This window comes from Pseudomonas syringae CC1557 (assembly GCF_000452705.1).
In the GTDB taxonomy this organism is placed as follows: domain Bacteria; phylum Pseudomonadota; class Gammaproteobacteria; order Pseudomonadales; family Pseudomonadaceae; genus Aquipseudomonas; species Aquipseudomonas syringae_F.
Window position 1 is genome coordinate 4,800,172 of sequence record NZ_CP007014.1, and the last position, 57,671, is coordinate 4,857,842.

At 58.6% G+C, this 57,671-nt stretch carries 39 protein-coding genes and 3 pseudogenes (2 of these 42 only partly in view); 31 read left to right on the plus strand and 11 right to left on the minus strand.

All coding sequences use genetic code 11. The features are described 5' to 3' along the window. The 3 genes from N018_RS21245 to gstA form a co-directional block, all read right to left on the minus strand. Positions 1-23, minus strand: partial view of a hypothetical protein gene (locus N018_RS21245; protein WP_025390688.1) — the beginning only. 385 nt of this gene lie to the left of the window's left edge; the window shows 23 of its 408 coding nt (coding positions 1-23); the start codon lies at positions 21-23; the stop codon falls past the left edge of the window. Further along, positions 20-712, minus strand: a complete 693-nt coding sequence (locus tag N018_RS21250) for a DUF433 domain-containing protein (RefSeq protein ID WP_038401509.1) — start codon at positions 710-712, stop codon at positions 20-22. Before N018_RS21250 ends, N018_RS21245 begins: the two co-directional genes overlap by 4 nt. A 237-nt stretch (positions 713-949) precedes the next feature. After that, a complete protein-coding gene (gene gstA, locus N018_RS21255) occupies positions 950-1,570 on the minus strand; it encodes a glutathione transferase GstA (protein WP_025390690.1) in 621 nt (206 codons plus the stop codon). A gap of 155 nt (positions 1,571-1,725) precedes the next feature. Here gstA and N018_RS21260 point away from each other — a divergent pair, with 155 nt between their 5' ends. Beyond that, positions 1,726-2,085, plus strand: a complete 360-nt coding sequence (locus tag N018_RS21260) for a winged helix-turn-helix transcriptional regulator (protein WP_025390691.1) — start codon at positions 1,726-1,728, stop codon at positions 2,083-2,085. Positions 2,086-2,268: 183 nt separating this feature from the next. Here the strand turns inward: N018_RS21260 and N018_RS26845 are convergent, their stop codons facing one another. Next, positions 2,269-2,673, minus strand: a complete 405-nt coding sequence (locus N018_RS26845; protein ID WP_025390692.1) for a pilin — start codon at positions 2,671-2,673, stop codon at positions 2,269-2,271. Between the two features lie 225 nt (positions 2,674-2,898). Here N018_RS26845 and pilB point away from each other — a divergent pair, with 225 nt between their 5' ends. The 5 genes from pilB to yacG are packed head-to-tail and all read left to right on the plus strand — an operon-like array spanning position 2,899 to position 7,513. Continuing rightward, positions 2,899-4,593 (plus strand): type IV-A pilus assembly ATPase PilB, encoded by a 1,695-nt coding sequence (gene pilB / locus N018_RS21270; protein ID WP_025390693.1) that lies wholly within the window; start codon positions 2,899-2,901, stop codon positions 4,591-4,593. A 2-nt stretch (positions 4,594-4,595) separates the two neighbouring features. After that, complete coding sequence (locus N018_RS21275; protein WP_025390694.1) at positions 4,596-5,813, plus strand: type II secretion system F family protein; 1,218 nt, start codon at positions 4,596-4,598, stop codon at positions 5,811-5,813. Between the two features lies 1 nt (position 5,814). After that, the gene (locus N018_RS21280; RefSeq protein WP_025390695.1) at positions 5,815-6,687 is read left to right on the plus strand and encodes a prepilin peptidase; all 873 of its coding nucleotides are present in this window, start codon (positions 5,815-5,817) and stop codon (positions 6,685-6,687) included. Continuing rightward, the gene (gene coaE, locus N018_RS21285; protein ID WP_025390696.1) at positions 6,684-7,307 is read left to right on the plus strand and encodes a dephospho-CoA kinase; all 624 of its coding nucleotides are present in this window, start codon (positions 6,684-6,686) and stop codon (positions 7,305-7,307) included. Before N018_RS21280 ends, coaE begins: the two co-directional genes overlap by 4 nt. Continuing rightward, positions 7,304-7,513, plus strand: coding sequence for a DNA gyrase inhibitor YacG (yacG, locus tag N018_RS21290; protein ID WP_025390697.1), 210 nt, complete (start codon positions 7,304-7,306; stop codon positions 7,511-7,513). The genes coaE and yacG overlap by 4 nt, the downstream gene beginning before the upstream one ends. A 251-nt stretch (positions 7,514-7,764) precedes the next feature. On the opposite strand, the gene N018_RS21295 is transcribed toward yacG, so the two are convergent. Further along, positions 7,765-8,091 carry a hypothetical protein gene (locus N018_RS21295; RefSeq protein ID WP_025390698.1) on the minus strand — a complete coding sequence of 109 codons (327 nt, stop codon included), beginning with the start codon at positions 8,089-8,091 and terminating at the stop codon, positions 7,765-7,767. Between the two features lie 195 nt (positions 8,092-8,286). Between N018_RS21295 and N018_RS21300 the strand changes: the two are divergent. The 12 genes and pseudogenes from N018_RS21300 to N018_RS21355 all read left to right on the plus strand — a co-directional run bounded on the left by N018_RS21300 (position 8,287) and on the right by N018_RS21355 (position 20,106). Next, positions 8,287-8,914, plus strand: a pseudogene (locus N018_RS21300) (DUF1780 domain-containing protein). Further along, positions 8,911-9,444: an MOSC domain-containing protein gene (locus N018_RS21305; RefSeq protein WP_024645222.1), complete on the plus strand. Its 534-nt coding sequence runs from the start codon at positions 8,911-8,913 to the stop codon at positions 9,442-9,444. Before N018_RS21300 ends, N018_RS21305 begins: the two are co-directional and overlap by 4 nt. A 216-nt stretch (positions 9,445-9,660) precedes the next feature. Beyond that, positions 9,661-10,959, plus strand: a complete 1,299-nt coding sequence (locus N018_RS21310) for an NAD(P)/FAD-dependent oxidoreductase (protein WP_025390699.1) — start codon at positions 9,661-9,663, stop codon at positions 10,957-10,959. Positions 10,960-11,665: 706 nt separating this feature from the next. Further along, a complete protein-coding gene (locus tag N018_RS21315; RefSeq protein WP_418903491.1) occupies positions 11,666-12,577 on the plus strand; it encodes a methyl-accepting chemotaxis protein in 912 nt (303 codons plus the stop codon). A 9-nt stretch (positions 12,578-12,586) separates the two neighbouring features. Further along, complete coding sequence (locus N018_RS21320) at positions 12,587-12,955, plus strand: response regulator (protein WP_024647048.1); 369 nt, start codon at positions 12,587-12,589, stop codon at positions 12,953-12,955. 62 nt (positions 12,956-13,017) lie between these two features. Further along, positions 13,018-13,308: an STAS domain-containing protein gene (locus N018_RS21325; protein ID WP_024647049.1), complete on the plus strand. Its 291-nt coding sequence runs from the start codon at positions 13,018-13,020 to the stop codon at positions 13,306-13,308. A 47-nt stretch (positions 13,309-13,355) separates the two neighbouring features. Next, on the plus strand, positions 13,356-15,458 hold the full coding sequence (locus N018_RS21330) for a chemotaxis protein CheA (protein ID WP_025390701.1): 2,103 nt from the start codon (positions 13,356-13,358) through the stop codon (positions 15,456-15,458). A gap of 28 nt (positions 15,459-15,486) precedes the next feature. Beyond that, positions 15,487-17,142 (plus strand): methyl-accepting chemotaxis protein, encoded by a 1,656-nt coding sequence (locus N018_RS21335; protein ID WP_024647051.1) that lies wholly within the window; start codon positions 15,487-15,489, stop codon positions 17,140-17,142. A gap of 36 nt (positions 17,143-17,178) precedes the next feature. Beyond that, complete coding sequence (locus tag N018_RS21340) at positions 17,179-17,718, plus strand: chemotaxis protein CheW (RefSeq protein ID WP_024647052.1); 540 nt, start codon at positions 17,179-17,181, stop codon at positions 17,716-17,718. Between the two features lie 9 nt (positions 17,719-17,727). After that, positions 17,728-18,537 (plus strand): CheR family methyltransferase, encoded by an 810-nt coding sequence (locus N018_RS21345; protein WP_024647053.1) that lies wholly within the window; start codon positions 17,728-17,730, stop codon positions 18,535-18,537. Next, complete coding sequence (gene cheD / locus N018_RS21350; protein ID WP_025390702.1) at positions 18,534-19,067, plus strand: chemoreceptor glutamine deamidase CheD; 534 nt, start codon at positions 18,534-18,536, stop codon at positions 19,065-19,067. Before N018_RS21345 ends, cheD begins: the two co-directional genes overlap by 4 nt. Next, a complete protein-coding gene (locus N018_RS21355) occupies positions 19,030-20,106 on the plus strand; it encodes a protein-glutamate methylesterase/protein-glutamine glutaminase (RefSeq protein ID WP_024672992.1) in 1,077 nt (358 codons plus the stop codon). Before cheD ends, N018_RS21355 begins: the two co-directional genes overlap by 38 nt. A 33-nt stretch (positions 20,107-20,139) precedes the next feature. Here the strand turns inward: N018_RS21355 and N018_RS21360 are convergent. After that, positions 20,140-20,324: pseudogene (locus N018_RS21360) on the minus strand (hypothetical protein); the annotation flags it as partial. Positions 20,325-20,500: 176 nt separating this feature from the next. Here N018_RS21360 and N018_RS28815 point away from each other — a divergent pair. Continuing rightward, positions 20,501-20,585, plus strand: a pseudogene (locus N018_RS28815) (DUF421 domain-containing protein); the annotation flags it as partial. 88 nt (positions 20,586-20,673) lie between these two features. Here N018_RS28815 and N018_RS21365 read toward each other — a convergent pair. The 3 genes from N018_RS21365 to N018_RS21370 all read right to left on the minus strand — a co-directional run bounded on the left by N018_RS21365 (position 20,674) and on the right by N018_RS21370 (position 22,681). Continuing rightward, a complete protein-coding gene (locus N018_RS21365; RefSeq protein ID WP_025390704.1) occupies positions 20,674-21,345 on the minus strand; it encodes a haloacid dehalogenase type II in 672 nt (223 codons plus the stop codon). Between the two features lie 105 nt (positions 21,346-21,450). After that, positions 21,451-21,606, minus strand: coding sequence for a hypothetical protein (locus N018_RS26860; RefSeq protein ID WP_003317799.1), 156 nt, complete (start codon positions 21,604-21,606; stop codon positions 21,451-21,453). Between the two features lie 154 nt (positions 21,607-21,760). Beyond that, positions 21,761-22,681 carry a LysR family transcriptional regulator gene (locus N018_RS21370; protein ID WP_025390705.1) on the minus strand — a complete coding sequence of 307 codons (921 nt, stop codon included), beginning with the start codon at positions 22,679-22,681 and terminating at the stop codon, positions 21,761-21,763. Positions 22,682-22,812: 131 nt separating this feature from the next. Here N018_RS21370 and N018_RS21375 point away from each other — a divergent pair, with 131 nt between their 5' ends. The 3 genes from N018_RS21375 to N018_RS21385 are packed head-to-tail and all read left to right on the plus strand — an operon-like array spanning position 22,813 to position 24,970. Next, positions 22,813-23,307, plus strand: a complete 495-nt coding sequence (locus N018_RS21375) for a YagU family protein (RefSeq protein ID WP_024647059.1) — start codon at positions 22,813-22,815, stop codon at positions 23,305-23,307. Positions 23,308-23,363: 56 nt separating this feature from the next. Continuing rightward, on the plus strand, positions 23,364-23,933 hold the full coding sequence (locus N018_RS21380; protein ID WP_025390706.1) for a hypothetical protein: 570 nt from the start codon (positions 23,364-23,366) through the stop codon (positions 23,931-23,933). 20 nt (positions 23,934-23,953) lie between these two features. After that, positions 23,954-24,970 carry an SMP-30/gluconolactonase/LRE family protein gene (locus N018_RS21385; protein WP_025390707.1) on the plus strand — a complete coding sequence of 339 codons (1,017 nt, stop codon included), beginning with the start codon at positions 23,954-23,956 and terminating at the stop codon, positions 24,968-24,970. A gap of 87 nt (positions 24,971-25,057) precedes the next feature. Here the strand turns inward: N018_RS21385 and N018_RS21390 are convergent, their stop codons facing one another. Further along, the gene (locus tag N018_RS21390) at positions 25,058-26,623 is read right to left on the minus strand and encodes a carbohydrate porin (RefSeq protein WP_038401515.1); all 1,566 of its coding nucleotides are present in this window, start codon (positions 26,621-26,623) and stop codon (positions 25,058-25,060) included. Positions 26,624-26,790: 167 nt separating this feature from the next. Here N018_RS21390 and N018_RS21395 point away from each other — a divergent pair, with 167 nt between their 5' ends. From N018_RS21395 to N018_RS21420, 6 genes are all read left to right on the plus strand, one after another. Continuing rightward, complete coding sequence (locus N018_RS21395) at positions 26,791-28,065, plus strand: ABC transporter substrate-binding protein (protein WP_025390709.1); 1,275 nt, start codon at positions 26,791-26,793, stop codon at positions 28,063-28,065. A 21-nt stretch (positions 28,066-28,086) separates the two neighbouring features. Further along, complete coding sequence (locus N018_RS21400) at positions 28,087-29,049, plus strand: carbohydrate ABC transporter permease (protein ID WP_025390710.1); 963 nt, start codon at positions 28,087-28,089, stop codon at positions 29,047-29,049. Further along, positions 29,046-29,888 (plus strand): carbohydrate ABC transporter permease, encoded by an 843-nt coding sequence (locus N018_RS21405; RefSeq protein WP_024647065.1) that lies wholly within the window; start codon positions 29,046-29,048, stop codon positions 29,886-29,888. Before N018_RS21400 ends, N018_RS21405 begins: the two co-directional genes overlap by 4 nt. Before the next feature lie 27 nt (positions 29,889-29,915). Beyond that, on the plus strand, positions 29,916-31,061 hold the full coding sequence (locus N018_RS21410; protein ID WP_024647066.1) for an ABC transporter ATP-binding protein: 1,146 nt from the start codon (positions 29,916-29,918) through the stop codon (positions 31,059-31,061). Further along, a complete protein-coding gene (locus N018_RS21415; RefSeq protein WP_025390711.1) occupies positions 31,058-32,560 on the plus strand; it encodes a glycoside hydrolase family 32 protein in 1,503 nt (500 codons plus the stop codon). Before N018_RS21410 ends, N018_RS21415 begins: the two co-directional genes overlap by 4 nt. Positions 32,561-32,639: 79 nt before the next feature. Next, on the plus strand, positions 32,640-33,632 hold the full coding sequence (locus N018_RS21420) for a LacI family DNA-binding transcriptional regulator (RefSeq protein WP_024647068.1): 993 nt from the start codon (positions 32,640-32,642) through the stop codon (positions 33,630-33,632). Positions 33,633-33,923: 291 nt separating this feature from the next. Here N018_RS21420 and trpC read toward each other — a convergent pair whose 3' ends face one another. Beyond that, positions 33,924-34,724, minus strand: a complete 801-nt coding sequence (gene trpC, locus N018_RS21425; protein ID WP_024647069.1) for an indole-3-glycerol phosphate synthase TrpC — start codon at positions 34,722-34,724, stop codon at positions 33,924-33,926. Between the two features lie 470 nt (positions 34,725-35,194). Here trpC and N018_RS21430 point away from each other — a divergent pair, with 470 nt between their 5' ends. The 3 genes from N018_RS21430 to N018_RS28185 all read left to right on the plus strand — a co-directional run. Further along, positions 35,195-35,635 (plus strand): MEKHLA domain-containing protein, encoded by a 441-nt coding sequence (locus N018_RS21430; protein WP_024647070.1) that lies wholly within the window; start codon positions 35,195-35,197, stop codon positions 35,633-35,635. 444 nt (positions 35,636-36,079) lie between these two features. Continuing rightward, positions 36,080-55,630, plus strand: a complete 19,551-nt coding sequence (locus tag N018_RS28315) for a non-ribosomal peptide synthase/polyketide synthase (RefSeq protein ID WP_438826902.1) — start codon at positions 36,080-36,082, stop codon at positions 55,628-55,630. Continuing rightward, positions 55,597-57,671, plus strand: partial view of a non-ribosomal peptide synthetase gene (locus N018_RS28185; protein ID WP_051476184.1) — the beginning only. Its footprint extends 8,149 nt past the window's final position; only the first 2,075 of its 10,224 coding nucleotides appear in the window; its start codon is at positions 55,597-55,599; its stop codon lies off the right edge, out of view. The genes N018_RS28315 and N018_RS28185 overlap by 34 nt, the downstream gene beginning before the upstream one ends.

A 57,671-nucleotide genomic window follows, 5' to 3' on the forward strand; every position in this document is an offset into this window, starting at 1 on the left:
TTGTTATCGATCAGAAAATTCAAGCCGCGATCCTGTGCTCAAAATTGACTGCGGCTTCCACTGCTGCAGGCTGAATCTCATAGAGTAATGCCACACGCTTCGCGTTCTGACCTTCAGCCAGGTAGGAATGATAAATAGCTGCTGTGTCGATTCCCGTTGTTGCCAGCACTGGTTTGCCGAAGTTTCTTGCAGGATCCAACACCACTGCCTTGCTTCGCTTGACCGGATACCAACGCTGTGCCGACTCTTCGCCTGCGTAATCAATGCCCTCATACAGCGAGGGTGTGATGACCTGCTTGAAAGCGTATTGCCGCTTCACCAGATCCAACAGCGCCTCGTCTCCGGTTTCGTCCAGAACGGTCGCGAAAATATCCCGCCCGTCCGTTTGAAAACGCTTGCAGGTAAACGGATAGCGCTGACCGAACATCTCTCGGGCTTGTAACGAAGCACTGCGGATCGCTTGCAAGCTGACGCCGTGCTGGCGAAAAGCATGAACAAAACGAATTTCCAGCAGATCATGGAAGCCAAGCAGTTTATCGTCCAGAAATGCGACCTCCGGAGTCCAGAGGCCGGGATGATCAACCCCTGCCGCGCGATAGCCAAACATCCATCTACGGATGTCTTTTGCGGGAATGCCCGTGTATGAAGAGGCTTCCGACGCAGTGTAAAGCCCCACTCCGAGGAGGCGGCTGGGTGATGCAGTGGTGTTCATATGCCCCCTCCCTCTATGTGCGGGGTAATCAGTTCGCTGATTTTGGGCTTGATTCGGGTATCAACCAATGGACGTTTGGGTGATCCATGTGGATCAAGACCTAGCCTAAGGCAAAAGCTGAAACGTCCTACGATGCCAACGCAATAAAACTGCGTACTAAAAAAAAACGCCCCGGCGGAGCAATCCGCCGGGGCGTTTTCGTTCAACAGATTGAACCTGCCCTTGGACCTGGATGATTCAGCCCTTGCTGAACAACGCAGGCAAAGCTTCGGTTTCAAGCACCGCCTTGACGGACGGGCGAGCTTCAACTCGGGCCATAAACGCTTTCAATGCAGGCAGCTCGTCCAGCGAGATACCGAAGTTGACTGACCAGCGCGTAACAGTAAACAGATAAGCGTCAGCAACGCTAAAGTCATTTCCCAGCAGGTAATCACGACCCTCCGCCAACAGGCCATTCAGGTAGGTTTGTTTGGCGATGACCGGGCGTTTAGCATCAGTGGCATCAGCGCCCTTTGGCAGATAGAACAGCGGTGTCCATGCCTTGTGATATTCGGCGGCCAGATAATTAAGTATCTCTTGCAGCCTTGCACGCTCCAGCGTGCCGTTGGCTGGCACCAGTGCAGGCACGAAGTGATCGCCCAGATATTGCAGAACGGCAACGCCTTCAGTCAGAACAGCACCGTCATCTAAGCCCAGTGCAGGAACGGCACCTTTAGGGTTGATCGCGTAATAGTCATCGCCAGATTCAAGCGTGTGCTGCCGCAGATTGACCTTGACCAGCTCATGAGCGACGCCAGCTTCATGCAACACGATATGGGCAGCAAGCGAGCAGGAGCCAGGTGAGTAGTAGAGCTTCATAAGGTGATTGTTCCGGTGGTTGAGAATGACCAGATCCTAGCACCCGGATAACTTTTGTATAGCTGGTAACTTAAGGTTACTCTCATTCTCCAGTTACCATTCTGTAACCTGGTTACGCGCTGGAAACTCGCGATCCTACGAAGGAACACCCCGCAATGCCCCTGAAAATGCGCAAGAGCAAAGTCGACAGTCCTGTGCCCGAATGTGCCGTGGCTGCGTGCATGTGGTTGCTGGGCGGCGTGTGGACTCCAAATCTGCTGTGGAGTTTGAGTGGAGGGCCTCGACGGTTCGGCGAACTGCGCGTTGATATTCCCGGCATTTCGGCAAAGATGCTGTCAGTGCGGCTCAAGGAGATGGAGGAGAAAGGTGTGGTTGTTCGGACTGTGCTGGCGACGTCGCCGCCTTCGGCTGAGTACAGTCTTTCTGAGTTGGGGCTGGAGTTGCTGCCTGCGATTGAGGCTATTGCGGAGATTGGGTATCGGTTGAAGGCTGGAGCGGGGATTCCAGTGGCATAGGTGACGAAGATAGTTCCGAGGGCTAAGACTCTGTGAGGAGATGAGAAAATAAATCAAAATGGACCACAACCAACGGAAATCTTTGCATTATAAAATGTCAAAATATCCCAAAATAAAAATCCCGACCAGCGTTGATCGGGACTTTATTTACAAAAAACATTCACCAATATAACTACATATACCTCACTTACAAAGTATAGGTGAAGAAGTTAAGCACCCACCACTCTGAACCCATGTGAGCGCACCAGCTCCAATTGCAGGGGTTACAACATAAGTAGCCGTCGCTAATGTTGTCGCGGTAGGCGTTACCGTAACTTGACCATCTTTTACTGCAACGCTGGCCACATGAATGGTTGCCTGTGTATCTGGAATACTATTCGTTTTCAAATTACAGCCAGTCGCTGTACCTGTTTCTTGAATGCAGGATGCTACAGCAGTTTGATACGTATTAGCTAAAGACACGACCTCAGAGTACTTAGCCTTGAGGGTGTACGAGTTGTACTGCGGAATCGCCACTGCCGCCAAAATACCAACAATCGCGACAACGATCATCAGTTCGATCAGCGTAAAACCTTTTTGTACATTCATATCTACTTCTCCGAGGCGTCAATTAGGTGGTGCCTTGGAAGCGTGCAAGCATAGGTCGTGCCAAAATCCATTTTCAGCCACTAACATTGCCAATGCAGTCTATCAGCGGCAATTTACGTTCTGAAATCCGCAGAAACTGACAATTTTCGTCACATCCCTCACTGCTATTTGGCAGCAAAGCCCGACTGCGCTATAACCCTCACATTGTCCGTGTCTGGTGGTTTTATGACTGATGCTGTCCTCACTGGCCTGGCCAAGCAATTGGTCCTCGCCGAGCTACTTACTGAACCTGTTGCGCAGCAAGCGTATCAACAGGCGCGCCGCGACAAGATTTCGTTGGTCAGCTATCTGGTTCAGAACAAACTGGTCAAAAGCCTGACGCTGGCAGAAATGGCTTCCGATCAGTTTGGTGTGCCGTTCATGGACCTCGCCAGTCTGGACAAGGAAAGCCAGCCCAAGGGGCTAGTGAGCGAAAAGCTGGTTCGACAGCATCACGCTCTCCCACTCTGGCGACGCGGCAATAAGCTGTTCATCGCCATATCCGACCCTACCAACCATCAGGCAGTGACTGATATTCAGTTCAGCACCGGCCTGAATACCGAAGCTATTCTGGTCGAAGATGACAAGCTGACTACGGCAATAGATCGCTTCTTTGACAGCGATAGCGGTCTGGGCAATCTGGAAGATGTTGATCTGGGTCTGGATATTGAACCAGCTGATGGCAAGGAAACGTCTCTCGCTACGCAGAACGACGCAGACGATGCCCCTGTGGTGCGCTTCGTCAACAAGATGTTGATGGATGCTATCCGGCTAGGCTCTTCCGACCTGCATTTTGAGCCTTACGAGAAGATCTTCCGCGTGCGCTTGCGTACCGACGGCATCCTGCATGAAGTCGCCAGACCGCCAATTCACCTGGCGAACCGAATTGCTGCACGCCTCAAGGTAATGGCCAGCCTCGACATCTCGGAACGACGTAAACCGCAAGACGGTCGGGTCAAGTTGCGGGTATCCAAAACAAAATCAATCGACTTTCGGATGAACACCCTGCCTACGCTATGGGGTGAGAAGATCGTGATGCGGATTCTCGACCCGACCAGCGCTCAGATGGGCATCGATGCTCTGGGCTACGAGCCAGAACAAAAAGCACTGTATATGGAGGCGCTGAAACAGCCGCAAGGCATGATTCTTGTGACCGGCCCGACGGGTTCAGGCAAGACCGTTTCCCTGTATACCGGTCTGAATATTCTCAACACCGTAGACATCAATATTTCCACAGCTGAAGACCCGGTGGAGATCAATCTGGAAGGCATCAATCAGGTCAACGTCAACCCGCGTCAAGGACTGGACTTTTCCCAAGCGTTGCGCGCGTTCCTTCGTCAAGATCCCGACGTTATCATGGTGGGTGAGATTCGAGACTTGGAAACAGCCGAAATCGCCATCAAGGCGTCGCAGACCGGCCATATGGTGCTGTCCACCCTGCACACTAACAGCGCGGCAGAAACCTTGACGCGACTGCATCATATGGGTGTCGCAGCATTCAACATTGCGACAGCAATCAACCTGATTATTGCGCAAAGACTTGCACGCAAATTATGCAGCCACTGCAAGAAAGAACTCGACATTCCTCGCGAGACACTGATTAAAGAAGGCTTCCCCGAAGCGAAGATCGGTACGTTCAAGATCTATGGCCCGGTAGGCTGCGAGCATTGCAACGGTGGCTACAGAGGCCGGGTCGGCATTTACGAGGTGGTCAAGAAAACAGCGGAGCTGGAGCGCATCATCATGGAAGAGGGCAACTCGTTGGAGATTTCCAGGCAAATGCGCAAGGATGGCTTCAATGACCTGCGTACCTCAGGCCTGTCAAAAGCCATGCAAGGCATCACCAGCCTTGAAGAAGTCAACCGCGTGACCAAGGATTAGACATGGCCAGCAAGGCAGCAAAAGTCATCGTTTACACGTGGGAAGGTGTCGACAAGAAAGGTACTAAAACCAGTGGGGAGCTGAGTGGCCATAACTTGGCTCTTATAAAGGCCCAGCTGCGCAAGCAAGGCATCAACCCAACCAAGGTACGCAAAAAATCTGTTTCGATCTTCGGCAAGGGAAAAAAAATCAAGCCGCTGGACATCGCGTTTTTCGCTCGACAGATGGCAACAATGATGAAGGCTGGCGTGCCTCTGCTCCAATCATTCGACATCATTGGTGAAGGCGCCGAGAACCCAAATATGCGTGCATTGGTAGGCTCGCTAAAGCAGGAAGTTTCGGCAGGTAATAGTTTTGCGACGGCTCTGCGACAAAAACCGGAATATTTCGATGACCTGTTTTGTAATCTGGTAGATGCTGGCGAGCAAGCTGGCGCACTTGAAAGCCTGCTGGATCGCGTTGCTAGTTACAAGGAAAAAACTGAAAAGCTAAAAGCTAAAATCAAAAAAGCCATGACATACCCTATTGCTGTTTTGATCGTAGCAATTATTGTGTCAGGAATTTTGCTCATCAAGGTAGTGCCACAGTTCCAGACGGTCTTCGCCAGCTTCGGCGCTCAGCTACCTGCATTTACTTTGATGGTGATTGGCCTATCGGACATTGTACAAAAATGGTGGTTGGCCATCGTCGCACTATTTTTCGTTAGCTTTTTTATGTTCAAACGCGCGTACAAACAGTCTCAAAAGTTTCGAGACAGCCTCGACCGACTTCTGCTGAAAGTGCCCATCATCGGGCCATTAATTTTCAAATCTTCGGTGGCACGCTACGCTCGCACGCTTGCAACAACCTTTGCAGCTGGCGTCCCGCTTGTAGAGGCTTTGGACTCGGTCGCCGGTGCGACTGGCAATGTGGTATTCAAAAATGCGGTTATCAAGGTCAAGCAGGACGTCTCCACAGGCATGCAATTGAATTTCTCGATGCGTTCAACAGGGGTCTTTCCGAGCTTGGCGATTCAGATGACCGCTATTGGCGAAGAGTCCGGTGCCTTGGATACCATGCTGGACAAGGTCGCTACCTACTACGAGGACGAAGTCGATAACATGGTCGACAATCTGACCAGCCTGATGGAACCGATGATCATGGCCTTTTTGGGCGTGATCGTCGGCGGGCTGGTCATTGCGATGTATCTACCTATCTTCCAACTCGGAAACGTCGTCTGACATGCCCCTCCTCGACCTCTTGGCCAGCTCCCCCCTGGCCTTCGTCACCACCTGCTGCATACTAGGCCTCATCGTCGGAAGCTTCCTCAACGTTGTGGTTTACCGCCTCCCAATAATGATGGAGCGCGACTGGAAAACCCAATCCCGTGAAATGCTCGGTCTCCCCGCCGAACCGGACCAACCCGTCTTCAACCTGACCCTCCCCCACTCCAGTTGCCCGCACTGCGCGCACAAGATCCGCCCGTGGGAAAACCTGCCGATCATCAGCTATCTGCTGTTGCGCGGGAAATGCTCGCACTGCCAAGCCCCCATCAGCAAACGCTACCCGCTGGTCGAGCTGACCTGCGCAGTGTTGTCGGCCTACATCGCGTGGCACTTCGGCTTCGGCTGGCAAGCGGCGGCAATGCTAGTGCTGAGCTGGGGCCTGTTGGCGATGAGTCTGATTGATGCTGATCACCAACTACTGCCTGACTCGCTGGTGCTGCCGCTGCTATGGCTGGGCCTGATCGTTAACTCGCTCGGGCTGTTCACCTCGCTGAGCGATGCGCTGTGGGGCGCGGTGGCGGGTTATCTGACGCTGTGGTCGGTGTATTGGCTGTTCAAGCTGGTGACCGGCAAGGAAGGCATGGGCCATGGCGATTTCAAGCTGCTGGCCATGCTTGGCGCGTGGGGCGGCTGGCAGATTTTGCCGCTGACCATCCTGCTGTCATCGCTGGTGGGCGCGGTATTGGGAGTGATCATGATGCGTGTGCGCCGGGTTGAAAGCGGCACGCCGATCCCCTTTGGCCCTTATCTGGCCATTGCGGGGTGGATCGCTTTGCTCTGGGGTGGTCAAATAACCGACTCTTACATGCAGTTTGCCGGTTTCAGATGACTCACCCTGATCAAAAACCCTGGATTCTTGGCCTGACTGGCGGCATTGGTAGCGGTAAAAGCGCGGCAGCGCAGTGCTTTATCAAGCTCGGCATAGACACCGTGGATGCCGACCATGCCGCCCGCTGGGTCGTCGAGCCCGGGCGTCCAGCGCTGGAGCAGATAGCGGCGCATTTCGGTAGCGGCGTATTGCAGGCAAGCGGCGCGCTGGACCGTGGCGCGCTGCGCAAGCTGATCTTCGAAAACCCGGAGCAGCGACGCTGGCTGGAAGCGCTGTTGCATCCGCTGATCAATCAGGAAATCGTCAGCCACTTGGCCAAGGCCAAATCGCCGTATGCCATTCTGGTGTCGCCGCTGCTGATCGAATCCGGGCAATCCCGGATGGTGCAGCGCCTGCTGGTGATCGATGTGCCACCGCAACTGCAGATAGAACGCACGATGCTGCGCGACAGTTCCAGTCAGGAACAGGTCGAGGCCATCCTCAAGGTGCAGATCCAGCGTGAAGATCGCCTGCGCCACGCTGATGATGTGCTGGTCAACGACCGCGATCACGCCTGGCTGACCAGCGAAGTCGAGCGGCTGCACCACTTTTACCTTACTTTGCGTGGAGGCCAATCATGAGCCAATCAATGACCGTTCAATGCCCGACCTGCGATGCCCCCGTGGAATGGAGCGCCGCCAGCCCCAGCCGTCCGTTTTGCTCGGAGCGCTGCAAACTGATTGATCTGGGAGCATGGGCTTCCGAGGAACATGCAATTCCGGTGAGCCCGGATGCTGAGGATGAGATGTTTTCGGGTGATTTAGAGGCGCCGCACAGGGGACATTGAGACGTTCCAGGAGGTATGCCCACGCTCTGCCCGACTCTCGTGCCAATGCTCCGCGCTGGCATGCATCTCGTGACGCTCCGCGTCACAAACCCAAGCCCCGCCGAACATTCGAGATTGAACGCAGAGCGTCCAGAAATGCATTCCAACGCGGAGCGCGGGAACGAGAATGATCGAGGTCAGAGTCTCTTTTTCAGGCTCATTCCAACACTTTGGCGCAGTGAAAAGACGTCACCGCACGGATCTTCCCGTTTCTACTGAGCCTTTCCGGCAGTGCGAATGGAGTCCCACTCTGTAACAAAAGCAGCTTTCGATTTGCTATTGAAGAGGCAAAGCTCGGTACCTTGACGACCGTTCATATGCTTCTGCGGATACTGGCCTTGCATGAGGAGAGCTGTGTAGCCAACGCGGTCATCAAATTGAGCTGGGGTACCGACAGGTTGGGCATCTTTCAAACCACTGGCTTTGATACAGCTTTCCAGGACGGCTTTGTCGTAAGCTGCCCAAGCATCAGAGCTTGAAGCTTGAGCTTGAGTGGCAATGGCAGTGAAGCAGAGAAAGGCAAGCGAGGCGACTTTCATAGAGTGGGATTCTTTATCGCAGGAATGAGCAGGGCTGGAGTACGTGCCGCAGAGTGCTCCAGTTCGGCGTAACAAAGCAAAGCTTTAGCCTGCTGAAAGGTTTTTTCGCTTACTTTGGAGCCCTATGCAAAAAACTCCCGAAATCACATCAGACTTTATTTTTCACCTTCACATTTGAACGCTAAGCTAGCCCCTATGGATGACTCAGACTACCTGCGCCTGTTGACGATCCAGGCCGAACAAGCCAACGCCTTTCTGTCCAATGCACGGAAGTGGGAGCGTGAGCGTTGGGTTTGTCAGCGGCTGTTGCAGGGCTGAACATTGCGCACCGGAACGAGGACTTCACGCCTGCCAGTCAGGAGCCGCCCGATGTGCTGTTTCGTGACGGGCGTTTCGAGGTGTTTTTCGTGCTGGACGAAGGCCGGCGTCTCAATGATGAGTGGCGCGAGGAGTTGCAACGACGACGTAGCGCGTTCTCGCTGAGCCAACTGGTACGGCGGGAGGCCAAGCCCAAACGCATTCCTGCTTCCGAACTGCTGCACAGACTGGCCCCTACGCTGCACAAGAAATCCACCAGCTACCGCGAACGCGGCATTGATCTGAGCCAGTTGGACATGATTGCGTTCGCCAGTCTCAAGCGCGAAGTACTCGACCTCAACAGTCACTTTCCCCCACCCACCGAGTACCTGCGTCAGGGCTGGCGCTCGTTGTCGCTGGTGGGCCGACCTTTGCTCGGGTATTGTTCGCGCATCCGGGCGCTCCGGATTTTCTGCGGACCAATCTGGGCCGCAGTGTGGTTTTTGATGTTGGAATCAGTCTATGAGCCCGTTTCAGGAGTTGCTGGCCGATGTGCCTCAACAAGGCCGTGTGCGCTGGATCGGCGTGCGCCCGGAATCACGCGCCGAGATGATCGAGCTGGACGCGGTGGAAGCGCGTCGCGAGGCTGGCCTGACCGGCGATCACTCGCGGCCCGGCCCGCGTAATGCGCGGCAGGTCACGCTGATTCAGTGGGAGCATCTGGCGGTGGTGGGTTCGTTGCTGGGCCGTTCTGCCGAGAACCCTGTATTGCCGCAGGATCTGCGGCGCAATCTGGTGATCAGTGGCATCAACCTGTTCAGCCTCAAGAACCGTCGCTTCCGCATCGGCCAGGCCATTTTTGAAACCACCGGCTGGTGCCAGCCGTGCGCCAAGCTTGAGCAGCGCCTGGGTCATGGGACCTTCCAGGCGGTGCGCGGGCATGGCGGAATCAATGCGCGAGTGCTACAAAGCGGCATTATCCGGCTCGACGATACCGTGCAGGTCGAGCCATTGGACATCAACGATCCCTGGCCCCCGGTGCGACAGCACGCTTGAGACGACGCATAAAGTGATCAGCCCGCTGAACCACGTACCGCAAAGGCGTGTCGAAGAGTACCTTCAGGCAACCTGGCCTGCAGTCGAGCGCGCCCCGCTCCTGATCCAGGCACTGCGGTGATGAACCTGTTAACAAGCCATCTGACGCTATGAGCTGCATTGCGCTCGCGAAGATCGAGCTCCCCCCGAATTCCTTAAACCTTCCGAGTAATCCTTATGACGCATCGTATTGTTATCGTTGGCGGCGGCGCTGGCGGTCTGGAGCTGGCGACCAGTCTGGGTAAAACCCTGGGCAAGAAAGGTACGGCCAGTGTCACGCTGGTGGACGCCAACCTGACGCATATCTGGAAACCGCTGTTGCACGAGGTGGCTGCCGGTTCGCTCAACTCTTATGAGGACGAGCTGAACTACGTGGCACAGGCCAAGTGGAACAACTTCCAGTTTCAGCTTGGCCGCATGACCGGGCTGGACCGTGCCGGTCGCCAGATTCATCTGGCGGCCACGCTGGATGAAGAAGGCGCGGAACTGGTTCCGGCGCGTAGCCTGGGATATGACTCGCTGGTGATCGCAGTGGGCAGTACCACCAATGATTTCGGCACCAAAGGCGCTGCGGAGCACTGCCTGTTTCTCGACAGCCGCAAGCAGGCCGAGCGCTTCCATCAGCAACTGCTCAATCACTACCTGCGCGCCCATGCGGGTCAGGCCGACAGTACGCAGGAAATCACCGTCGCCATCGTTGGCGCGGGGGCAACAGGCGTTGAGCTGGCGGCGGAGCTGCATAATGCAGCGCACGAGCTGGCGGCGTACGGGCTGGGTCAGATCAAGCCGGAAAACCTGCGTATCACGGTGATTGAAGCGGGCCCACGGGTCTTGCCTGCGCTGCCGGAACGTATCGGCGCGCCGGTCCACAAGACGCTGGAGAAGCTGGGCGTTACCGTGCTGACCAATGCAGCGGTCAGTGAAGTGACGGCAGAAGGCCTGGTCACGGCTACCGGGCAGGTGATTCCGGCGAGCCTGAAAGTCTGGGCGGCGGGCATTCGGGCACCGGCGTTTCTGCACGAACTGGACGGGCTGGAGAGCAATCGCATCAATCAGCTGCAAGTGCTGCCGACGCTGCAAACCACCCGTGACGAGAATATCTTCGCCTTCGGTGATTGCGCCGCCTGCCCGCAGAAAGGCACCGACCGCAACGTACCGCCTCGCGCTCAGGCGGCTCACCAACAGGCGTCGTTGCTGGCCAAATCGTTGCGCCTGCGGATCGAAGGCAAAACGTTGCCGGAGTACACCTACAAGGACTACGGCTCGCTGATCTCGCTGTCGAGCTTCTCGGCGGTCGGCAATCTGATGGGTAACCTGATGGGCAGCGTGATGCTTGAAGGCTGGCTGGCGCGGATGTTTTATGTCTCGCTGTACCGCATGCACCAGATGGCACTGTACGGCGCCTTCCGCACCCTGATGCTGATGCTGGGCAGCAAAATCGGCAAAGGCACCGAGCCGCGGATGAAGCTGCACTAGCGTGTAACGCTCTGCGCAACTTGTGGCGCAGAGCATCTTGTCTTGCTCTCCCAAGCCGGGCCGCTCGGCGCTATACACAACTCCAACTGACTCTCTTGCCAATGCTCCGCGTTGGCATGCCGTTCTGGACGCTCTGCGTCCGATCTTGAATGTCCAGCCTGGCGCAGATTTGTGACGCGGAGCGTCACCCAAGGCATTCCCACGCAGAAAACGAGAGGCGTCTGGACTCGCACTTCCCGTGCTGACTTGCCGTGTCCGTAATACCAGCTACCTTTATCTGAAAGAGCTTTCCTCCACAACTATCGGACGGAAGGCACCCTCCGGCCATCAAGTTCGTCCCGATCACGCAGATAACCCTTACAGTCTTCAATCGCAGTAGCACTGTTCAAGGATCGAACCCATGACGTCGAGTCAACTCCACACTGCGCCAGTTCAGAATCATCCGCGTTTCGTCTGGTTTCCGTTGATTCCTGTTATCCCCGCCGTCGCTTGGGTACTTACCCAGTCGGGCACCACGCCCAACAATCTGATCGCCAGCGCTGTACTGATCGCTCTGGGTATCGGTGCCGGTATCTGGGCAGCCCGTTCGCAAGCCAGCGAGGTACATCTGGCTGTGGTTCAGGCGCTGGATTATCACAACACGCACAGTGCTAAAAACAATGCAATGGCCGCCAGCGCGCAGCTTAACGAGGTATTCCTCGGTGCCATGCCGATCTGGGCAAAGCAGGTTGAAAGCTCGCGCCAGCAAACCGAAACCGCCATTGTCGAGCTGACCGACCGCTTCACCGGTATTTCCCAGCGCTTGCAGGAAACCGTGCAGGCATCGCAACACGCGGCCGGAGAGCTGGACGGACATAATGCCGACGGCGCGTTGAAAGTATTGTCCCAGAGCGACAGTGAATTGAGCCAGGTGATCGATTCGCTCAAGGCCACTCAGGCCAGTCGCGACCAGACACTTTCTCAAGTGCGCAGCCTCACCGCCTACACGGGCGAACTGCGCACCATGGCCGCCGACGTCGCCGCCATTGCCGCACAGACCAATCTACTGGCCCTCAATGCCGCCATTGAAGCTGCCCGCGCCGGCGAAGCAGGCCGTGGGTTTGCCGTGGTTGCCGATGCCGTGCGCAGCCTGTCGAGCAAGTCCAGCGAGACCGGCCAGCAGATGTCGGCCAAGGTCGACATCATCAATAACGCCATCACTCAACTGGTCCAGGCTGCGTCCAGCGGTGCCGATCAGGATAGCCACTCGGTGACCGCTTCCGAGCAGAGCATTCAGAACGTGCTGGAGCGCTTTCAGAGCATTACCGGGCGCCTGGCTGAATCCGCCGACTTGCTCAAGCAGGAAAGCTACGGCATTCGCGACGAGATGACCGACGTCCTCGTCAGCCTGCAGTTTCAGGACCGGGTCAGCCAGATTCTGGTCCATGTCCGCGACAACATCGACGCCCTGCACGCGCACGTGCTGCAGGCCAGCCAGTCTCCCGATCAGGCAGTCGCCATCGATGCCCGGCAATGGCTGGCGCGCATGGAGTCCACTTACGCGACAGATGAGCAACGCCGCACGCATCGTGGCGAATCGGCAGCGCAGCAGAATTCACAGGAAATCACGTTCTTCTAGGGGTAGATCATGGCTAAGAGTGTACTGGTGGTCGACGATTCGAGCAGTGTCCGGCAGGTCGTCGGCATTGCTCTGAAAAGTGCCGGATACGACGTAATCGAAGCCAGCGACGGTAAGGATGCACTCAGCAAGCTGACAGGGCAGAAAGTGCACCTGATCATCAGCGACGTAAACATGCCAAACATGGATGGCATCACCTTCGTCAAAGAGGTGAAGAAGCTGGCCAGTTACAAGTTCACCCCCATCATCATGCTGACCACCGAGTCTCAGGAATCGAAAAAGGCCGAGGGTCAGGCGGCGGGTGCAAAAGCCTGGGTGGTCAAACCGTTTCAGCCCGCGCAGATGCTGGCGGCGGTTTCCAAACTGATCCTGCCCTGATACGTGCACCACTGAACAAGCAGCTCTGATAGCAGCCCTGTTTTAAGTCCCTGGAGGTCAGCATGACGATATCTGCCGAGACCACCGATGACACTGCACGCGTGCAGATCGATGGCGAACTGACCATTTACACCGTGACCGAACTGGCCGCCCGATTGCTGCCGCAGATCGGCAGCGCAGCGCGCCTGGAGGTCGATCTGTCGAACGTCACCGAAATGGACGGCGCAGGCCTGCAACTGCTGGCGGTCATTCAGCGCGAGGCCGAAAAGACCGGCACGGCGCTGCATATGACCGGCCAGAGCAAGGCGGTGACGGAAACCTTCGCGTTATGTAATCCGGGTGTCGTGCTGTAGCGCGTCTGTTTGCAGCACTGTTGAGTAGTCGGACATAGGAAGTCATTGTGAGCATTAACCTCGATCAGGCTCAGCAGACGTTTATCGTCGAAGCGCGTGAGCTGTTGCAGGCGATGGAGGAATCCCTCCTGCAACTTGAAAGCGAACCGGGCGATGTGGACGCGATTGGCGCAGTCTTCCGCGCCGCACACACCATCAAGGGCTCGGCCGGGCTGTTCGGGCTGACGCCCATTGTCAGTTTCACTCACATTGTCGAAGACGTGCTGGATCGCCTGCGCGAAGGCAGTGTGTCGGTGGACGCCGGACTGATCGCAGTGCTGCTCAAATCCGGCGATCACATGCTCGAACTGATCGACGTGGTCGCCAGTCGTGGCGAAGAACTTCAGCCGCCAGCGCTGGAGCGCGAAGCAGCGCTGCGCCAGGCATTGCAGGTCTATCAGGCACCGGGCGCCGCTCCGGTCGTCGACGAAGCGCGCTCATCAGATACGCCTGATGTCGAGAACGCCGAAGTGCTGTGGCATATCTCGTTACGCTTCGGCGTCGATGTGTTTCGCAACGGCATGGACCCGCTGTCATTCCTGCGCTACCTCAATACGCTGGGCAAGATGATTCAGGTCAGCACCCTGACCGACAGTATTCCGCCCGTGGAAGCGTGGGACCCGGAATCCTGTCACCTGGGCTTCGATATCGACTTTCTCTCCTCTGCCGGGCATGCCGCGATCAACGAAGTGTTCGATTTCGTGCGTGAAGATTGCGTCGTCGAAATCACCGCCTCTGATGACTCTACAGACAGTGGCGAGCCCACCGGAACCGAGCTGGTTTCGCAGACCGAGCGCAGCAGCATGGTTGCCAGCGGCGAACTGCTGGGTGACCAGCGAGCAGTGCCGCGAGAGCCCGGCGTGGCAACGGCGGTGGATCGTCCTTCGGCGGGCGGCGAGCAGAAAAACAAGGACGGCCGTTATGTGCGCGTCAACGCCGACAAACTCGACGAACTGATCAACCTGGTCGGCGAGTTGGTCATTGCCAGCGCCGGTGCCAGCCTGCTGGCCAAGTCATGTGACAACGACCCGCTTCAGGAAGCCAGTTCGACAGTGTCGGGGCTGGTGGAGCAGATTCTCGACGGCGCGCTGCACCTGCGCATGATCCCCATCGGTGACACCTTCAACCGCTTTCGCCGCGTTGTGCGCGATGTCAGTCAGGAACTGGGCAAAGACATCGACCTGATTATCAATGGCGCGGAAACCGAGCTGGACAAGACGGTCGTCGAAAAAATCGGCGACCCGCTCATGCACCTGCTGCGCAACTCCATGGACCACGGTATCGAAAGCGCCGAAGCGCGGCGTGCGGCAGGCAAGCCGGCCAAGGGTCATTTGAGCCTCAATGCCTACCATGACTCGGGCAGCATCGTGATCGAGATTGCCGATGACGGTGCCGGGCTGAATCGCGAACGCATTCTCGACAAGGCCCAGCAGCGCGGACTGGTTGCCGCAGGCGCGAGCCTGACTGATCAGGAAATCTACAACCTGATCTTCGAACCCGGTTTTTCCACTGCTGAAGCCGTTACCAACCTGTCCGGGCGCGGCGTCGGCATGGATGTGGTCAAGCGCAACATCACCCTGCTGCGCGGCACAGTCGACCTGGACAGCCAGCCTGGCCAAGGCACCATCGTGCGCATTCGTCTGCCGCTGACGCTGGCGATCATCAACGGTTTCCTGGTCGGTATCGATCAGTCGACCTACGTGATCCCGCTGGACATGGTTCAGGAATGCATCGAGCTGGATGAACAGGATCGTCAGGCAAGCCGCGACAACGGTTATCTGGACCTGCGCGGTGAAGTGTTGCCGCTGGTCTACCTGCGCGAGCACTTCAATCACGAAGGCCCGGCCGCACGACGCCAGAACGTAGTGGTCGTGCGCTACGCCGAACACAAGGCCGGGCTGGTGGTAGACGACCTGCTCGGTGAATTCCAGACCGTGATCAAACCCTTGGGCAAGCTGTTTGGCGCACTGCGCGGGATCAGCGGCTCGACGATTCTGGGCAGCGGCGCGGTGGCATTGATTCTCGACATACCGGCACTGCTCAACCAGATCGTACAAATGGACGCACGCTCGACTCAGTCCCCTCATTCGCTCTCGCCCGCTTCTCGCTGACGGATTTGCAATTCCAAGGAGTAACCCGATGAAATGGTTTTACGATCTGAAGATCTCCACCAAGCTGATTACCTCGTTTCTGGTGGTTCTGGCGTTGACCGCAGCCATGGGAGTCTTTGCGATTATCCAGCTCGGCCAAGTCAACCAGGCCGCTCAGGACATCAAGGAAAACTGGATGCCCTCGGTTCGCGCGGCAGCAGGCATGCGCTTTTATGCCGCAAACTACCGCTTGAAGGAAAACCGCCACATTGCAGCCGACAACGCCCAGGAAAAGGCGCAGATGGAGTTAGAGGCTGCAGACTCTCGCAAACAGTTCGAAACGCGCCTGGCGACTTACGACAAGCTGGTGGTGAGCGATGAAGATCGCCAACTGTTCAGCGCCGTTTCCGCAACATGGTCCGCGTATCTGAAAAGCAGCAGCGAGTTGTTTGATTTTTCCCGCCAGGGCCTCGAAGCCCAGGCACGGGCGATGCTGAAGGGTGAGTCGAAAACGCATTTTGACGAAATGACCGGCCAGTTGCAGAGAATGGTCGACCTTAACGACGCAGGTGCCACAGCCGCTGGGGAAAAAGGCTCGCAACTGTACGAAACCGCTCGCATCTCAATCATCGTGGTACTGATTGCCGCCTTGTTGATAGGCCTTGGCCTGGCACTGTTCATCGCCCGAATCATTTCTCGCCCACTCAAGGAAGCAGCGACTGCTGCCGAGCAGTTGGCAGAAGGCAACCTGAACGCGCACATCGGGCACGGCTCCAAAGATGAAACCGGCATGGTGCTCAACGCCATGCGCAACATGGTCGGCAAGCTGGCGCACATTATCGGCGAAGTGCGTAATGCCGCCGACAACCTGGCCAGCGCGTCGGAAGAAGTCAGCGCCACTGCGCAATCGATGAGCCAGGCCACCAGCGAACAGGCTGCCAGCGTCGAAGAAACCAGCGCATCGGTCGAACAGATGAGCGCCAGCATCAACCAGAACACCGAGAACGCCAAGGTCACCGACGGCATGGCCAGCAAGGCCGCCAAGGAAGCCACCGATGGTGGCGAATCGGTACAACAGACCGTCGTGGCAATGAAGAAGATCGCTCAGCGCATCAGCATCATTGACGACATCGCTTACCAGACCAACCTGCTCGCGCTCAACGCCGCTATCGAAGCCGCCCGCGCCGGTGAACACGGCAAAGGTTTCGCCGTAGTGGCTGCCGAAGTGCGCAAGCTGGCCGAACGCAGCCAGGTTGCCGCCCAGGAAATCGGCGAATTGTCTTCCAGCAGCGTGGAAATGGCCGAGAAAGCCGGCAAGTTACTGGATGAGATGGTGCCGTCGATCAACAAGACCTCCGATCTGGTGCAGGAAATCAGCGCGGCTTCCGAAGAACAGGCCGCCGGAGTCGCACAAATCAATACCGCAATGACCCAGCTCAATCAGGTCACCCAGCAGAACGCATCGAGCAGCGAAGAACTGGCCGCCACCGCAGAAGAAATGAGCAGTCAGGCCGAGCAACTGCAGCAATCGATGAGTTTCTTCACCCTCGACTCATCGCCAAGAGCGATGGCGAAAAGCAGCGGTATCGACAGCCACAGCAGCCCGACCCGTCAGCCGCCACGTCCCGTGCAACAAGCGCCACGCAAGGCCTTCGCGCACAGCATGGCCAGCTCGCCGGACGAATCGGAATTCACTCGCTTCTGATCAACGGCTTCGTTACCGATTCACAGGGAGAACGACATGGGCTCATTGGTCACGACTCGACAGACCGCAACAGCCGTCGAAGAAGAGGCGCAGTACCTGACTTTCATGCTCGGTGGCGAGATGTTTGCCATCGGTATTCTGGGCATCAAGGAAATCATCGAATACGGCAGCCTGACCGTCGTGCCGATGATGCCGGCTTTTGTGCGCGGCGTGATTAATCTGCGTGGTGCAGTGGTGCCGGTGGTTGATCTGTCGGCGCGCTTCGGGCGGCAGAACTCGGACATCACCCGACGCTCGTGCGTCATCATCATCGAGGCCAGCACTGAGGACGGTCAGCCGCAGGACATCGGGCTGCTGGTCGACAACGTTTCGGCAGTGCTGGAAATACCCGCCTCGCAGATCGAACCGCCGCCCAATTTCGGCGCGCGGATTCGGGCGGACTTCATCAGCGGCATGGCCAAGGTCGACGGCAAATTCGTGATCGTGCTGGAAGTCGAGAAAGTGCTGTCCATAGACGAGATGTCCAGCCTGGCCGAAGCAGGTCAGGCACCTGCGCTCGACTTTGACGCACACTGAGGCCGGACCATGCCTGACACAGCGTCGCTCACTGATCGCGAATTCGGCCAGTTCCAGTCCTGGCTGTATAGCGCGGCGGGCATCAAACTGACCCTGGCCAAGAAGGCGCTGGTTGCCGGCCGCCTGTTCAAACGCCTCAAGCATTACGAGCTGGACAGCTACGGAGAGTATTTCAAGCTGATCATGACCGACCAGCGCAATGGCGAACTGCAAATTGCGCTGGACCTGCTGACCACCAACGAGACGTACTTCTTCCGTGAGCCCAAGCACTTTGATTTCCTGCGCCAGCAGGTACTGCCGAAGGTCGCGCCGGGCAAGGTATTCAGAGTCTGGAGCGCCGCCAGCTCGTCTGGCGAAGAGCCCTACAGCCTGGCAATGACCCTCGCGGAGCAACTGGGCAGCACACCATGGGAAGTGATTGGCTCGGACATCAGCACCCGCGTACTGAGCAAGGCCCGCAGCGGCCACTACCCCATGGAGCGCACCGAAACGCTCCCGCAACCTTTGCTGTTCAAATATTGTCTGAAAGGTGTCGGTCGCCAGGACGGCACCTTCCTGATCGACAAATCGTTGCGCAGCCGGGTCAGCTTCGTGCAGGTCAATCTCAATGAAACCCTCCCTGATCTGGGCGAGTTCGACGTGATTTTTCTGCGCAACGTGATGATTTATTTCGATCAGGAGACCAAAAGCAAAGTCGTGGCGCGGTTACTGCCGCGTCTCAAACCCGGTGGCTATTTCATCATCAGCCACTCGGAAAGCCTGAACGGAGTGAACGACCAATTGAAAATGATCTCTCCTTCGATCTACCGCAAACCATGAACACGCCCGTCGGCGTTTCCGAAATAGTGCTGGCTCCCGGTGAGGTGGTCTTCGAGACCCGGCCTGCGCGCTTACGCACTTTGTTGGGTTCATGTGTAGCGATCACGTTCTGGCACCCCTATCGGCATATCGGCGGTATGTGCCATTTCATGCTGCCGGGGCGTATCCGCAAGCACCAGCCGCTGGATGGCAAATACGCTGACGAAGCGATGGAAATACTGATCCGCCATGCTCTGGCCAACGGCACCTTGCCCGCGGAGTATCAGGTCAAACTGTTCGGCGGCGGCGAAATGTTCCCTACGCAGCGTCCCGACCAACACATGCACAACGTCGCCGACAGCAACATTCATGCGGCGCTTGCGCTGGCCGGGCAACACCATCTACAACTGACCGCTCAGGATATGGGCAGCACCGGGCATCGCACCATCATCTTCGACCTGTGGGACGGAAACGTATGGGTCAGGCACCAACCAATGGAAGCAATGGAAAAAGATGCCAAACAAAAAAATCAGCGTACTGCTGGTCGATGATTCGGCTGTAGTTCGTCAGGTACTCGTGGCGATTCTCAACGACACCCCCGATATTCATGTCATGGGCGCCGCGTCAGACCCGATCTTTGCGATGAGCAAACTGGCTCAGGAATGGCCGGATGTCATCGTGCTGGACGTCGAGATGCCGCGCATGGACGGCATCACCTTCCTCAAGAAGATCATGAGCGAGCGGCCGACACCGGTGGTGATCTGCTCGTCGCTGACCCAGAAAGGCGCGGAAACCTCATTGCAGGCGCTGTCTGCCGGGGCTGTGGAAATCATCACCAAACCCACCACCGGCCTGAAGAATTTCCTGCTCGAATCAGCCAACGAACTGGTGGCCGCCATTCGAGCGGCGGCCAATTCCAATGTCAGAAACCTTGGCAAGCGTAGTGCCGCCCCGGTACTGAACCCTGCCAGCAAACTCACCGCTGATGCCATTCTTCCCGCCGCCAGCGGTCACTCCATGGCGCAGACCACCGAACGCATCGTCGCCATCGGCACCTCAACCGGCGGCACCCAGGCACTGGAAGCGGTACTCACCGCCCTGCCTCGCGTGTGCCCAGGCATGGTCATCGTCCAGCACATGCCGGAGAAATTCACCGCCTCGTTCGCCGAACGTCTCAATAGCCTGAGCCAGATCGAAGTGCGCGAAGCACGTAACAACGACCGGATCCTGCCCGGCCTGGCCCTGATCGCTCCCGGTGGCAAACACATGATGGTGACCCGCAGCGGCGCCTATTATCACGTCCAGGTCATCGACGGCCCGCTGGTCAACCGGCACCGCCCTTCGGTAGACGTGCTGTTTCGCTCGGTCGCCAAATTCGCCGGCAAAAACGCCACTGGCATTATCATGACCGGCATGGGCGACGACGGCGCACGCGGCCTCAAGGAGATGCTGGATGCCGGCAGCTCGACTGTGGCTCAGGATGAGGCCAGTTGCGTGGTGTTCGGCATGCCCAAGGAAGCGATCAAGCTGAATGCTGCACAACGGATTGTTCCGTTGCAGGAGATTCATCAGGTGATCTTGCACCGATAACGTTCGAAGGCTTCCCGATCAGATCAAGACACGTCAGCGTTCGCCATAAGCAAGCCGCCCACTGACTGCAAAACCTTGCTCGAGCATCACGATTTTTCCGGCTGAAAATAATGCCCTGGATTGAGCAGAGTTTCCTGCTCACCCGCCTCGTTGATGCTCATATCCGGATTGTGAGCATCCTGAATGGCATCAACGTGGATATCCGCAACGTGGTCGGCTGAAGCGAAGGCCGCGATCTGGTCATTCCGATGCAGGCCGACAAGGACGGTTTTGCCACCTTGTACCTGACTGTTCGCAGTAACGGGGTGGGACTGTACCGAGGGCAAATGCACATGCCTGGTGGCGAAACGCTGCCGATGCCCAGCTCAGAGCAGCAGCGATTTATTTTGTCTTGATGGTCTTGTTTTGTGTTGCCGGACGCCGCCCTCTTACAGACCCAGAACCTCACCACCTTCGATTTCGTCCTGTTGCTGATCATTGAAAGAAACGGGGAGATATCCGTCATACCCTTCAAGTGAAGGTCTGCAAGTGATGAGGGACGGCTGCAAGCCGACTCGTGAATCAGCGCTAAAACGGACCTGCGCAGAGTTTCATGGCGACATCCTGAACATCTTTACCGAACAAGTCAGGCTTGGTGCCGATCGGGTTGAGAACCTTTCCCGGACGCTCGACAAACGCAGTGCGACACCCAGCCTGAGCGGCGCCGGCGATGTCCCAGGCGTGCGCAGCGACCATGATCATCTGATCCGTGGCGATGCCCAGGCGCTTTGCGACCATTTGGTAGGTTACCGCGGCTGGCTTGAATTGGCTGATTTCGCTGCCTGCCATGATGTGCTCGAAGCAGTCGGTCAATCCTGCAAATTCGAGCTGTTGCTGCAGCGCCTCCAGCGCGCCATTGCTCAGGGCAATGAGCACAAATCCGTTATCGTTCAATAACTGCAGTGCCTGATGAACGTCCTTATGCGCAGGAAGAGATTTGATGCCTGCGGCCAGGGCCTGGCACTGATCGTCGCCCACTTCCACCTGGTGCCGTGCGGCAACCATTCTCAAAGCGCCCTGCGCCAGATCACCAAACGCCTGATACTGTCCGGTTATGGTGTTGGTCATCCAGCACTCTTGCAGCGTCAGAAACCATTCGGTGCGCAAGCGGCTGGCGCCGAACAGTCCCTCGAAGAAAGCGTCGAGCGCAGCCAGATCCAGCAGTGTCTCGTTTACGTCAAAAATGATGTGCTTGAGCATGCTATGAGCCCCCTTTTACCTGCCTGAAGTGATGACCTCGAAGGAAGCGCCCAGCGGGTGCTGACATCAGTCAGCACCGCCAAAGGTCACGATCAGGTCACTGGCTTACGCCTGCTCTTCCTGCTCGTCATCATCGTGCTTGAGTGCCGGCTTCATACCCGGCTGAGGTGCGTGCTCGGCATTCGGCGCGATTTCTTCGCCGTGGTTCTTTTTCTCTTGCTGGACTTTTTTGTCGTGGGCAACGTTACGTGGATCGGTCATGGGAATTCCTTGATTGGCAGAGGATTCGAACACCCATCGACGTAATACAGTTTGAGCGCCGGGGCAGGATTTGGAGTCAGGCCGGGGCAAGGCGTTCAGTGCATTTGAACCTGCACGCGAATAGCGGGTTTGGGCCCGAGCTCAGGCGACGGTGTCATGACTCCGCGGACGACAGCGTGAACGCTGGCGACTGAACCAGCTCCATGATCACGTCGCGCAAGGACTGCGCACACGGAGACAGCTCGCGATACGCCAGCGCCAGCACATAGGCGACAGGTGTACCAGGGCCCGTCAGCTCGCGACAGGCCAACCGCCCTGGCTGTCGTCGAGCATAGCGCTGCGGCATCAGCGCCACACCCATTCCTCCGGCGACCAGCGCAGCCGTGGTTTGCATCTGGCGAGGCTGTTGCACGACCCGAGGGGTAAAACCTGCACTCGCGCAGGCCAGCAGAATATGCGAGTGCATGCCCGGGCCATGATGCGGGGCGAACAGAATCCAGGGTTGGTCTGCCAACGCCGCAAGACCGATGGACGCACGCTCGGCCAAGGGATGATCCTGAGGCAGCACCGCGACCATGCGGTCCTCGAACAGCGGCTCGATCTGAATATTGCCCGGGTCTATGACCGGCAACACCAGAATGCCGACGTCCAGCCGGTCATTGCGCAGGCCTTCAATCTGCTCGGGAGGGGTGGCCTCCTGCAGTTGAATATCGACGTTCGGGTTCGCTGCCTGATAGCCACGCAGCAGCGCCGGTAGCAAACCATCGACAACGCTGTCGACAAAGCCAAGTCGAATCGTGCCGAGCATGCCTGCCGCAGAGCGACGTGCCATTTCGCAGGCCCGTTCGGCCTGCAACAACGTCTGCCGGGCCTCGGCCAGAAACACGACGCCCGCAGCGGTCAATTGCGTGGAGCGCGTACTGCGCTGCAACAACTGCACGCCCAGACATTCTTCCAGCCGACGAATCGCAACGCTCAGGGGCGGCTGTGACATGTTCAAGCGCTGCGCGGCCTTGCGAAAATTCAAGGTTTCAGCGACCACCACGTACTGACGCATCAATTTCAAATCAATCATTTGATATTTTTTTAGTATCAATGAGCTATCAAATTAGTATGTTACAAATAAATGAGCGTTGCACATACTTCATGGTTCAACGGCTAGGGCGAGATCGCTCACAGCCTGGTCTATGAAGAAGGGGCGCTGATTTGAACACGCGAGCGTATGGTGTCGCCGCACTGGCCGGCTTTGTTGGGGGCAATGTTTCCAGTTTCATCAAATGGGGCACGGAAATACCCTTCCCGCCTCGCACGCCGGACCGCCCGGTTCCGCCCGTGGAGATGCTTGATTCGCTGGGCATCAACGCTCAGCAGCTGACTTATGTGTATTCAGAGCACGTGGTGAATTACGGCAGTGCCCTGGTCCACCATGGCTTTTCCATCTTCTTCGCCATGTTCTATTGCCTGCTTGTACTCAGGTACCCGCGCACCGCCCTGTGGCAGGGTCTGGGTTTCGGCCTGTTGATGACCCTGGGGTTTCACGGCGTCATCCTGCCAGCGTTTCATTGGGCACCGCCGCTGTGGGAGCTGCCTGCGTCGGAGTTGCTATCTGAAACGTTCGGGCACTTGCTGTGGATGTGGGTGATCGAAGTCATACGGCGGGATTTGCAGCAGCGCTGGCTGCCTCACGCCCGACCGGCCTGAGCAGCGCGCTGCCTTGCGACAGACACATGGAATTTCCCTGTAAACGGAGTGACCCGATGAAGTCTCTATACACCCTGGCTCTGGTCTGCGCAGCCTGCGTCGGCATGGCGAGTGCCAATGCCGACGTGCAATCGGTGCCGAAGGCGTCTGCGCAAATGACTCACAGCAACGGTCAACTGCAACCGCCTGTTTCGTATGCCACGCTGTGGGCTGACGAAAACGGTGCCACGCATGTTGGCCACTGCCGCCTGGAAGGCCTGGAGTTCAAAAGCTATGCCCCGCCAGCCGCGCCGCAATGGGTCGGCGTCTCCCCTGACGATATTGAAAGCATCGCTTACGCAGTGCTGCCGGTGGGATACGTCGGCAACTGGCACCACGCGCCGGGGCCACAATGGGTCATCACCCTGCAGGGGCAATGGTCGGTGGAAACCACCGACGGCAGTGTGCTGGTGCAAGGACCGGGAGAGATGCAGTTCAATGCCGACACCCGGTCCCGGCCGCGTCCGGATGACGAGCGTGTAGGCCACCTGACGCGCACCGTGGGTGATCAACCCAATGTTCAACTGATCATCAAACTCAAACCGGATGCGGCTGACAAACGCACCAACGGCAGTTGTGCCTACTGATCGCATACGGACCTGAACACATGAAACCGACCCGTAAAAAACACTTTCTGCGCCCCTCCTCATGGTTATTGGGCGGTGCGCTCCTGGCTGCAGGTTCAGCAGGCGCAACCGACGCCGTCACCCCTGTCCGGCAAGTAGTTATCGATCCGGCCTTCAGTCAACTGGTGGCCCCCCAGGCCCGCGTCGAGCTGTTGACCGATCAGGCGAAGTGGGCAGAAGGCCCGCTGTGCCTGGCTGATGGCCGTTTGATCTGGAGTGACATCAAGGCCAACAAAGTCAGCAGCTGGCAAGCAAAGGATGGCGTCTCCACCTGGCTGGAAAAGGCCGACTTTCAAAATGGGCATACGCTCGACGGCCAGGGCCGTGTGGTGGCGGCCTCGCATGGCAAACGTGGCATCGTGCGGCAGGAGCCCAATGGTGAGTGGCGTACACTGGTCGACACCTACCAGGGCAAACGGCTGAACAGCCCGAACGATGTCGTGGCGGATAAAAGCGGCACTCTCTGGTTTTCCGATCCTACTTTCGGGGTGCAGAGCAAAAGCGAGGGCTATGGCGGCAAGCCAGAGCAAGGCGGCGAGTTCATCTATCGCTACGTACCCGATACCGGGGAAATCACCCGCCTCGACACCCCCGAAGTCCACTCGCCCAACGGCCTGGCTTTCTCGCCGGATCAACAGCTGCTTTATGTGGCCGACTCACAAATGGCCCACGACTTCACCAACAAGAAGCTGGCACATCGCATCATGGTCTATCAGGTGCGCGACGGTCGCTTGATCAACGGCAAAGTGTTCGCTGACATCGAGCCCGGCATCCCTGACGGGATCGCAGTCGACGCGCTTGGTAACCTGTGGAGCAGCAGCAAGGAAGGTATTCAGGTGTTTTCCGCAGCAGGCAAACCACTGGGCAAACTGCTGGTTGCGGCTGCGGATACCAGCAACCTGACGTTCTGCTCCAGTGAGCAGACAAGCTGGGCGTACATTACCGCTGCCAACAAGGTGCTCAGGGTGGAGGTGATGAAGGGCGTTGCAGGTCAGTAAGACTGCCTTGATGCTCATTCAGTCAGGCTCGCCGTTGCTAGACAGATTCAAAGCCCGGCACATTGCGCCGGGCTTTGAATACCGTGCCTAGAACCAGGTCTCCATCTGAATGCCGAACTGCCACACACCACCGGCGTTGAAGTCGCTTTTGCCAAAGTTGCCGGTCGTGCTGTAGCGGTCCAGGTCCGAAGACCAGTTCATGAGACTTGCGAAGACTCGCAGTTCGGGACGCGTGAGCAGGTCACCCATGTCCGGCTTGAAGGTCGGCGCAACCGTAAACTTCCAGAAGTTACCATCTACCGCATTGCGTTGCAGGTAGCCTTTGGGGTCGAGGTCCATGGTTTGCCAACTCAGCTCATAGGCCATCTCGAAGTTGCTGTTGATCTCGTTGGCCAGGCGCATGTTCAGCGTGAGCCAGCGGTAATCGTCGCCTTTGACATAGCGGTCTTTGCTCTGCTCGGCCAGCAGGCTCGGGCCGATGCGCCATCCCGGCGCGATAGGCGTTTCGCCATACATGGCCAGACGCAACGCGCGGGCTTCGTCGATCAGTTCGCCATCCGAACCAATGTCCTTGACCTGTGCACCCAGGCCCTGCCCATAGAGCAACGCCGTCTTGAAGAAACCTTCGCGGCCGAAAAAGTCCTTCTGGTGATTGGCCAACATGGTGTGCAGGCCTGAGTCTGCGGGTGCGAAACCGGCTTGATTGGTGCGCGTACCGACGTCGTTTTTCTTTGCGCCAATGGCGTTGAACATCCACTGCCACTGACCATTGTCGAAGAATTGGTTGGAGGTCAGGATGTAGCTTTCCACATCGGCATCGACGCCGCCCTCACTGAAATCTCCGTAGTTGCGCCCGATCAGGGAATAGTTCGAGCGCCAGTCCTTGGTCATCTGCACGTCGTAGATACCGCCACCGGTGCCGGCCAGAAAGACCACGTCCGAGTCCAGCCAGTGGATATCGAAATTATCCCTGTCGAATCGCTTGCCGGCCCATAGGGTGGAGTTCTCGAATACGGAATTACCTTTGAACGCGGCGATATGGTCGAGCTCGGTAAAGACCTGACGCACGTTCAGGTTGCTTTCAGTGGCCGTCCAGTCGTTATAGCTTTCAACGCCATCGGCGATGGAGACCGTGAACTTGGAACGCGTGCCGTTCTGCGCATAGATTTCTTTCGACAGATCGAAGCGCATGTAGGTGTCGTCTTCGTTACCCAGACGCCCGACGGCCCCGCCGACTGAACCTGCGGGGGTTGTATAAGGCCCGCCGCGACCGCCGCCCAGGCCGTCGTTGATCAACAGACCGGAGCGGGCATAGCCCTTGAAGCTGAACCCATCGGTGAGGTGTCCGGCACTGCCTGGCTTTTCCATGCTTTGCTGGCGGGCTTCGAGTTTTGCCACGCGATCATCCAGAGCAGGCTGTGGACTGGCCGCCACAGTGGGCGCCGCTGGCTGCAAGGCAGGGTTGGCGAGTCTGATTTGCTGCAGTTCCCTGGCGAGCGCCTGAGTTTGCTGTTCAGCTGCGGCTGCGCGCTTTTCAGCAGCGCTGGTACGGGCTTCAAATGCCGCCATCCGCTCTTCCAGAGTCGCGGCCTGAGAGACCGCCGCCGAGCTACCGAGCATGCCCGCGAGCAGCCATTTGGGTGCGTTTTGCATGGGGACTTCCTGTTTTGTTTTTATTGTTTTCGTGACGTTGGCCGTACTTCTTTCCTTTAGCGCAAAATTGTGCAAATCGAAGAAAAAAGGGTGCCACATCGAAAATACGCTGATACATTGACGATGTTAACGTTAACTTTTATAAAAACAAAAATAAAGAGGGCTCTATGAAACAGCTGAAATCTCTTCTTCCCGCCGCGCTGCTAGCCCTGTCTGCAGGGTTTCCTGCGCTGTCGCACGCGGCCAATCTGACGATCTCGTGCGGAGCCGTCGGAGCGGAATTGCAACTGTGCAAAGAGGGAGTCGATACGTGGTCGAAACAGACCGGCAACAACGTCCAGGTGGTGTCCACACCTAACTCTGCAACCGAGCGCCTGTCCTTTTATCAGCAAATCCTCAGTGCCCAGTCCACCGACATCGATATCATTCAGATCGATATGGTGTGGCCGGGGATGCTCGCCAAACACCTGACGGACCTGCGCGAACTACTTCCGGCGAATGCCACGCAAGGCTATTTCCAGGCGCAGGTGGACAACGCCACAGTCGACGGCCGGCTGGTGTCGATGCCCTGGTTCACCGACTCGGGGCTGTTGTACTACCGCAAGGATTTGCTCGATAAGTACCAAAAGCCGGTCCCCCAGACCTGGGAGGACATGACCGCCACCGCCAAATACGTTCAAAAAGCCGAACGCGATGCAGGAAACGCCACTATGTGGGGCTATGTCTTCCAGGGGCGCGCCTATGAAGGCCTGACGTGCAACGCCCTGGAATGGATCAGCAGCCAGCCGGACGGCGGACTGGTTAACTCGCGCGGAGACATCGTGGTCAACAGCCAGGCGTCAAGAGTCGCGCTGACCCTGGCCAAAAGCTGGGTCGGCGACATCTCCCCGCCCGGCGTCCTCAATTACACCGAGGAAGAAGGCCGTGGCGTATTCCAGTCGGGAAATGCGCTGTTCATGCGCAACTGGCCTTACGTCTGGGCCTTGGTGCAAAGCAAGGACAGCGCGATAAAAGACAAGGTCGGCGTCGCTCCCCTGCCCAGTGGCGGCGCAAACGGTACCCATGCTTCCACACTGGGAGGCTGGGGCCTGGCGGTTTCGCGCTACAGCCGCAACCCCAAGCTTGCGGCAGAACTGGTTGCCTACCTGACCAGCGCACAACAGCAAAAACAGCGTGCTCTGGCAGGTGCCTACAACCCGGTCATCGAGTCGCTGTATGCCGACCCCGAGTTGATCGCGGCGATGCCTTACTACCCCCAGTTGCACAGCATCCTCAGCAATGGGGTCATGCGCCCCGCCGCTATCACGGCCAACGGTTACCCACGCGTCTCCAACGCGTTCTTTGATCGGGTGCATAGCGTGCTGGCGGGCGATATACCGGTCGATCAGGCACTGGTCGAACTGGAACGCGAACTGACCCGCATCAAACGCCGGAACTGGTAAGCCACACGTAAGGAAATCAACATGCCTGTCTCTTCTACCGACTACCCCGGAGACGACGAGCTCGTCAACCGGGAAACGCCTGTACAACGTCGCAGGCTACGCGCCGCCTGGCTGTTTCTGACACCCATGCTGGTGTGCCTGACCCTGGTGGCGGCCTGGCCGTTGCTGCGCACATTCTGGTTCAGCCTGACCGACGCCGACCTGTCGGATACCGGCAGTGGCTCATTCGTGGGCCTGAGCAATTATCTGCTCTACGACGGCGTCATCTGGTCAGGCGTCCTGGTCGATCCGCAATGGTGGAACGCGGTGCGCAACACGTTGCATTTCACCGTTGTGTCGGTAGGGCTGGAAATGGTCCTGGGGCTGATGGTGGCATTGCTGTTGAACGTCAAGTTCACCGGTCGCGCGCTGGTCCGTGCGTTGATTCTGATCCCTTGGGCAATTCCGACCATCGTCTCGGCGAAGATCTGGTCGTGGATGCTCAATGACCAGTTCGGCATCATCAACCACATGATGCTGAGCCTGGGCCTGATCGACGCGCCACTGGCCTGGACGGCAGATGCGGATCTGTCGATGTGGGCAGTCATCATCGTCGACGTCTGGAAGACCGTGCCCTTTGTCACCCTGCTGATGCTGGCGGCCTTGCAGATGCTGCCAGGCGATTGCTACGAAGCCGCCAGGGTCGACGGCATTCATCCAGTGCGCGTGTTCTGGCGAGTCACCTTGCCGTTGCTGATGCCAGCTTTACTGGTTGCAGCAATCTTTCGCATCCTCGATTCACTGCGGGTATTCGACGTCATCTACGTCCTGACATCCAACTCTTCGAGCACCATGAGCATGTCGGTCTATGCCCGCCAGCACCTGGTGGAGTTCCAGGACGTCGGCTACGGCAGCGCAGCCTCGACCCTGCTGTTTCTGGTCGTGGCCGTGATCGCCATGCTTTATCTGTACCTCGGACGTCGCCAACTGGAGGTGCGCTCATGAACCTGCGCCGACTGAAGAAAGCACTGATGCGCCTGGGTTTCTGGGGCCTTATCGGGATCTTGCTGCTGTACGCGATCTTCCCTTTCTACTACGCAATCCTGACGTCATTGAAGCCGTCCAGTGCTCTGTTTGAGGCGAGCTACTGGATCGCCAGACCCGACTTCTCCAATTACGCCGCGGTCCTGAGCCAGCCGTCATTCCTGCAGGCCATCGCCAACTCGCTGGTGGTTGCGCTGAGCGTGGTGATGCTGGCGCTGTTCCTCGGTCTGACGGCGTCTTATGCCCTGGGCAGGGTCAAGTTCCGAGGGCGCGGCACGGTCCTGATGATGGTACTCGGGGTCTCGATGTTTCCTCAGGTCGCGGTGCTGTCGGGGCTGTTTGAAGTGATCCGCGCGCTGGGGCTGTACAACACCTCATGGGCGCTGATCCTGAGCTACACGATTTTCACCCTGCCCTTCACCGTCTGGGTGCTGACCACGTTCATGGGGCAATTGCCGCACGAACTGGAAGAAGCAGCAATCATGGATGGCGCATCGCCCTGGGTCACGCTGACCCGCGTGCTGCTGCCGCTGCTGTGGCCCGCCCTGGTCACCACCGGCCTGCTGGCTTTTATCGCCGCGTGGAACGAGTTCCTGTTTGCCCTGACCTTCACCCTGACGGACGCCCAACGAACGGTCCCGGTCGCTATCGCCCTGATTTCGGGTGGCAGCTCCCACGAATTGCCCTGGGGCCTGTTGATGGCGGCGTCGGTGCTGGTGACCGTCCCCCTGGTGATTCTGGTGCTGATCTTCCAGCGCCGCATCGTTTCCGGCCTCACTGCCGGTGCGTTGAAAGGTTGATGCACACAACTGACAAGGAACAGCATCGTGATGAAATTGAAGCTAGCCAACATCAACAAGCAATTGGGCGGCACGCGTATTCTGCGCGACGTCAGCCTGGAGATCGCTGCGGGTGAGTTCGTTGTGTTCGTTGGCCCGTCGGGCTGCGGAAAGTCGACGCTGCTGCGCTTGATCGCCGGCCTGGATTCAATCTGTGGTGGCGACCTGCTGATCGACGGACGACGGGTCAATGACCTGGAACCGCGCGAGCGTGGCGTCGGCATGGTCTTTCAGTCCTACGCCCTATACCCGCACATGAGCGTCTACGACAACATCAGTTTTGGTCTCAAGCTGGCCAAGACCGAAAAAAGCAGCCTGCGCGAACGCGTGCTGAAAACCGCACAAATCCTGCAACTGGACAAACTCCTGCAACGCAAGCCCAGAGAACTGTCTGGTGGGCAGCGCCAGCGTGTGGCAATGGGCAGAGCCATGGCGCGGGAACCCGACATTCTGTTGTTCGATGAGCCGCTCTCAAACCTTGATGCCTCGTTGCGGGTGCAGATGCGCAACGAAATCGCCCGGCTTCATAAGCGGCTGGGCTCGACCATGATCTACGTCACTCACGATCAGGTAGAGGCCATGACGCTGGCGGACAAAATTGTCGTGCTCAATGGTGGTCAGGTCGAACAGGTGGGCTCGCCACGCGAGCTGTACGAGCGCCCCGCCAGCCGCTTCGTCGCCGGTTTTCTAGGCTCGCCGAGAATGAATTTTCTGCCAGTGCCCTTGCAGGCACCGGGTCGCAACAGCCTGATCGATATCCCGGCACTGGGCATGAAATCCCTGCCCTTCGACAGCTCGAATCTGACCGAGGGTACGCAACTGACCCTGGGTGTTCGCCCGGAGCACATCACCCTCAATACGTCGAACAACGGCGTTGGTGTCACGGTGGCCGGCGTCGAATACCTGGGCAGCGAGGTCTACGTGCACCTGGCTACCGGCGAGAGCGAACCGTTGATTTGTCGCTGCGACGCCAAGACTGGTTGGCGAGTGGGCGACCAGGTCGCGCTGCAATTCGACGACAGCAACCTGCATCTGTTCGACGCCGATGGCCTGGCCCTGAAGCGCCATACAGACGCCAGTCAACACGTGGCAAACGACACTACGCCGCACTTCGTACAAACGGGCACCCTATGAGCTTTTCTGTGAATAGCATGAACGATCAAATGTCCAGCGCTCTTGAGCGCGCGCACCATGCGCTGAAGGATGGTCTGGCGCAGTTGATCCATGATTATCGACCCGGTTATCACCTGGCCCCGCCTGCCGGCTGGATGAACGACCCTAACGGGGTGGTGTACTTTCGCGGCGAATACCATGTGTTCTATCAGCACCACCCCTTCGACTCGAAATGGGGCCCAATGTACTGGGGCCACGCCAAGAGCTCTGATTTGGTCCATTGGCAGCACCTGCCCATTGCCCTGGCGCCCGGCGATGACTTCGACCGGGACGGTTGTTTTTCCGGCAGTGCAGTGGTGGTTGGCGATACTCTGGCACTGATCTACACCGGGCATACCTGGCTGGGTGAAGTGGGCGACGAGCGTTTTATCCGTCAGGTGCAGTGCCTGGCTACCAGTACCGACGGCATCAGTTTCATAAAACACGGGGCCGTCATCGACACCCCGCCGCAAGACACGATCATTCATTTCCGTGACCCCAAGGTCTGGCAGCAGGATGACCACTGGTACCTGATTGCCGGCGCGCGCCTGGGTGACACGCCGCTACTGCCGTTGTATCGGTCTGCAGACCTGCACGCGTGGGAATTCGTGAGCTATGTGTCCACAGGCGACGAAGGCGACGGCTATATGTGGGAATGTCCGGATCTGTTTGGCCTCAATGGACGCGACGTACTGCTTTACTCCCCCCAGGGCATGCCGGCACAGCGCTACGGGCGACTGAACAGGTTCCACACCGGCTATCGAGTGGGCCAGGTCGACAATCAATGGCAATTCACCGGCGGGCCTTTTATCGAGCTGGACAGCGGCCACGACTTCTATGCAGCGCAGACGCTGGTGGCCGCCGATGGCAGACGTCTGCTGTGGGCGTGGATCGATATGTGGGAAAGCCCGACCCCCACCGAGGCGCATCACTGGCGCGGCATGCTGGGCCTGCCACGCGAACTTGAACTGCATGCCGAGCGCCTTTGCGTGCAGCCCGCACGCGAACTTGCAGCGTTGCGCGACACCGTATTACCAGGCTCTCCCTGGTGGAGCGAAGCGGGTAGCCAATGGCTAACCGACATACACGGCGACATGCTCGAAATCCACGTGCATCTTGACCTGCTCGACTGCACCGAAGGCCACTTGGGCGTAGCCTTGCGTAGCAGCGCCGATGGCCAACAGCAGACTCTGCTTTACTACGACGCGGCGCTAAAGCGTTTGATTTTGGACCGCGATCAGTCGGGCACCCACGTCAGCGGTCAACGCAGCGTGGCAATAGACCCACAACACGGCCAACTGGAGCTGCGAGTGTTCCTTGATCGCTCGTCCATTGAGGTGTTCGACAACAACGGCAGCTTCTCTTTCAGCAGTCGCCTTTATCCACAGACCGACAGCCTGGGGGTGAAACTTATTGCCAACGGAACCGGAGGCCGAGTCTGCATTGCCAACGCATGGACGCTCTCCTCGGGCTACCTGTAGGCCATATCATTGAAGTCGCGAAAAAAACCAGGTCTCTGTAGCATGATAATCATCAGTCAACCCGACAGGCCCGCCTCGCATGACCTCAGTTAAAGACGTTGCAAAACTGGCCGGTGTGTCGCTGATGACGGTGTCTCGAGCGCTCAATGATCCGGGAAAACTGAGCCCCGAGACTTATCAGCGAGTGCGCAACGCGATCGATGAGCTTCAATTCGTACCAAGCCTGTCGGCTCGCAGGATTCGCGGCGACAACCTGCAGACCCGAACCATCGGCGTATTTGCCCTGGACACTGCGACGACGCCGTTTGCGGTCGAGCTGCTGCTGTCCATCGAACAGACCGCGCAGCAGGCAGGCTGGAACGTATTTATCCTCAACCTGCTAAGCAATCCGCCTACCGACCAGAACATTGACCTGATGCTGTCGCATCGCCCCGACGGGTTGATCTTCAGCGCCATGGGGTTACGCAAAGTGAGTATTCCCCAGCGCTTGAAGAGCAAACCGCTGGTGCTCGCCAACTGTGTAGCCGATGACAGCAGCCTTGTCAGTTATGTGCCGGACGACGAGACAGGTCAGTACCGCGCCTTGCACCACGCGTTCAGCAAGGGCTATCGACGCCCGCTGTTCATCAACCTGCCTAAACAGAGCCTGGCCTGGGAAATCCGTCAAGCGGGTATGCAGCGCGCCTGCGAGGCATTCGGCCTGGCTTGCGACGAGCTCTTGCAATACAACCTGTCCGAGCATGACGCCTATTGGGAAACCGCCGCCATCCTTGCACGGCATATGATTGATGGCCGTCCGCAGTTCGACATTCTGATCTGCGGCAATGACCGCATTGCCTTTTGTGCCTACCAGTTGCTGCTGGGCCAAGGCCTGAAAATCCCCGGCGATGTTGCAGTGCTTGGTTACGACAACATGATCGGCATTGCCGAGCTGTTCATACCCGCTCTGACCACGGTGCAGTTGCCGTATTACGAGATCGGTCGCAATGCTGCACGGCACTTGATAGAAAGCCTCGAAGTCTCGGGATCCCAGCCGGTGGATTGCCCGCTGGTGGTCAGAGAATCGTTATGAAGCCTTGCGTGGGATAGCCCATGCATCAAGTCGTCACGCGGGACGCCCCCGACAACAGCGACTGCTCTTGAGCTCTGATTTTCAACCGCATCCAGACCTCGACTCAGGAAATCGAGAAAGCGATGGGTGAAATCAACTTGATGATTGCGACCGCATCGGGAGGTTTTCGCTTTAAGGGTTTTCTACTGTTTCAGGTCGGACCGCTGGGGATGCCGTGGATGCTGACTCCACGGCAAATGACTCGTCAGAGGAGCGCATGATCGCCCCTCTGAGCCATGAATTTAATACGTGTCAGTCAGCACTGCCGGTCAGCAGTGTTTTTGTCGCCGCCACTACATCCTCTTTGCGCATCAGGCTTTCGCCGACCAGAAAGGTAGTGATGCCGGATTTTTTGAGCCGTAGGCAATCATTATGGTTACCGATTCCACTTTCGCCGACCAGAAGTTTGCCTGCGGGCACCATTGATGACAGTCGCTCGCTCACGCCGAGATCTACTTCAAAGGTGTGCAGGTTACGGTTATTGACGCCGAGCAGCGGGGAAGACAGTTTGAGCGCACGCTCCATTTCATGTTCGTCATGCACTTCTACCAAAACGTCCATTCCCAGCGTCATGGCCGCACTTTCAAGTTCGGCAGCCAGGTCATCACTCAATGAGGCCATGATCAGCAATATGCAATCCGCACCCCAGGCACGTGCCTCATGCACCTGGTAAGTATCAAACATGAAGTCCTTGCGCAGCACGGGAAGGGCGCACGCATTTCGCGCGTCAATGAGAAACTGCGGGGAGCCCTGAAAGCTTGGTGTGTCGGTAAGAACGGATAAACAGGCGGCCCCACCGACTTCATAGGCCTTCGCCAGTTCGGGAGGGTTGAAGTCTTCGCGAATCAGACCTTTTGACGGACTGGCTTTTTTAATTTCTGCGATTAACCCTATCAGACCCTGCTGTTCTTTTGCTTTCAGTGCTTTATAAAAACCGCGCGGGCTGGACTGTTCGAGGGCAAGCTGCTTGAGGCGGCTTAATGGCAAACTCGCTTTCGCTGCCTCTATTTCCTGAAGCTTATAATGTTTTATTTTATTTAAAATATCACTCATGACAGTCACTCATATTAGCGGGCAGTCTGTTACGTTAAGCCCTGTGGCGTTTCGACGCAAGAATTCTCATTCTTGCCCTCTAGCAATATTTAAACCAGCGCACCTCCACTAATCCACAAATAATAATTAAATTTAATTTATCAACCTTTAAATACCATGGTCAATAAATATATCATAATGGTGCCTGATGAAAACCCGGAAAACATGGTCTTCGGTCACGCCCCTTTTCATGTAAGCCAGGCGATCAAGGTGGCAAAACAACATCAACTAACCGTTGCAGACTGGGATATAGCGTACCGTCTCAGAAATAAATCCTCTAATAAAAACATCTTTGCTTGCTCGCTGATTACACCACTGGCAGCGTAACGGCATCGCGGCGACCTTGCGCTCGCTACGGCGTGCCTGCCAAAGGGCAAACGTTTCAAACTCACTATGCGAGGTGACAGGTGTCTCAAGAACAGCTCATAAAAGTGCTTGATGAAAGCTACCGACATTGGACCGGCCACGGATTGCCGTCCCCTCGGCAACTGGACTCGCAACAACGCCTCACCTGGCTGCATACTCAGGCGCCCTATAGCCTGTTGGCCCACGATGGCGCCGCCGACCCGCGTTTTACCTACGTCAACGAATGCGCACTGCAATGCTTCAAGTACCCGCGCGACAGCTTTATCGGCATGCCCTCACGTTTCAGCGCCTCGGAGCTCGATCGCGCTGCGCGCCAGGTATTGCTGGAGCAAGTCACCGCCAATGGCATCGCCGAGGGCTACAGCGGCTGGCGAGTGGATGCGGATAATCAACCGTTCATGATCTATGCAGGTGTGGTGTGGACCTTATTGGACTCGCAGGGCCAGGCGTGCGGGCAGGCGGCGTTGTTCTGGCCGGATGAGCAGCGTATCGGCGTTCTTGATTAAGGGTTTTCGGAACGGTTGTCTCTCCCCTGCTTGAGCAGACAACCTGACCAAGCACCTTGTCCAGAGGCATCGCCCCACGCTCCACCCTGCCGATTCGATCACGCAGAAGTCCCCGCTTTCCAGTGCAGATTTATCCCCTCGTCAAACGTCTAATCACCTCAAGCCGATCGTTTCATTCATGGCTGCGCCTGCGCTCTGAAATCCACTGACTTCGTACACGCTTCTGGATCAACGCCGCCCGCACGTCACACGATGATATCGGCTGCTGAAGCAAGCGTGCGACGACGACGGCGTCACGGTCGGTTCGCTGTGATGACCGAACAAACAGCCTACTCATTGCACATACCGACCCCCTGTCCCTGACTTTTCACGGCCGGTCCATTGGCTATTGAGAGTCTGAGTGACGTGAATGCAGGCGCCAACATGATCTCCGCTGACTTGCCAATGTTCGACAATGAATGTCAGGACTTCGAACTCACCTCTCCTCAGCAAGGCATTTGGTTTGACCAAATCGCGAACCCTGAACTGCCCTACTACAACATCGGCATGATCCTTGAAATCAAAGGGGAACTGGATGTTCCGCTTTTCGAGAAAGCGTTCCAACTGGTCGTGGATCGCCATGACTCCTTGCGCCTGGTGCTCAGTGTGCAAGGCGGCAATGTACGTCAGCGTGTGTTGCCTTACGTCAAATCGCAGTTAAGCGTTGTCGAGTTCTCTGGTGAACAGGCTTCAGAGCAGCATGTAAAGGCGTACCTGCACGATGTTTTTCGTCAGCCATTCAACCTGGTGGGTGAAGTGCTTTGGGAGGCCCGGCTCGTGCGCTGCGGGCCAAACCGCTATTACTGCCTGCACCGCTACCATCACCTGATATGTGATGGCATCACGGTCAATTTGCTTCTTCAAGCTGTCGCAGATGCTTACAACGGCTTGCTGCGTGATGATCAAAACCCTCCTCAGGGAAATGCATACCTCTCGTTTATCGCAGAGGATCAAGCCTATACAGAATCGCCCCGCTTCGAACGTGACAAGGCGTTCTGGACAGAGCTGTATGCCGAGCTGCCGCCGCCTTTGCTACAGCCACGCGTCGCAGTTGCCGACAACCGTGTAGCGCCGAGCGCACTGAGCCAGATGAAGATTCCCCGGCGGCTGTTCAATGAACTTGCGCAGTTTGCACGTGGCAAGAACCTGTCACTCGCGCATATTTTCATAAGCATCATCAGCACGTACTTCTGCCGTACCACCGGCGTCGACTCCATCGTAATCGGCATGCCAGTCCACAACAGGACAACGGCTTACCAGAAGAACACGGCGGGCATGTTTTCCTCCCTGAGCCCCGTCCGTCTCGACGTGGACCCAGAGGCTTCGTTTCTGCAACTGATGCAGGCTACTTCGGCCAGCTTGCGCCGCAGCTACCGACATCAACGCTTTCCGATCGCAGAACTTAACAGGGTACTGAAACTGAGCCAGGCGGGCCGTCGGCAACTGTTTGACCTGTCACTGTCGTTTGAAAGCCTCGACGGAAATGCAGTATTCGGGAACAGCCCGACCGAAATATTCCGCGAGTACAGCGGGTATGAGCGCCTCCCACTGGCGATTTCCACCTGTGACTATCACCCGGACAAAGACGTTTATCTGGACTTCAACTTCAATACGGCGTTTTTCACGCGCGAAGAAGTGCAGAAGATTCAAACGCGTATTCTTTCAATGCTTACCCACGTGATCGAATGGCAAGACACGGCGGTTTGGCACTTTCCGATCATGCCGAAGGCCGAACAGCAACAACTGCTGCTGACATTCAATGCTGCAGAACACCTTTACCCACAAGACGAACTCATTCACACCCGATTCGAGCGACAGGCCGAACGCCAACCAGACGCCTGCGCCGTCAGCGACCATACCGGCAAGGTACTGACTTACGCCGAACTGAATCGTGAAGCCAACCAGTTGGCGCATCACCTGATCGAAAAGGGCATTGGCCTGGATGATCGGGTCGCCATTTGCGTCGAACGTGGGCCACAGATGATCATCGGATTGCTGGGGATTCTCAAGGCGGGCGCAGGTTATGTGCCGCTGGACCCCGCCTACCCCGCTGAACGTCTGGCCTATCTGCTGCAAGACAGCTCACCGGCCGCAGTGCTGGTGCAGGCCGCGACAGCGGACGTGCTGCCGCTCGGCTCGCTGCCTGTTATCAATCTGGACGATACGGCTTTGCAGACGCAATCCGTCCAGAATCCGCACGTACCGGGCCTGAACGCTTCGCATCTGGCCTACGTGATCTACACCTCCGGCTCCACCGGCCTGCCCAAGGGCGTGCAGGTCGAACATCGCAACGTGGCGCGGCTGTTCTCGGCCACCGACGCGTGGTTTGGCTTCAACGCCAATGACGTCTGGGCACTGTTCCACTCATTCGCCTTTGACTTCTCGGTCTGGGAAATCTGGGGCGCGCTGGTTCACGGCGCTCAACTGCTGATCGTCCCGCAATTGGTCAGCCGTTCGCCGCAGGAATGCTATGCCTTGTTGTGTGATGCAGGCGTGACGGTGTTGAACCAGACACCTTCCGCCTTCCGGCAGTTGATTGCCGCTCAAGGCGAAAACCAGCAATCGCACTCGTTACGCCAAGTGATCTTTGGTGGTGAAGCGCTGGATACGACCATGCTCAAACCCTGGTACGCCAGACCAACCAACGCCGGAACGCAACTGGTCAACATGTACGGCATCACCGAAACCACGGTGCACGTGACGTATTACCCACTGCTGGCTGCAGATGCCGAGCGCACAGGTGTCAGCCCGATTGGCCGGCGAATTCCGGATTTGCAGCTTTATGTGCTCGATGCACAGCGCGAGCCCGTGCCTCTGGGCGTGCCCGGTGAGTTGTATGTCGGCGGCGCCGGTGTTGCGCGTGGCTACCTGAATCGTCCTGAGCTGAATGAACAACGCTTTCTCGCCAACCCGTTCAGCGAACAACCCGGTGCCCGGCTTTATCGCACCGGCGACCTTGTGCGCTGGCTGGACGACGGCAACCTTGAGTACCTGGGCCGCAACGACGATCAGGTCAAGATCCGCGGCTTACGTATAGAACTGGGTGAAATCGAAGCCAAACTGGCAGCCCATGAGGCCGTTCGTGACGCCTTGGCGATGGCCCGTGAAGACATTCCCGGCGACCAGCGCCTGGTGGCCTACTTCATCGGCGATTCGGAAGTGAGCCTCGACGTACTGCACGATTATTTACTGGCGCAACTGCCGGACTACATGGTCCCGACCGCCTATGTGCAGTTGGAAAAACTGCCGTTGACCTCCAACGGCAAACTGGACCGCAACGCCCTGCCTGCTCCCGATCAGTCATCGGTGGTCAGTCGTGAGTACCAGGCACCGCAAGGGGCTAAAGAACGGGCCATTGCCGAGATATGGCAAGACCTGCTGGGTCTCGATCAGGTCGGTCGGCATGACCACTTCTTCGAGCTTGGCGGCCACTCGCTGCTCGCCGTGAAGCTGATCGAGCGCATGCGCCAGATCGGCCTGAGTGCTGACGTGCGCGTACTGTTCAGCCAGCCAACCCTGGCCGCGCTGGCCGCTGCCGTGGGCGGCGGCACGGAAGTCGTCGTACCGGCCAACCTGATCCCTGAGGACTGCGAACACATCACTCCGGACATGCTGCCGTTGGTGGACCTGACGCAGGCGTCCATCGACCAGATCGTGGCACGTGTGCCGGGTGGTGCAGCCAATGTGCAGGACATCTATGCCTTGGCACCCCTGCAGGAAGGCATTCTTTACCACCATCTTTCTGCGGAGCGCGGCGATCCGTATGTGCTGAAATCGGTTTTCGCTTTTCAGGATCAAGCCCGTCTGGACGCATTCAGCCAAGCACTGCAACAGTTGATTCAACGCCACGATATCCTCCGCACCTCGCTGTTTTGGGAAGGACTGGACGAGTCGGTGCAAGTGGTCTGGCGTCAGGCTTCCCTGGGCATGGAAACCCTCGACCTCGACCCGGCGCAGGGCGATATCTCCACGCAACTGCAGGATCGGTACGACCCTCGGCACTATCGCCTGGAGCTGGGGCAGGCACCGTTGATGCGGCTGGTCAGTGCCTACGATGCCCCCCAAAAACGAATCGTCTCGTTGCTGCTGTGTCATCACCTGGTGCTCGACCACACGGCCCTGGATGTGATGCGTGACGAAATACAGGCCCTGATGCGGGGTGAAGGCCATGAATTGCCTGCCTCGGCGCCTTACCGCAACTACGTCGCTCAGGCCCGTCTGGGCGTCAGTCTCGAATCCCACGAAGCCTTTTTCCGCGACCTGCTTGGCGATATAGACGAGCCCACTCTGCCGTTCAACCTGCACGATGTACAAGGCGACGGCAGCTTAATCGAAGAAGTGCATCACCGTATCGATTACACGTTGAGCCAGCGCCTGCGTAAGCAGGCCCGACAAGCCGGGGTGAGTGCGGCCAGTCTGGTGCACCTGGCCTGGGCTCAGGTACTGAGCAAAGTCACCGGCAAGGATACCGTAGTTTTCGGTACGGTCCTGATGGGCCGCATGAGCGGCAGCGCGGGGACAGACCGCGCGCTGGGCATGTTCATCAACACCTTGCCGATGCGCATCGACGTAGGCCATCGGGGGGCTCAAGTCAGCGTCAAAGCCACTCATGCGCAGCTGTCGGCCCTGCTGAAGCATGAGCATGCCTCGCTGGCACTGGCACAACGTTGCAGCGGCGTACCTGGCGATCTGCCGTTGTTCAGCGCCCTGCTCAACTACCGACACAGCGGTAGCGAAGCATTGAGTCCGGAAGCCGATGCCGCATGGGCCGGCATTCAAATGCTAAGTGGGCAGGAACGCACCAACTACCCATTGACCCTGAACGTGGACGATCTGGGTGAGGGCTTCATACTCAACGCCCAGACCGTTGTCGACATCGGCGCGCAGCGTGTCTGCAACTACATGCAAGCGGCTCTGCAAAGCCTGGTGGAAGCACTTGAACATGCACCTCAGGCGCCCTTGCACAGCCTGTCAATCCTGCCGGAACAGGAACGCCATCAACTGATTGTAGAGTTCAATGCCACCGCGCTGGATTACCCACTGGAGCAGACCATTCATGGCTTGTTCGAAGCCCAGGTCGAGCGCACACCGCAAGCGGTCGCCGTGGTGCATGGTGATGTTCGCCTGAGCTATCGCGAGCTGAATAACCGGGCCAACCAACTGGCGCATCACTTGCGTGATATCGGGGTCAAACCGGATTCTCGTGTCGCCATCTGTGTCGAACGTAGTGAATCGATGGTCATTGGTCTGCTGGCCATTTTGAAAGCCGGCGGCGGGTATGTGCCGCTGGATCCGACTTATCCTGCAGACCGAATTGCCTACATGTTGCAGGACAGCGCGCCGACTGCGGTTCTGGCACAACGCACGACGCTGGGTCTGCTGACGGATGTTTCGGTGCCGCTGATCAATCTGGACGATACCGCTTTGCAGGCGCAATCCGTCCAGAACCCGCACGTGCCGGACCTGACGCCGGCCCATTTGGCCTACGTAATCTACACCTCCGGCTCCACCGGCCTGCCGAAAGGCGTGATGATCGAACACCGCAACACCGTGAACTTCCTGACCTGGGCGCATCAATCGTTTGATTCGACGGTGCTGGCAAAAACCCTGTTCTCCACCTCGCTGAACTTCGACCTCGCGGTCTACGAGTGCTTCGCGCCACTGACCTCCGGTGGCAGCGTCGATGTGGTCACTAATGTGCTGGCAATGCAGCAGGGTGACCACGATGTCACGCTGATCAATACCGTACCTTCAGCCCTCAAGGCGCTGCTCGAATCGGGGGGGTTAAGTGAAAGCGTGCACACCGTCAACGTCGCCGGTGAAGCCCTGAAACGCAGCCTGGTGGAAAGCCTGTTCCAGCAGACCCACGTCAAACGCCTGTGCAACCTCTATGGCCCGTCGGAAACCACTACGTATTCGAGTTGGGTATCCATGGACCGCGAACAGGGTTTTGCGTCGCACATCGGCAAACCCGTCGGCAACACTCAGTTTTACCTGCTGGATAAACAGATGCAGCCCGTCCCGCTGGGTGTTCCGGGAGAAATCTACATCGGTGGTGCCGGTGTCGCTCGCGGTTATCTGAACCGCGACGACCTGACCGCTGAGCGGTTCCTGCGTGACCCGTTCAGCAAGGACCCGAACGCCCGGATGTACAAAACCGGCGATCTGGGCCGCTGGCTGGCAGACGGCAATATCGAATATCTGGGCCGAAACGATGATCAGGTCAAGATCCGTGGTTTCCGTATCGAACTGGGTGAAATCGAAGCCTGTCTTGCAAAACATGAATCGGTAAAAGAAGCAGTAGTCATGGCCCGCGATGATGTGCCGGGTGATAAGCGCCTGGTGGCCTACTTCACCGCTGATTCGGAAGTGAGCCTCGACATACTGCGCGAGTACTTACTGGGGCAACTGCCGGACTACATGGTCCCGACCGCCTATGTGCAATTGGAAAAACTGCCGCTGACCCCCAACGGAAAGCTGGACCGCAAGGCCCTGCCCGCTCCCGACCAGTCATCGGTGATCAGCCATGGATACGAGGCTCCCGTCGGTGGCATCGAGATCGCCATCGCCGATCTCTGGCAAGACCTATTGGGCATTGATCAGGTCGGTCGCAATGACCACTTCTTCGAACTGGGTGGTCACTCGCTGCTCGCCGTAAAACTGATCGAACGCATGCGTCAGATTGGCCTGAGTGCCGACGTGCGTGTGCTGTTCAGCCAGCCAACCCTGGCCGCGCTGGCCGCTGCCGTGGACGGCGGCACGCAAGTCGTCGTACCGGCCAACCTGATTCCTGAGCACTGCAAACACATCACCCCGGATATGCTGCCATTGGTAGACCTGAATCAGGCGTCCATCGACCAGATCGTGGCTCGTGTGCCGGGCGGCGGGACCAACGTGCAGGATATCTATCCGTTGGCACCGCTGCAGGAAGGCATTCTTTACCATCATCTGATGGCCCCCGAGGATGATCCGTACCGGCGAACAGCGCTGTTCAACTTTGACAGCCAGCAACGCGTGCAAAAGTTCGCGGAAGCCTTGCAGGCGGTGATTGACCGCCACGACATCTTGCGCACCAGCGTACTGTGGGAAGACCTCGACGAACCAGTCCAGGTGGTGTGGCGCCATGCCGAGTTGAGCGTGGAAGAGATCCGCATCGACCCAGCAGCCCCAAATATCACCGCGCAGTTGCAGGAAGTCCTCGACCCGCATCACCACCACTTGGACATCCGCGAGGCGCCCATGATGCGCATTGCCTATGCCCATGATCCGGTCAACAACCGCTGGGCAGCGCTGCTGGTGTTCCATCACCTGATCAACGACGCCACCTCGCTCCCCGTACTGGCCCATGAAATTGAAGCCTGCATGCAGGGTCAGGAACACCTGTTGCCCGCCTCGGTGCCGTACCGCAACTACGTGGCGCAGGCGCGATTGGGCGTCAGTCTCGAAGCCCACGAAGCCTTCTTCTGCGACCTGCTCGGCGACATCGACGAGCCCACCCTGCCGTTTGACCTGCACGATGTGCAAGGCGATGGCAGCGTAATCGAAGAAGTGCAGCACCGTATTGATGACACATTGAGCCAGCGCCTGCGCAAGCAGGCCCGGCTATGCGGTGTGAGTACGGCCAGCCTGTATCACATGGCCTGGGCTCAGGTATTGGGCAAAGTCACCGGCAAGGATGAGGTGGTCTTCGGCACCGTACTGATGGGACGGATGCAGGGTGGCGACGGCGCCGACCGCTCGTTGGGGATGTTCATCAACACCCTGCCGTTACGGGTCGAGCTGGGCAACCAGGGCGTACGCAACGGCGTTAAGCAGACCCACGCCCACCTGACCGCATTGCTCGGTCATGAACATGCGTCTCTCGTGTTGGCTCAGCGTTGCAGTGGGGTGCCGGCGCCGACTCCGTTGTTCAGCGCCTTGCTCAACTATCGCCACACCGACGTAACGAGCAGTGCCGCCGAGGGTCTGGGTAACTGGATCGATATCGAGCGATTAAAAGGCACGGAACGCACCAACTACCCGCTGGCCCTGAACGTGGATGATGAGGGCCTGGGCTTTACTTTTACCCTCACCTGCCCAATCGATATCGGGGCTGAACGGATCGCTGGCTACGTGCAAACGGCACTGGAAAGCCTGGTGGAAGCACTTGAGCATGCACCACAGGCGCCTTTAAACAGCCTGTCGATCCTGCCGGAACAGGAACGCAATCAACTCATTGTCGACTTCAATGCCACCACGCTGGATTACCCACTGGAGCAGACCATTCATGGGCTGTTCGAAGCGCAGGTCGAGCGCACGCCGCAAGCGGTCGCTGTGGTGCATGGCGATCTCCGCCTGAGTTATCGCGAGCTGAATAATCGTGCCAACCAGCTGGCGCACCAGTTGATCGAACTGGGCATCGGCCCGGATAATCGGGTGGCGATCTGCGTCGAGCGCAGCGAGCCGATGATCGTCGGCCTGCTGGCGACCCTCAAGGCAGGCGCGGGTTATGTGCCGCTGGACCCCGCCTACCCCGCTGAACGTCTGGCCTATCTGCTGCAGGACAGCTCACCGGCCGCAGTGCTGGTGCAGGCCGTGACAGCGGACGTGCTGTCGCTCGGTTCGCTGCTTGTTATCAATCTGGACGACACGGCTTTGCAGATGCAATCCGTCCAGAATCCGCACGTACCTGGCCTGACCCCGGCCCATCTGGCCTACGTGATCTACACCTCCGGCTCCACCGGTATGCCGAAAGGCGTGCAGGTCGAGCATCGCAACGTGGCGCGCCTGTTCTCGGCCACTGACGCATGGTTTGACTTCAATGCCAATGACGTCTGGGCGCTGTTCCATTCGTTCGCCTTTGACTTCTCGGTCTGGGAAATCTGGGGCGCGCTGGTTCATGGCGCTCAACTGCTTATCGTCCCGCAACTGGTCAGCCGTTCGCCGCAGGAATGCTATGCACTGCTCTGCGACGCCGGCGTCACGGTGCTCAGCCAGACACCAAGTGCCTTCCGTCAACTGATCGCGGCGCAAGGCGAAAGCCAGCAGTCGCACTCGTTGCGTCAGGTGATCTTCGGTGGCGAAGCGCTGGACACGGCCATGCTCAAACCCTGGTACGCCAGACAGGCCAACGCCGGGACGCAACTGGTCAACATGTACGGCATCACCGAAACCACGGTGCACGTGACGTATTACCCACTGCTGGCTGCAGATGCCGAGCGCACAGGTGTCAGCCCGATTGGCCGGCGAATTCCGGATTTGCAGCTTTATGTGCTCGATGCACAGCGAGAGCCCGTGCCTCTGGGCGTGCCCGGCGAGTTGTATGTCGGCGGCGCCGGGGTTGCGCGTGGCTACCTGAACCGTCCCGAACTGAATGAACAACGCTTCCTCATCAACCCGTTCAGCGAACAGCCTGGCGCCCGGCTGTACCGCACCGGCGACCTGGTGCGTTGGCTGGCCGATGGCAGCCTCGAGTATCTGGGACGCAACGACGATCAGGTCAAGATCCGCGGCTTCCGTATCGAACTGGGAGAGATCGAAGCGCTACTGGCAAAGCATGAATCGGTGAAGGACGCCGTGATCATCGCGCGTGAAGACGTGCCTGGCGACAAGCGTCTGGTGGCTTATTACACATCACCGGTGTCGGACGAAACGCAGAACATCGAAACCCTGCGTACCCATTTGCAGGCGCAACTGCCGGATTACATGGTGCCTGCCGCCTACGTCCGTCTAGAGTCTCTGCCGCTGACCCCCAACGGAAAACTGGACCGCAAGGCCCTGCCCGCACCGGATCTGTCGTCGGTGATCAGTCGCGAATACCAAGCGCCGCAAGGGGCTACCGAACGGGCCATTGCCGAGATATGGCAAGACCTGTTGGGCATCGATCAGGTCGGTCGTCATGACCACTTCTTCGAGCTCGGCGGCCACTCGCTGCTCGCCGTGAAGCTGATCGAACGCATGCGCCAGGTCGGCCTGAGTGCCGACGTACGCGTGCTGTTCACCCAGCCAACCCTTGCAGCGCTGGCCGCAGCCGTGGGCGGTGGCACGGAAATCGTGGTGCCGACCAACCTGATTCCTGAGGAGTGCGAACACATCACTCCGAACATGCTGCCATTGGTAGACCTGAATCAGGCGTCAATCGACCAGATCGTGGCCCATGTGCCGGGTGGTGTAGCCAATGTGCAGGATATCTATGCCTTGGCACCGCTGCAGGAAGGCATTTTTTATCACCACCTGATGGCCTCCGAGAATGATCCGTACCGGCGAACGGTGCTGTTCAACTTTGACAGCCAGATACGCGTGCAACAGTTTGCGGTGGCCTTGCAAACGGTAATTGCCCGCCACGACATTTTGCGCACCAGCGTACGTTGGGAAGACCTCGACGAACCGGTTCAGGTGGTCTGGCGCCACGCCGAGATGAGCGTGCAAGAGATCCGCATCGATTCCGAGGCAACTGATCCCGCCGCGCAGTTGCAGGAAGCCCTCGACCCGCGTCACCACCCCTTGGACATCCGCCAGGCGCCCATGATGCGCATCGCCTATGCCCATGACTCAGTCAATGACCGCTGGGCAGCACTGCTGGTGTTCCATCACCTGATCAACGACGCCACGTCGCTCCCCGTGCTGGCGCATGAGATCGAAGCCTGCATGCAGGGTCAGGAACACCTGTTGCCGGTCTCGGTGCCGTACCGCAACTACGTGGCGCAGGCGCGTCTGGGCGTCAGTCTCGAAGCCCACGAAGCGTTCTTCCGTAACCTGCTCGGCGACATCGACGAGCCCACCCTGCCGTTCGACCTGCGCGATGTGCAGGGCGATGGCAGCGAACTCGAAGAAGTGCGCCAAGAGGTCGAGCCTGACCTGGCCCGCCGTTTGCGCCAGCAGGCACAGAGTCTGGGCGTCAGTGCGGCCAGCCTGTACCACCTGGCCTGGGCTCAGGTACTGGGCAAAGTCACCGGCAAGGATGAGGTGGTCTTCGGCACAGTATTGATGGGACGGATGCAAGGTGGCGACGGCGCCGACCGCTCGTTGGGGATGTTCATCAACACCCTGCCGTTGCGGGTTGAGCTGGGCAACCAGGGCGTACGCAACGGCGTGAAGCAGACCCACGCCCGTCTGACCGCGTTGCTCGGCCATGAACATGCGTCACTGGTACTGGCTCAGCGCTGCAGCGGGGTGCCGACGCCGACTCCGTTGTTCAGCGCCTTACTCAACTACCGCCACAGCGACGCATCAAGTAATGCCAAGGGACTGGGGGCCTGGCTCGATATCGAGCGGTTGAAAGGCACGGAACGCACCAACTACCCTCTGGCCTTAAGCGTGGATGATCAGGGCCAGGGTTTTGCCTTGACCCTCACCTGCCCGATCGACATCGGGGCTGAACGGATCGCAGGCTACGTGCAAACAGCGTTGGAAAGTTTGGTCAATGCATTGGCAGACGCTCCGTCATCACCGCTCAACACGTTGCCAATCCTGCCGCAGGATGAATTGCAGACACTACTGGTGGACTTCAACGCCACTGCGTTGGATTACCCGCTGGAGCAGACGATTCATGGGCTGTTCGAAGTTCAGGTAGAGCGTACGCCGCAAGCAGTCGCTCTGGTGCATGGCGATCTCCGCCTGAGTTATCGCGAGCTGAATAACCGGGCCAACAAACTGGCGCACCAGTTGATCGAACTGGGCATCGGCCCGGATGATCGGGTGGCGATCTGCGTCGAACGTGGGCCACAGATGATCGTAGGCCTGCTGGCGATCCTCAAGGCCGGAGCCGGTTATGTGCCGCTGGACCCAGCCTACCCCGCTGAACGCTTGGCCTATATGCTGCTGGACAGCACACCGGCCGCAGTGCTGGTGCAGGCCGCGACTGCGGATGTGCTGACGCTCGGCTCGCTGCCTGTCATCAATCTGGACGACGTCGCTTTGCAGGCGCAATCCGTCCAGAATCCGCACGTGCCGGGCCTGACCCCGGCCCATCTGGCCTACGTAATCTACACCTCCGGCTCCACCGGTCTGCCCAAGGGCGTCCAGGTCGAACATCGAAACGTCGTGAATCTGGTGCAGTGGGGCTCGCTACTTTGTCCGACAGCGCAACACGGCGCGCTGTTGCACAAGACATCGATCAGTTTCGACGCCTCGGTGTGGGAAATCTTCTGGCCGCTGTGCAGTGGTCTGCCATTGGTACTGGCGCGTCCCGACGGGCAACATGATCCAGCCTATCTGGCTCGGCTGATTCGTGAGCGGCAAGTCAGTGTGGTGCAGTTCGTACCGGTGCTGCTCCAGCAATTCCTCGATCTGCCGGACAGCAGCCAGTGCCTCAGCCTGACCGATATCGTGTGCGGCGGCGGTGAGCTGACGGTCGCGCTGGCCAGGCAGGTCCGCCAGCGCCTGCCATGGGCACGTTTACACAACGTTTACGGACCGACGGAAACCACTGTGGATTGCAGTTCCTGGACACTGGAGCCGCACATGCCGGTGCCAGAAGCCACGCTGCCGATCGGTCGTCCGATCGGCAATACGCGACTTTACGTGCTGGATACGCATGACCAGCGCGTTCCGCTGGGCGTGATCGGTCAACTGCACATAGGCGGTGCCGGTGTCACCCGCGGCTACCTGAACCTGCCGCACCAGCAGGCCGAGCGCTTCATCGACAGCCCCTTCGTTAACGGTGATCGCCTGTATCGCAGCGGCGATCTGGTACGCCAGCAGGCGGACGGCAATATCGAGTACCTGGGGCGCAACGACGATCAGGTCAAGCTCCGTGGCTTCCGTATCGAACTGGGCGAGATCGAGTCGCAACTGTCTGAGTGCCCCGGAGTCAGGGAGGCTGTGGTGCTGGTGCGCGAGCACCGTCCCGGCGACAAACGCCTGGTGGCGTACCTGACGGCGCGGGAAGGTGCCGTGTTGTCGGCGCCGCAGTTGCGCGAGCAACTGTCGCAAAGGCTGGCGGAATACATGATTCCGAGCGCCTTCGTAACGCTGGCGCGTTTCCCGCTAACGCCGAATGGCAAGCTGGATCGACGGGCATTGCCGGAGCCGGAGGACGACGCTTATGCCAGTCGTGGTTACGAGCCGCCGGTAGGTGAAATCGAACATGCGCTAGCGGATATCTGGCAGGCGTTGCTGGGGCTGGATCGTGTAGGTCGCCACGATCACTTCTTTGAACTGGGAGGGCATTCGTTACTGGCGGTGCAACTGGTTTCGCGTCTGCGTCAGCGCTTCGAGGTCGAAGTGGCACTGCGGGATGTGTTTGCCGAGCCGACGCTGCAAGGTCAGGCACGTCAGGTGGCGAGCGCCCGGCTCACTGCGCAGACGCCGTTGACGCCAGTGGATCGCGATCTGCCATTGCCGCTGTCGTGGGCGCAACAGCGCTTGTGGTTCCTCGATCAACTGGACCGTGCGGCGGGAGCCGCCTATCACATCCCGGCGGGACTGCGCTTGCGCGGCCGATTGGACAGCGAGGCCTTGCAGGCCACGCTGGACCGGATCGTGGCGCGCCACGAAACCCTGCGCACCCATTTTGCCTTGCACGAGGGCCAGGCGATCCAGGTGATCGCGCCGGCGACCCAGGGTTTCGCCCTGGCCACTCATGACCTGCGCGCTCTGGACAGCGCGGCGCAACACGAGACACAACACGAGGCCGTGGAGCGGCTCGCTCGCGAGGAGGCGGTGGCGCCATTCGACTTGTCGAGCGGTCCGCTGGTTCGCGGGCGGCTTGTGCAACTGTCGGAGACGGAGCACATCCTGCTGGTGACGCAGCACCATATCGTTTCGGACGGTTGGTCAACGGGCGTTCTGCTGCAAGAAATCGGGACGTTGTACCGTGCCTTCAGCCAAGGGCTGGCCGACCCTCTGCCGGCACTGGCCTTCCAGTATGTCGACTACGCCGCGTGGCAGCGGCAATGGTTGCAGGGCGAAAACCTGCACACGCAGGTCGACTTCTGGCGGCAACACCTGAGCGGAGCACCGGCCTTGCTGGAGCTGCCAAGCGACCACCGCCGCCCACCGTTGCGCAGTTATGCCGGGGGGCGTGTGAGCCTGGCCCTGAGTCCGGCTTTGACGGCAGGGTTGCGGCAGTTGGGCCAGCGTCACGGTGCAACGCTGTTCATGACTTTGCTGGTGGGCTGGTCGAGTCTGTTGAGCCGGTTCAGCGGGCAGGACGATGTGGTGATCGGCACGCCGGTGGCAAATCGTCCGCGCAGCGAACTGGAGTCGCTGATTGGCTTCTTCGTCAACACACTGGCGCTGCGGATCAGGCCGGAAGGGAGCCTGAGCGTGACGGCGCTGCTGGAGCAGGTCAAGGCGATCATGCTGGCGGCACATGCGCATCAGGACCTGCCGTTCGAGCAGGTGGTGGAGGCGCTGCAGCCCCCGCGCAGCCTGGCTCATAGCCCGATCTTCCAGGTCATGCTGGCGCTGAACAACACGCCGGGCGGCAGCGAACTCAGCCTGCCGGAGCTGAGCCTGGAGCCGCTGCAAGCGCCGCACACGACGGCCCAGTTCGATCTGTCGCTTTCGCTGGTCGAAGCGGATGGCGGGTTGATGGGCTCTCTGGAATATGCGAGCGATCTGTTCGAACGTGCGACGATCGAGCGGATGGCGGGGCACTTGCAGGTGCTTCTGGAAGGCATGGTGGCGGATGACCAGCAATCGGTCGGAGAACTGCCGCTGCTGTCGTGCGAGCAACGTCGGCAGGTGTTGGAGTCGTTCAACGATACGGCAGTGGCCTACCCGGCGGACAAGTTGCTTCATCAACTGTTCGAGGAGCAGGTGGCACGACGGCCGGATGCCCTGGCGGTGGCCGATGAAACCGGAAGCCTGACCTATGGCGAACTCAATGCCCGGGCGAATCGACTGGCACATTATCTGATCGGCCTGGGTGTCCAGCCGGATGATCGGGTTGCGATCTGTGCGCAGCGCAGCCTGGAAATGGTGGTGGGCTTGCTGGGTATTCTGAAGGCGGGCGGTGCGTATGTGCCGCTGGATCCTGGGTATCCGTCGGAGCGGTTGCACTACATGTTGGAGGACAGCACGCCGGTGACGGTGCTGGTGCAGGGCGAGACCCGGACGTTACTGGGCGAGTTGGCGGTACCGACGCTCGATCTGCAAGGTGACGACTGGGAGGTTGAGGCTGAACATAATCCCGTAGTGCCGGCCATCACGCCGCAGCACCTGGTCTATGTGATCTATACCTCGGGTTCCACTGGTAAACCCAAAGGCGTGGCCAACCAGCATGACGGCGTCGTCAACCGATTGTGGTGGGCGCAGAGCGAATACCGGATCGGAGCCGATGATCGTGTCTTGCAGAAGACTCCCTTCGGCTTCGATGTATCGGTCTGGGAGATCTTCCTGCCTCTGCTGGCCGGGGCACAACTGGTCATGGCCCGCGCCGGCGGGCATCAAGACCCTCACTACCTGATGGAGGTGATCGAGCGCCGAAGCATCAGCATGCTGCACTTTGTTCCTTCCATGCTGCAGGCCTTTGTCAATCAGACGCCAGCAGGGCGGTGTTCGACGCTCAAGCGAGTACTTTGCAGTGGTGAAGCGCTGCCGCATGCTTTGCAATTGCAAGGCCAGGCACATTTCCCGAAAAGCGAGTTGCACAATCTGTACGGGCCCACCGAAGCAGCCATTGACGTCACTGCATGGCATTACGTGGCAGAGCAGGATATCGGTATCGTTCCGATCGGCCGTCCGATAGCGAATACACAGATTTACCTGTTGGATGCGCACGGCCAGCCGGTACCCATCGGGGTCAGCGGCGAGATCCATATCGGCGGTATCGGGGTTGCCCGTGGTTATCTCAATCGGCCGGAATTGACGGCGGAGCGTTTCCTGGAGGATCCGTTCAGTGCCGAGCCGGCGGCGCGGATGTACAGGAGCGGGGATCTGGGGCGCTGGCTGGCGGACGGTAATATCGAGTACCTGGGGCGTAACGACGATCAGGTCAAGCTCCGGGGCTACCGTATCGAACTGGGCGAGATCGAGTCGCAGCTTGCGGGTTGCCACGGGGTCAGGGAGGCGGTGGTACTGGCGCGCGAGCACCGTCCCGGAGACAAACGCCTGGTGGCGTACCTGACAGCGCAGGAAGGTGCCGTGTTGTCGGCGGCACAGTTGCGCGAGCAACTGTCGCAAGGGCTGGCGGAGTACATGATCCCGAGTGCCTTTGTAAAACTGGCGCGTTTCCCGCTAACGCCGAACGGCAAGCTGGATCGACGGGCATTGCCAGCGCCGGAGGACGACGCTTATGCCAGTCGTGGTTACGAGGCGCCGGTAGGTGAAATCGAACATGCGCTGGCGGAGATCTGGCAGGCGTTGCTGGGGCTGGAGCGGGTAGGTCGCCATGACCATTTCTTTGAACTGGGCGGACATTCGCTGCTGGCGGTCAGCCTCATCGAACGCATGCGTCAGATTGGCCTGCGTGCCGACGTGCGGGTGCTGTTCAGCCAGCCAACTCTGATGGCGCTGGCAGCAGCAGCGGGTGGCACGGGAGTGGTGGTGCCGGCCAATCTCATTGAGCCCGGTTGCCTGAAAATCACGCCGGACATGCTGCCATTGACGGATCTGACTCAGGACGCCATCGACCACATCGTGGCCACGGTGCAGGGAGGTGTGGCCAACGTACAGGATATCTATCCGTTGGCACCGCTGCAGGAAGGCATCCTTTACCACCACCTGATGGCCGCCGAGGGGGATCCGTACCTGCAATATGCTCTGTTCGGTTTTGACAGCCTGGAACGCGCACAACATTTCACTGCGGCCTTGCAGACGGTGATTGCTCGCCACGACATCTTGCGCACCAGCGTACTCTGGGAAGGCCTCGACGAACCGGTTCAGGTGGTCTGGCGCAAAGCGCGCCTGACGCTCGATACCGTGCTGCTGGAGTCGGCCGACGGCGATATAGCCAGCCGGTTATACGAGCGTTTCGATCCTCGTCAGCACCGCCTGGATATTCGTCAGGCACCGCTGATCCACATGGTGTGCGCGCAGGACCCTGACAACGAGCGTTGGGTAGCAATGCTGCGGTTTCATCATCTGATCGACGATGTCACCTCGCTGGCCGTTATTTCCCGTGAAGTCGAAGCCTGCATGCTGGGCCAGGAACACCACCTGCCCGCCTCGGTGCCGTACCGCAACTACGTGGCTCAGGCGCGTCTGGGCGTCAGCATCGAGGCCCACGAAGCCTTCTTCCGCGACCTGCTCGGCGACATCGATGAACCCACCCTGCCGTTTGATCTGCACGATGTACAAGGCGACGGCAGCGGTGTCAAAGAGGCTCATCTGCCGCTGGATTCGTCCCTGAGCAAGCGCTTGCGTGTGCAGGCCCGGCAGTTGGGCGTCAGCGCAGCCTGCCTGCATCATCTGGCGTGGGCACAGGTGCTGAGCCGGATTTCTGGCAAGGACGATGTGGTTTTCGGCACCGTACTGATGGGCCGCATGAATAGCGGAGAAGGTGCTGACCGTGCCCTGGGGATGTTCATCAACACATTGCCCATGCGTATTAATGTGGGTCATCAGGGGGCTCAGGCAAGCGTTCAAGCCACTCATGCACAACTCTCGGCACTGCTTGAGCATGAGCATGCCTCGCTGGCTCTGGCGCAACGCTGCAGCGGTGTCGCTGCGCCGGCGCCGTTATTCAGTGCCTTGCTCAACTACCGGCATGGCGCGGCTGGCACCGCCTCGGCAGAAGCGCTCTACGCCTGGCACGGTATTGAAGTGCTGGGTGGGGAAGAACGCACCAACTACCCACTGACCCTGAACGTCGATGACTTGGGCGATGGCTTTAAACTCACTGCTCTGGTTGCCGGGCAGGCAGACGCGCAAAGGGTCTGCGCCTATATGCAAGCGGCCCTGGAAAGCCTGGTGGAAGCACTTGAGCATGCACCTCAGGCTCTCTTGCACAGCCTGTCGATCCTGCCGGAACAGGAACGCCATCAACTGATTGTAGAGTTCAATGCCACCGCGCTGGATTACCCACTGGAGCAGACCATTCATGGGCTGTTCGAAGCCCAGGTCGAGCGCACACCGCAGGCGGTCGCCGTGGTGCATGGTGATGTCCGCCTGAGTTATCGCGAGCTGAATAACCGGGCCAACCAGTTGGCGCATCACTTGCGTGATATCGGGGTCAAACCGGATTCTCGTGTCGCCATCTGCGTCGAACGTAGTGAATCGATGGTCATTGGTCTGCTGGCCATTTTGAAAGCCGGCGGCGGGTATGTGCCGCTGGACCCGGCTTATCCTGCAGACCGAATTGCCTACATGTTGCAGGACAGCGCGCCGACTGCGGTTCTGGCACAACGCACGACGCTGGGTCTGCTGACGGATGTTTCGGTGCCGCTGATCAATCTGGACGATACCGCTTTGCAGGCGCAATCCGTCCAGAACCCGCACGTGCCGGACCTGACGCCGGCCCATTTGGCCTACGTAATCTACACCTCCGGCTCCACCGGCCTGCCGAAAGGCGTGATGATCGAACACCGCAACACCGTGAACTTCCTGACCTGGGCGCATCAATCGTTTGATTCGACGGTGCTGGCAAAAACCCTGTTCTCCACCTCGCTGAACTTCGACCTCGCGGTCTACGAGTGCTTCGCGCCACTGACCTCCGGTGGCAGCGTCGATGTGGTCACTAATGTGCTGGCACTGCAGCACGGTGACCACGATGTCACGCTGATCAATACCGTACCTTCAGCCCTCAAGGCGCTACTGGAATCGGGGGGGTTGAGTGAAAGCGTGCACACCGTCAACGTCGCCGGTGAAGCCCTGAAACGCAGCCTGGTGGAAAGCCTGTTCCAGCAGACCCACGTCAAACGCCTGTGCAACCTCTATGGCCCGTCGGAAACCACTACGTATTCGAGTTGGGTATCCATGGACCGCGAACAGGGTTTTGCGTCGCACATCGGCAAACCCGTCGGCAACACTCAGTTTTACCTGCTGGATAAACAGATGCAGCCCGTCCCGCTGGGTGTTCCGGGAGAAATCTACATCGGTGGTGCCGGTGTCGCTCGCGGTTATCTGAACCGCGACGACCTGACCGCTGAGCGGTTCCTGCGTGACCCGTTCAGCAAGGACCCGAACGCCCGGATGTACAAAACCGGCGATCTGGGCCGCTGGCTGGCAGACGGCAATATCGAATATCTGGGCCGAAACGATGATCAGGTCAAGATCCGGGGTTTCCGTATCGAACTGGGTGAAATCGAAGCCTGTCTTGCAAAACATGAATCGGTAAAAGAAGCAGTAGTCATGGCCCGCGATGATGTGCCGGGTGATAAGCGCCTGGTGGCCTACTTCACCGCTGATTCGGAAGTAAGCCTCGACGTACTGCGCGAGCATTTGCTGAATCAACTGCCGGATTACATGGTGCCTGCGGCCTATGTCAGTCTTGAGTCTCTACCGTTGACCCCCAACGGCAAGCTGGACCGTAAGGCCCTGCCCGCTCCCGATCAACAGGCCCTGGTCAGCCGTGAATACCAGGCGCCGCAAGGTGTAGCCGAACGGACCATTGCCGATATCTGGCAAGACCTGCTGGGCATCGACCAAGTGAGTCGTCATGACCACTTCTTCGAGCTCGGCGGTCACTCGCTGTTGGCCGTGAAGCTGATCGAACGCATGCGCCAACAGAACATGAGCGCCGATGTGCGTGTGTTGTTCAGCCAGCCAACCCTGGCCGCGCTGGCCGCAGCCGTGGGCGGCGGCATGGAAATCGTGGTGCCGGCCAACCTGATTCCTGAGCACTGCGAACGGATTACCCCGGACATGCTGCCGTTGGTGGACCTGACTCAGGACGCCATCGACCGCATCGTGGCCCAAGTGCCCGGCGGCGTAGGCAACGTACAGGATGTCTACCCTTTGGCACCGCTGCAGGAAGGTATTCTTTACCACCACCTGATGGCCCCGAGGATGATCCATACCGGCGAACGGTACTGTTCAACTTTGACAGCCAGGAACGCGTGCATCAGCTCGCTGCGGCCTTGCAGACGGTGATTGCCCGCCACGACATCTTGCGCACCAGCGTAATTTGGGAGGACCTCGATGAACCGGTTCAGGTGGTCTGGCGCCATGCCGAGCTAAGCGTGGAAGAGATCCGCATCGACCCCGCGCAGTTGCAGGAAGCCCTCGACCCGCGTCATCACCACCTGGACATTCGTCAGGCGCCCATGATGCGTATCGCCTATGCCAATGATCCGGTCAATGACCGCTGGGCAGCGCTGCTGGTGTTTCATCACCTGATCAACGACGCCACCTCGTTACCCGTACTGGCCCATGAGATCGAAGCCTGCATGCAGGGCCAAGAAGACCAACTGCCGGTCTCGGTGCCGTACCGCAACTACGTGGCGCAGGCGCGATTGGGCGTCAGCCTCGAAGCCCACGAAGCTTTCTTCCGCGAACTGCTCGGCGACATCGACGAGCCCACCCTGCCGTTCGACCTGCACGATGTTCAAGGCGATGGCAGCGAACTCGAAGAAGTGCGCCAGCAGGTCGAGGCTGAACTGGCCGGCCGCTTGCGCCAGCAGGCACAGAGCCTCGGCGTCAGTGCGGCCAGCCTGTATCACCAGGCCTGGGCTCAGGTACTGGGCAAAGTCACCGGCAAGGATGAGGTAGTCTTCGGCACTGTACTGATGGGCCGGATGCAGGGTGGCGACGGCGCAGACCGCTCCCTGGGTATGTTCATCAACACCCTGCCGTTACGCGTCGAGCTGGGCACCCAAGGCGTGCGCAACGGCGTGAAGCAGACCCACGCCCGTCTGACCGCCCTCCTCGGCCATGAACATGCGTCTCTGGTACTGGCTCAGCGTTGCAGCGGGTTGCAAGCGCCGACTCCATTGTTCAGCGCCTTGCTCAACTACCGGCACACCAGCGCACCGAGTAGTACCGCCGAGGGTCTGGGTACCTGGATCGATGTCGAACGGTTAAACGGCACGGAACGCACCAACTACCCGTTAGCCTTGAACGTTGATGATGAGGGCCTGGGCTTTACTTTCACCCTCACCTGCCCGGTCGACATCGGGGCTGAACGGATCGCAGGCTACGTGCAAACGGCGTTGGAAAGTTTGGTCAAGGCATTGGAAGACGCCCCGTCATCCGCACTCAACACATTGCCAATCCTGCCGCAGGAGGAACTACAAAAACTGCTGGTGGACTTCAACACCACCGCGCTGAAATACCCTCTGGAGCAGACCATTCATGGGCTGTTCGAAGCCCAGGTCGAGCGCACACCGCAGGCGGTCGCCGTGGTGCATGGTGATGTCCGCCTGAGTTATCGCGAGCTGAATAACCGGGCCAACCAGTTGGCGCATCACTTGCGTGATATCGGGGTCAAACCGGATTCCCGAGTCGCCATCTGCGTCGAACGTAGTGAGTCAATGGTCGTCGGTCTTCTGGCCATTTTGAAAGCCGGCGGCGGATATGTGCCGCTGGACCCGGCTTATCCTGCGGACCGAATTGCCTACATGTTGCAGGACAGCGCGCCGGCAGCAGTGCTGGCGCAAAGCACGACGCTGGCTCTGCTGACGGATGTTTCGGTGCCGGTCATTGCGCTGGATAGCGATAACTGGAAGGGAGAATCGGTCGCCAATCTGCTGATCCCAGATCTGACACCGGCCCACTTGGCCTACGTAATCTACACCTCGGGTTCGACCGGCCTGCCAAAAGGCGTAATGATCGAACACCGCAACACGGTGAACTTCCTGACCTGGGCGCATCAGTCATTTGACTCGACGGTGCTGGCAAAAACCCTGTTCTCCACCTCGCTGAACTTCGACCTCGCGGTCTACGAGTGCTTCGCGCCACTGACCTCCGGTGGCAGCGTCGATGTGGTCACTAATGTGCTGGCACTGCAGCAGGGTGACCACGATGTTACCTTGATCAATACCGTACCTTCAGCGCTCAAGGCGCTGCTGGAATCGGGGGGGTTGAGTGAAAGCGTGCACACCGTCAACGTCGCCGGTGAAGCGCTGAAGCGCAGCCTGGCGGAAAACCTGTTCGAGCAGACCAGCGTCAAACGTCTGTGCAACCTCTATGGTCC

Coding starts and splice junctions, on each gene's coding strand:
- N018_RS28315 (WP_438826902.1), top strand. CDS start 36,080: ATGTTCGACAATGAATGTCAGGACTTCGAACTCACCTCTCCTCAGCAA.
- N018_RS21365 (WP_025390704.1), bottom strand. CDS start 21,345: ATGCTCAAGCACATCATTTTTGACGTAAACGAGACACTGCTGGATCTG.
- N018_RS26845 (WP_025390692.1), bottom strand. CDS start 2,673: ATGAATGTACAAAAAGGTTTTACGCTGATCGAACTGATGATCGTTGTC.
- N018_RS21420 (WP_024647068.1), top strand. CDS start 32,640: ATGACCTCAGTTAAAGACGTTGCAAAACTGGCCGGTGTGTCGCTGATG.
- cheD (WP_025390702.1), top strand. CDS start 18,534: ATGAACACGCCCGTCGGCGTTTCCGAAATAGTGCTGGCTCCCGGTGAG.
- N018_RS21385 (WP_025390707.1), top strand. CDS start 23,954: ATGAAACCGACCCGTAAAAAACACTTTCTGCGCCCCTCCTCATGGTTA.
- coaE (WP_025390696.1), top strand. CDS start 6,684: ATGACTCACCCTGATCAAAAACCCTGGATTCTTGGCCTGACTGGCGGC.
- N018_RS21380 (WP_025390706.1), top strand. CDS start 23,364: ATGAAGTCTCTATACACCCTGGCTCTGGTCTGCGCAGCCTGCGTCGGC.
- N018_RS21400 (WP_025390710.1), top strand. CDS start 28,087: ATGCCTGTCTCTTCTACCGACTACCCCGGAGACGACGAGCTCGTCAAC.
- N018_RS21320 (WP_024647048.1), top strand. CDS start 12,587: ATGGCTAAGAGTGTACTGGTGGTCGACGATTCGAGCAGTGTCCGGCAG.
- N018_RS21340 (WP_024647052.1), top strand. CDS start 17,179: ATGGGCTCATTGGTCACGACTCGACAGACCGCAACAGCCGTCGAAGAA.
- N018_RS21305 (WP_024645222.1), top strand. CDS start 8,911: ATGAGCCCGTTTCAGGAGTTGCTGGCCGATGTGCCTCAACAAGGCCGT.
- N018_RS26860 (WP_003317799.1), bottom strand. CDS start 21,606: ATGACCGATCCACGTAACGTTGCCCACGACAAAAAAGTCCAGCAAGAG.
- N018_RS21355 (WP_024672992.1), top strand. CDS start 19,030: ATGCCAAACAAAAAAATCAGCGTACTGCTGGTCGATGATTCGGCTGTA.
- pilB (WP_025390693.1), top strand. CDS start 2,899: ATGACTGATGCTGTCCTCACTGGCCTGGCCAAGCAATTGGTCCTCGCC.
- yacG (WP_025390697.1), top strand. CDS start 7,304: ATGAGCCAATCAATGACCGTTCAATGCCCGACCTGCGATGCCCCCGTG.
- N018_RS21345 (WP_024647053.1), top strand. CDS start 17,728: ATGCCTGACACAGCGTCGCTCACTGATCGCGAATTCGGCCAGTTCCAG.
- N018_RS21415 (WP_025390711.1), top strand. CDS start 31,058: ATGAGCTTTTCTGTGAATAGCATGAACGATCAAATGTCCAGCGCTCTT.
- N018_RS21395 (WP_025390709.1), top strand. CDS start 26,791: ATGAAACAGCTGAAATCTCTTCTTCCCGCCGCGCTGCTAGCCCTGTCT.
- N018_RS21370 (WP_025390705.1), bottom strand. CDS start 22,681: ATGATTGATTTGAAATTGATGCGTCAGTACGTGGTGGTCGCTGAAACC.
- N018_RS21325 (WP_024647049.1), top strand. CDS start 13,018: ATGACGATATCTGCCGAGACCACCGATGACACTGCACGCGTGCAGATC.
- N018_RS21310 (WP_025390699.1), top strand. CDS start 9,661: ATGACGCATCGTATTGTTATCGTTGGCGGCGGCGCTGGCGGTCTGGAG.
- N018_RS21295 (WP_025390698.1), bottom strand. CDS start 8,091: ATGAAAGTCGCCTCGCTTGCCTTTCTCTGCTTCACTGCCATTGCCACT.
- gstA (WP_025390690.1), bottom strand. CDS start 1,570: ATGAAGCTCTACTACTCACCTGGCTCCTGCTCGCTTGCTGCCCATATC.
- N018_RS21335 (WP_024647051.1), top strand. CDS start 15,487: ATGAAATGGTTTTACGATCTGAAGATCTCCACCAAGCTGATTACCTCG.
- N018_RS21275 (WP_025390694.1), top strand. CDS start 4,596: ATGGCCAGCAAGGCAGCAAAAGTCATCGTTTACACGTGGGAAGGTGTC.
- N018_RS21250 (WP_038401509.1), bottom strand. CDS start 712: ATGAACACCACTGCATCACCCAGCCGCCTCCTCGGAGTGGGGCTTTAC.
- N018_RS21405 (WP_024647065.1), top strand. CDS start 29,046: ATGAACCTGCGCCGACTGAAGAAAGCACTGATGCGCCTGGGTTTCTGG.
- N018_RS21390 (WP_038401515.1), bottom strand. CDS start 26,623: ATGCAAAACGCACCCAAATGGCTGCTCGCGGGCATGCTCGGTAGCTCG.
- N018_RS21260 (WP_025390691.1), top strand. CDS start 1,726: ATGCCCCTGAAAATGCGCAAGAGCAAAGTCGACAGTCCTGTGCCCGAA.
- N018_RS21315 (WP_418903491.1), top strand. CDS start 11,666: ATGCCGATCTGGGCAAAGCAGGTTGAAAGCTCGCGCCAGCAAACCGAA.
- N018_RS21280 (WP_025390695.1), top strand. CDS start 5,815: ATGCCCCTCCTCGACCTCTTGGCCAGCTCCCCCCTGGCCTTCGTCACC.
- trpC (WP_024647069.1), bottom strand. CDS start 34,724: ATGAGTGATATTTTAAATAAAATAAAACATTATAAGCTTCAGGAAATA.